The 57,259-nt window shown below is 67.8% G+C and carries 55 protein-coding genes, 1 pseudogene and 1 riboswitch (2 of these 57 only partly in view); of the genes and pseudogenes, 38 read left to right on the plus strand and 18 right to left on the minus strand.

From position 1 onward, the window contains the following. The 9 genes from ACPXB3_RS02240 to ACPXB3_RS02280 form a co-directional block, all read left to right on the plus strand. Nucleotides 1–946, plus strand: partial view of a sensor histidine kinase gene (locus ACPXB3_RS02240; RefSeq protein WP_425726204.1) — the 3' portion only. Its footprint begins 326 nt before the window's first position; the window shows 946 of its 1,272 coding nt (coding positions 327–1,272); the start codon falls outside the window, past its left edge; the stop codon is at nt 944–946. A gap of 475 nt (nt 947–1,421) precedes the next feature. Then, nucleotides 1,422–1,736, plus strand: a complete 315-nt coding sequence (gene mihF, locus ACPXB3_RS02245) for an integration host factor, actinobacterial type (protein WP_425702858.1) — start codon at nt 1,422–1,424, stop codon at nt 1,734–1,736. Nucleotides 1,737–1,798: 62 nt separating this feature from the next. Further along, complete coding sequence (gene gmk / locus ACPXB3_RS02250; RefSeq protein ID WP_425702856.1) at nt 1,799–2,356, plus strand: guanylate kinase; 558 nt, start codon at nt 1,799–1,801, stop codon at nt 2,354–2,356. Nucleotides 2,357–2,433: 77 nt separating this feature from the next. After that, nucleotides 2,434–2,733, plus strand: coding sequence for a DNA-directed RNA polymerase subunit omega (rpoZ, locus tag ACPXB3_RS02255; protein WP_425702854.1), 300 nt, complete (start codon nt 2,434–2,436; stop codon nt 2,731–2,733). 19 nt (nt 2,734–2,752) lie between these two features. After that, nucleotides 2,753–4,015, plus strand: a complete 1,263-nt coding sequence (coaBC, locus tag ACPXB3_RS02260; RefSeq protein ID WP_425702853.1) for a bifunctional phosphopantothenoylcysteine decarboxylase/phosphopantothenate--cysteine ligase CoaBC — start codon at nt 2,753–2,755, stop codon at nt 4,013–4,015. Between the two features lie 106 nt (nt 4,016–4,121). Next, a complete protein-coding gene (gene metK / locus ACPXB3_RS02265) occupies nt 4,122–5,333 on the plus strand; it encodes a methionine adenosyltransferase (protein ID WP_425702851.1) in 1,212 nt (403 codons plus the stop codon). A gap of 80 nt (nt 5,334–5,413) precedes the next feature. Then, entirely contained in the window at nt 5,414–7,372 is a 1,959-nt protein-coding gene (locus ACPXB3_RS02270; protein ID WP_425702952.1) for a primosomal protein N', read from the plus strand. A gap of 52 nt (nt 7,373–7,424) precedes the next feature. After that, complete coding sequence (gene fmt / locus ACPXB3_RS02275) at nt 7,425–8,366, plus strand: methionyl-tRNA formyltransferase (protein WP_425702849.1); 942 nt, start codon at nt 7,425–7,427, stop codon at nt 8,364–8,366. Next, complete coding sequence (locus tag ACPXB3_RS02280; RefSeq protein WP_425702848.1) at nt 8,363–9,802, plus strand: RsmB/NOP family class I SAM-dependent RNA methyltransferase; 1,440 nt, start codon at nt 8,363–8,365, stop codon at nt 9,800–9,802. The genes fmt and ACPXB3_RS02280 overlap by 4 nt, the downstream gene beginning before the upstream one ends. Nucleotides 9,803–9,913: 111 nt before the next feature. Here the strand turns inward: ACPXB3_RS02280 and ACPXB3_RS02285 are convergent, their stop codons facing one another. Beyond that, a complete protein-coding gene (locus tag ACPXB3_RS02285; RefSeq protein ID WP_425702846.1) occupies nt 9,914–10,054 on the minus strand; it encodes a hypothetical protein in 141 nt (46 codons plus the stop codon). Between the two features lie 13 nt (nt 10,055–10,067). Next, the gene (locus ACPXB3_RS02290; protein WP_425702844.1) at nt 10,068–10,334 is read right to left on the minus strand and encodes a helix-turn-helix domain-containing protein; all 267 of its coding nucleotides are present in this window, start codon (nt 10,332–10,334) and stop codon (nt 10,068–10,070) included. Between the two features lie 104 nt (nt 10,335–10,438). Here ACPXB3_RS02290 and map point away from each other — a divergent pair, with 104 nt between their 5' ends. The 3 genes from map to ribD are packed head-to-tail and all read left to right on the plus strand — an operon-like array spanning nt 10,439 to nt 12,971. Beyond that, a complete protein-coding gene (gene map / locus ACPXB3_RS02295) occupies nt 10,439–11,203 on the plus strand; it encodes a type I methionyl aminopeptidase (protein WP_425702843.1) in 765 nt (254 codons plus the stop codon). Between the two features lie 39 nt (nt 11,204–11,242). Further along, complete coding sequence (gene rpe / locus ACPXB3_RS02300) at nt 11,243–11,920, plus strand: ribulose-phosphate 3-epimerase (RefSeq protein WP_425702950.1); 678 nt, start codon at nt 11,243–11,245, stop codon at nt 11,918–11,920. A gap of 4 nt (nt 11,921–11,924) precedes the next feature. After that, a complete protein-coding gene (gene ribD, locus ACPXB3_RS02305; RefSeq protein WP_425702841.1) occupies nt 11,925–12,971 on the plus strand; it encodes a bifunctional diaminohydroxyphosphoribosylaminopyrimidine deaminase/5-amino-6-(5-phosphoribosylamino)uracil reductase RibD in 1,047 nt (348 codons plus the stop codon). On the opposite strand, the gene ACPXB3_RS02310 is transcribed toward ribD, so the two are convergent. After that, on the minus strand, nt 12,960–13,235 hold the full coding sequence (locus ACPXB3_RS02310; RefSeq protein ID WP_425702839.1) for a lipopolysaccharide assembly protein LapA domain-containing protein: 276 nt from the start codon (nt 13,233–13,235) through the stop codon (nt 12,960–12,962). The two genes, ribD and ACPXB3_RS02310, sit on opposite strands and share 12 nt — an antisense overlap. Nucleotides 13,236–13,373: 138 nt before the next feature. Beyond that, nucleotides 13,374–13,531: riboswitch (FMN riboswitch) on the plus strand. 51 nt (nt 13,532–13,582) lie between these two features. Between ACPXB3_RS02310 and ACPXB3_RS02315 the strand changes: the two genes are divergently transcribed. The 14 genes from ACPXB3_RS02315 to ppc all read left to right on the plus strand — a co-directional run bounded on the left by ACPXB3_RS02315 (nt 13,583) and on the right by ppc (nt 29,214). Beyond that, entirely contained in the window at nt 13,583–14,269 is a 687-nt protein-coding gene (locus tag ACPXB3_RS02315; protein ID WP_425726206.1) for a riboflavin synthase, read from the plus strand. Then, entirely contained in the window at nt 14,269–15,585 is a 1,317-nt protein-coding gene (locus ACPXB3_RS02320) for a bifunctional 3,4-dihydroxy-2-butanone-4-phosphate synthase/GTP cyclohydrolase II (RefSeq protein ID WP_425702835.1), read from the plus strand. Before ACPXB3_RS02315 ends, ACPXB3_RS02320 begins: the two co-directional genes overlap by 1 nt. Further along, entirely contained in the window at nt 15,582–16,097 is a 516-nt protein-coding gene (gene ribH, locus ACPXB3_RS02325; RefSeq protein ID WP_425726208.1) for a 6,7-dimethyl-8-ribityllumazine synthase, read from the plus strand. Before ACPXB3_RS02320 ends, ribH begins: the two co-directional genes overlap by 4 nt. 23 nt (nt 16,098–16,120) lie before the next feature. After that, entirely contained in the window at nt 16,121–16,582 is a 462-nt protein-coding gene (locus tag ACPXB3_RS02330; protein ID WP_425702831.1) for a PH domain-containing protein, read from the plus strand. A 9-nt stretch (nt 16,583–16,591) separates the two neighbouring features. Beyond that, nucleotides 16,592–17,479, plus strand: coding sequence for an SAM-dependent methyltransferase (locus ACPXB3_RS02335; RefSeq protein ID WP_425726210.1), 888 nt, complete (start codon nt 16,592–16,594; stop codon nt 17,477–17,479). 10 nt (nt 17,480–17,489) lie between these two features. Next, a complete protein-coding gene (uvrC, locus tag ACPXB3_RS02340; RefSeq protein ID WP_425726212.1) occupies nt 17,490–19,532 on the plus strand; it encodes an excinuclease ABC subunit UvrC in 2,043 nt (680 codons plus the stop codon). A 47-nt stretch (nt 19,533–19,579) separates the two neighbouring features. After that, on the plus strand, nt 19,580–20,497 hold the full coding sequence (gene rapZ, locus ACPXB3_RS02345; RefSeq protein ID WP_425702825.1) for an RNase adapter RapZ: 918 nt from the start codon (nt 19,580–19,582) through the stop codon (nt 20,495–20,497). Beyond that, the gene (locus tag ACPXB3_RS02350) at nt 20,494–21,498 is read left to right on the plus strand and encodes a gluconeogenesis factor YvcK family protein (protein ID WP_425702823.1); all 1,005 of its coding nucleotides are present in this window, start codon (nt 20,494–20,496) and stop codon (nt 21,496–21,498) included. Before rapZ ends, ACPXB3_RS02350 begins: the two co-directional genes overlap by 4 nt. Nucleotides 21,499–21,645: 147 nt before the next feature. Beyond that, nucleotides 21,646–22,623 carry a DNA-binding protein WhiA gene (gene whiA, locus ACPXB3_RS02355; RefSeq protein ID WP_425726416.1) on the plus strand — a complete coding sequence of 326 codons (978 nt, stop codon included), beginning with the start codon at nt 21,646–21,648 and terminating at the stop codon, nt 22,621–22,623. Between the two features lie 179 nt (nt 22,624–22,802). After that, on the plus strand, nt 22,803–23,819 hold the full coding sequence (gene gap, locus ACPXB3_RS02360; protein ID WP_425702821.1) for a type I glyceraldehyde-3-phosphate dehydrogenase: 1,017 nt from the start codon (nt 22,803–22,805) through the stop codon (nt 23,817–23,819). A gap of 33 nt (nt 23,820–23,852) precedes the next feature. Then, nucleotides 23,853–25,064, plus strand: coding sequence for a phosphoglycerate kinase (locus tag ACPXB3_RS02365; RefSeq protein WP_425726214.1), 1,212 nt, complete (start codon nt 23,853–23,855; stop codon nt 25,062–25,064). Further along, nucleotides 25,058–25,846, plus strand: coding sequence for a triose-phosphate isomerase (tpiA, locus tag ACPXB3_RS02370; RefSeq protein ID WP_425702948.1), 789 nt, complete (start codon nt 25,058–25,060; stop codon nt 25,844–25,846). The genes ACPXB3_RS02365 and tpiA overlap by 7 nt, the downstream gene beginning before the upstream one ends. 140 nt (nt 25,847–25,986) lie before the next feature. Then, a complete protein-coding gene (secG, locus tag ACPXB3_RS02375) occupies nt 25,987–26,226 on the plus strand; it encodes a preprotein translocase subunit SecG (RefSeq protein WP_006370296.1) in 240 nt (79 codons plus the stop codon). Between the two features lie 150 nt (nt 26,227–26,376). Continuing rightward, nucleotides 26,377–29,214, plus strand: a complete 2,838-nt coding sequence (gene ppc, locus ACPXB3_RS02380; RefSeq protein ID WP_425702817.1) for a phosphoenolpyruvate carboxylase — start codon at nt 26,377–26,379, stop codon at nt 29,212–29,214. A gap of 24 nt (nt 29,215–29,238) precedes the next feature. Here the strand turns inward: ppc and pgl are convergent, their stop codons facing one another. The 5 genes from pgl to tkt all read right to left on the minus strand — a co-directional run bounded on the left by pgl (nt 29,239) and on the right by tkt (nt 35,793). Beyond that, a complete protein-coding gene (pgl, locus tag ACPXB3_RS02385; RefSeq protein ID WP_425702815.1) occupies nt 29,239–29,982 on the minus strand; it encodes a 6-phosphogluconolactonase in 744 nt (247 codons plus the stop codon). Beyond that, entirely contained in the window at nt 29,979–30,896 is a 918-nt protein-coding gene (locus tag ACPXB3_RS02390; protein ID WP_425702813.1) for a glucose-6-phosphate dehydrogenase assembly protein OpcA, read from the minus strand. Before ACPXB3_RS02390 ends, pgl begins: the two co-directional genes overlap by 4 nt. Before the next feature lie 22 nt (nt 30,897–30,918). Continuing rightward, nucleotides 30,919–32,511 carry a glucose-6-phosphate dehydrogenase gene (zwf, locus tag ACPXB3_RS02395; RefSeq protein ID WP_425702811.1) on the minus strand — a complete coding sequence of 531 codons (1,593 nt, stop codon included), beginning with the start codon at nt 32,509–32,511 and terminating at the stop codon, nt 30,919–30,921. A 4-nt stretch (nt 32,512–32,515) separates the two neighbouring features. Beyond that, the gene (gene tal / locus ACPXB3_RS02400; RefSeq protein ID WP_425702809.1) at nt 32,516–33,637 is read right to left on the minus strand and encodes a transaldolase; all 1,122 of its coding nucleotides are present in this window, start codon (nt 33,635–33,637) and stop codon (nt 32,516–32,518) included. Between the two features lie 80 nt (nt 33,638–33,717). Continuing rightward, complete coding sequence (gene tkt, locus ACPXB3_RS02405) at nt 33,718–35,793, minus strand: transketolase (protein WP_425726216.1); 2,076 nt, start codon at nt 35,791–35,793, stop codon at nt 33,718–33,720. Nucleotides 35,794–36,259: 466 nt separating this feature from the next. On the opposite strand from tkt, the gene ACPXB3_RS02410 reads away from it, so the two are divergent. Further along, nucleotides 36,260–37,252, plus strand: coding sequence for a heme o synthase (locus ACPXB3_RS02410; protein ID WP_425726418.1), 993 nt, complete (start codon nt 36,260–36,262; stop codon nt 37,250–37,252). Between the two features lie 16 nt (nt 37,253–37,268). Here ACPXB3_RS02410 and ACPXB3_RS02415 read toward each other — a convergent pair whose 3' ends face one another. Together ACPXB3_RS02415 and ACPXB3_RS02420 are read right to left on the minus strand one after the other, a co-directional pair. Continuing rightward, entirely contained in the window at nt 37,269–38,234 is a 966-nt protein-coding gene (locus tag ACPXB3_RS02415; protein ID WP_425726218.1) for a quinone oxidoreductase family protein, read from the minus strand. A 51-nt stretch (nt 38,235–38,285) separates the two neighbouring features. Next, nucleotides 38,286–38,792, minus strand: coding sequence for a phosphoribosyltransferase (locus ACPXB3_RS02420; RefSeq protein WP_425726220.1), 507 nt, complete (start codon nt 38,790–38,792; stop codon nt 38,286–38,288). A 102-nt stretch (nt 38,793–38,894) separates the two neighbouring features. On the opposite strand from ACPXB3_RS02420, the gene ACPXB3_RS02425 reads away from it, so the two are divergent. Beyond that, entirely contained in the window at nt 38,895–39,293 is a 399-nt protein-coding gene (locus tag ACPXB3_RS02425; protein ID WP_425702801.1) for a hypothetical protein, read from the plus strand. Between the two features lie 23 nt (nt 39,294–39,316). Here the strand turns inward: ACPXB3_RS02425 and ACPXB3_RS02430 are convergent, their stop codons facing one another. The 4 genes from ACPXB3_RS02430 to mptB all read right to left on the minus strand — a co-directional run bounded on the left by ACPXB3_RS02430 (nt 39,317) and on the right by mptB (nt 44,131). Next, nucleotides 39,317–40,324, minus strand: a complete 1,008-nt coding sequence (locus ACPXB3_RS02430) for a COX15/CtaA family protein (protein ID WP_425726222.1) — start codon at nt 40,322–40,324, stop codon at nt 39,317–39,319. A 76-nt stretch (nt 40,325–40,400) separates the two neighbouring features. After that, nucleotides 40,401–41,225: an ABC transporter permease gene (locus ACPXB3_RS02435; protein ID WP_425726224.1), complete on the minus strand. Its 825-nt coding sequence runs from the start codon at nt 41,223–41,225 to the stop codon at nt 40,401–40,403. Continuing rightward, entirely contained in the window at nt 41,222–42,193 is a 972-nt protein-coding gene (locus ACPXB3_RS02440; RefSeq protein WP_425702946.1) for an ABC transporter ATP-binding protein, read from the minus strand. The genes ACPXB3_RS02435 and ACPXB3_RS02440 overlap by 4 nt, the downstream gene beginning before the upstream one ends. A gap of 117 nt (nt 42,194–42,310) precedes the next feature. Then, a complete protein-coding gene (gene mptB / locus ACPXB3_RS02445) occupies nt 42,311–44,131 on the minus strand; it encodes a polyprenol phosphomannose-dependent alpha 1,6 mannosyltransferase MptB (RefSeq protein ID WP_425702795.1) in 1,821 nt (606 codons plus the stop codon). A 160-nt stretch (nt 44,132–44,291) separates the two neighbouring features. On the opposite strand from mptB, the gene ACPXB3_RS02450 reads away from it, so the two are divergent. The 8 genes from ACPXB3_RS02450 (at nt 44,292) to ACPXB3_RS02485 (ending at nt 51,304) form a co-directional block, all read left to right on the plus strand. Then, a complete protein-coding gene (locus ACPXB3_RS02450) occupies nt 44,292–45,137 on the plus strand; it encodes a helix-turn-helix transcriptional regulator (RefSeq protein WP_425702944.1) in 846 nt (281 codons plus the stop codon). Further along, nucleotides 45,134–46,588, plus strand: a complete 1,455-nt coding sequence (gene sufB, locus ACPXB3_RS02455) for a Fe-S cluster assembly protein SufB (protein ID WP_425702793.1) — start codon at nt 45,134–45,136, stop codon at nt 46,586–46,588. The genes ACPXB3_RS02450 and sufB overlap by 4 nt, the downstream gene beginning before the upstream one ends. After that, nucleotides 46,588–47,772, plus strand: coding sequence for a Fe-S cluster assembly protein SufD (gene sufD / locus ACPXB3_RS02460; protein ID WP_425702791.1), 1,185 nt, complete (start codon nt 46,588–46,590; stop codon nt 47,770–47,772). The genes sufB and sufD overlap by 1 nt, the downstream gene beginning before the upstream one ends. Nucleotides 47,773–47,849: 77 nt before the next feature. Further along, nucleotides 47,850–48,623 carry a Fe-S cluster assembly ATPase SufC gene (sufC, locus tag ACPXB3_RS02465; protein WP_425702789.1) on the plus strand — a complete coding sequence of 258 codons (774 nt, stop codon included), beginning with the start codon at nt 47,850–47,852 and terminating at the stop codon, nt 48,621–48,623. 53 nt (nt 48,624–48,676) lie between these two features. After that, nucleotides 48,677–49,975 (plus strand): cysteine desulfurase, encoded by a 1,299-nt coding sequence (locus ACPXB3_RS02470; protein ID WP_425702787.1) that lies wholly within the window; start codon nt 48,677–48,679, stop codon nt 49,973–49,975. 34 nt (nt 49,976–50,009) lie between these two features. Then, nucleotides 50,010–50,480 (plus strand): Fe-S cluster assembly sulfur transfer protein SufU, encoded by a 471-nt coding sequence (gene sufU, locus ACPXB3_RS02475; RefSeq protein WP_425702785.1) that lies wholly within the window; start codon nt 50,010–50,012, stop codon nt 50,478–50,480. Continuing rightward, entirely contained in the window at nt 50,477–50,842 is a 366-nt protein-coding gene (locus ACPXB3_RS02480) for a metal-sulfur cluster assembly factor (protein ID WP_425702783.1), read from the plus strand. The genes sufU and ACPXB3_RS02480 overlap by 4 nt, the downstream gene beginning before the upstream one ends. Nucleotides 50,843–50,938: 96 nt before the next feature. Continuing rightward, nucleotides 50,939–51,304 carry a DUF1992 domain-containing protein gene (locus ACPXB3_RS02485; RefSeq protein ID WP_425702942.1) on the plus strand — a complete coding sequence of 122 codons (366 nt, stop codon included), beginning with the start codon at nt 50,939–50,941 and terminating at the stop codon, nt 51,302–51,304. Nucleotides 51,305–51,365: 61 nt separating this feature from the next. Here ACPXB3_RS02485 and ACPXB3_RS02490 read toward each other — a convergent pair whose 3' ends face one another. The 3 genes from ACPXB3_RS02490 to ACPXB3_RS02500 all read right to left on the minus strand — a co-directional run bounded on the left by ACPXB3_RS02490 (nt 51,366) and on the right by ACPXB3_RS02500 (nt 53,000). Further along, nucleotides 51,366–52,013, minus strand: coding sequence for an FMN-dependent NADH-azoreductase (locus ACPXB3_RS02490; RefSeq protein WP_425702781.1), 648 nt, complete (start codon nt 52,011–52,013; stop codon nt 51,366–51,368). 118 nt (nt 52,014–52,131) lie between these two features. Further along, entirely contained in the window at nt 52,132–52,317 is a 186-nt protein-coding gene (locus tag ACPXB3_RS02495) for a hypothetical protein (RefSeq protein ID WP_425726226.1), read from the minus strand. After that, nucleotides 52,314–53,000: a DsbA family oxidoreductase gene (locus ACPXB3_RS02500; RefSeq protein ID WP_425702777.1), complete on the minus strand. Its 687-nt coding sequence runs from the start codon at nt 52,998–53,000 to the stop codon at nt 52,314–52,316. The genes ACPXB3_RS02495 and ACPXB3_RS02500 overlap by 4 nt, the downstream gene beginning before the upstream one ends. Before the next feature lie 223 nt (nt 53,001–53,223). On the opposite strand from ACPXB3_RS02500, the gene ACPXB3_RS02505 reads away from it, so the two are divergent. Both ACPXB3_RS02505 and ACPXB3_RS02510 read left to right on the plus strand, forming a co-directional pair. Continuing rightward, nucleotides 53,224–54,522 carry a 3' terminal RNA ribose 2'-O-methyltransferase Hen1 gene (locus ACPXB3_RS02505; protein ID WP_425702940.1) on the plus strand — a complete coding sequence of 433 codons (1,299 nt, stop codon included), beginning with the start codon at nt 53,224–53,226 and terminating at the stop codon, nt 54,520–54,522. Then, nucleotides 54,519–57,075, plus strand: a pseudogene (locus ACPXB3_RS02510) (polynucleotide kinase-phosphatase). Before ACPXB3_RS02505 ends, ACPXB3_RS02510 begins: the two are co-directional and overlap by 4 nt. 36 nt (nt 57,076–57,111) lie before the next feature. On the opposite strand, the gene ACPXB3_RS02515 reads toward ACPXB3_RS02510, so the two are convergent. After that, nucleotides 57,112–57,259, minus strand: partial view of a lycopene cyclase family protein gene (locus ACPXB3_RS02515; RefSeq protein ID WP_425726228.1) — the 3' end only. 962 nt of this gene lie beyond the right edge of the window; only the last 148 of its 1,110 coding nucleotides appear in the window; its start codon lies off the right edge, out of view; the stop codon is at nt 57,112–57,114.

A 57,259-nucleotide genomic window follows, 5' to 3' on the forward strand; every position in this document is an offset into this window, starting at 1 on the left:
CGCGGTGCTCGCCGCACGTTCGGATCAGACGAGCTGGACCTCCGATGTGTTGCTCACCGGATTCGCGTTCATCCCGATGGCCGCGGCGACGCAGTTGCGCCCGGCGGTGTGTGCGGCGATCGCGGTACCGACCACGCTGGTGTTTCTTCTCACCAGCGCCGCTGCCCGGTCTGCCAACGGCGAGCCGTGGTCGTCGGTGCTGTTGCACACGCTCGTGATCGCCGGGCTGGGCGCGGGCAGCATCCTGCTCTCGGCCGTGGCCCGCTCACGGGTGCTCACGATCGCCACCCTGGCCCGGGAACGCTCGAAGCTACTCGACGACGCGGTGCGGATCGAGGCCCGTGAGCGTCGCGAACTCGCCGAGGCGCTGCACGACGGCGCACTGCAGTTCGTGCTCGCCGCCCGGGCCGAGATGGACGCCGTGCGACGCGGCGAGCCCGTCGCCATCGACCGGGTGGACACCGCGCTCGCACAGTCCGGCCGGCTGTTGCGTTCGACACTCGCCGCGCTGAATCCGGCCGTCCTCGAACGTCACGGGTTGTCCACCGCGATCACCGAACTTGCGCGGGCAACCGAATCGTCGTCGGACCTGTCGATTCTCGTAGACACCGCGGCCTGGCCCGATCATCCGACCGCCGCCGACGCCCTGCTCTTCGCGGCCGCGCGCGAACTGCTGGGCAATGTGGTCCGGCACGCCCGGGCCCGGCACGTCGAGATGACCCTGGAACACGCCGACGGGCAGGCCCGACTCGTGGTGGTGGACGACGGGATCGGGATCACCGACGACGACGTGTCGCAGCAGAGCCTCGACGCGCGGATGGCGAACGGACACCTCGGTCTCGCATCACGGCGCGTGCGGCTGGCCGTCGCCGGCGGATCATTGTCGGTGCGGCCCCGGACCGGGAGCGGAACGGTGGCCGTGGCAACCGTGCCACTCGAGCCGTGAGGTGGGCGGCGCCCCGCCGACGAGTGCACGACACGCGCAACACGCAATCGATGTTCCGAAAAATCGTGGCCGATCACATCTGTCGCAGCAGTCCCATCCGCATCGGTCACCGATGGCCGAGACCGTCGGCCCGGTAGCTGCTCTCCGTTGGCTGCGATCTCATTCTTACGTCGCTCACCTGCGGTTATCGTCGCAACACGTCAGGGCCCCGGGGTAGGGTGGTCCTCGGTCCGCCCGCACATCAGGGTCGATCCGCGGGCAACCTACAGCACCGCCATCACGGCGCTTACCAGGGGTGGCCCTCGCAAATGCCTGCTCACGTGGGTACGGTCGCTTTCGCCGCATCCAATCGGTGAGTGCAGGTCGCAGCGTTTGCTCGCGGCGGCCCACCGCCCCCGCTTCGAGCGGCCACACGCCACCGGGCACCACATGGTGCCGGTGCAGTCCAGATCGAGAACGAAAGACGGAGGAACCCGTGGCGCTTCCCCAGTTGACAGACGAGCAGCGCGCCGCTGCGTTGGAGAAGGCTGCTGCCGCCCGCCGAGCGCGCGCCGAACTCAAAGAGCGGCTCAAGCGTGGCGGCACTGACCTCAAGCAGGTGCTCAAGGACGCCGAAGACGACGAGATCTTGGGCAAGATGAAGGTCTCGGCTCTGCTCGAAGCCCTGCCGAAGGTCGGCAAGGTCAAGGCGCAGGAAATCATGACCGAGCTGGAGATCGCCCCGACCCGCCGCCTGCGCGGTCTCGGTGACCGTCAGCGCAAGGCGCTGCTCGAGAAGTTCAGCTCCTGATCGAGCACGTCCAACACAGCAGCGTGACGGCGACACAGCCCACACGTACGAGGGGCCGACTGGTGGTACTGGTCGGCCCCTCTGCTGTGGGCAAGTCGACGGTGGTGTCGCGGGTCCGGGAACTGCTCCCGGCGCTGTGGTTCAGCGTGTCGGCAACCACTCGAGAGCCGCGGCCGGGCGAGGTCGACGGTCGCGATTATCACTTCGTGTCGCGCGCCGAGTTCGATCACATGATCGCCGCAGGCGAGTTGCTCGAATGGGCCGACATCCACGGCGGGTTACAGCGTTCGGGGACGCCGCTGCACCCCGTGGAGACGGCTCTGGCCTCCGGGGCGCCGGTCCTGCTGGAGGTCGACCTCACCGGTGCCCGCAACATCCGCCACCGGCTTCCCGAGGCGGTCCTGGTGTTCCTGGCGCCGCCGAGCTGGGACGAACTCGAGTCACGATTGCACGGCCGGGGCACCGAAACGCCCGAGGCGATCGACGCGCGATTGACCACCGCACGCAGCGAGATGGCTGCTCAGGACGAGTTCGATCACGTCATCGTCAACTCCCGGGTCGACCGCGCCGCCGAAGAATTGGTATCCTTGCTGGTCGGACCCGAATCAGCGGCGAGCTGACCCGTCGCATGGCGCGGACACCGCCGATTCGGAGCCTCAGACCTCCCACCCAGAGACACACCACCGCAGGAGTTCGCGTGAGCACGCAGACCAATTTCGACATGACCGAGATCGCCGACGCCCCGTCATACGACACGCCGTTGGGCATCACCAACCCGCCGATCGACGACCTGCTCGAGCGCGCGTCGTCGAAGTACGCGTTGGTGATCTTCGCGGCGAAGCGCGCTCGTCAGATCAACGACTACTACAACCAGCTCGGCGATGGCATCCTCGAATACGTGGGACCGCTGGTGGAGCCGGGTCTGCAGGAGAAGCCGCTGTCGATCGCGATGCGTGAGATCCACTCCGATCTGCTCGAGCACACCGAGGGCGAGTAAGAGCCCCACGGGTCTGCAGATGACCGCAGCCACGACCGCGGCGGCGCCGCGTAGCCGCAAACGCATCCTCGTCGGGGTGGGTGGTGGTATCGCCGCCTACAAGGTGTGTTCGCTCATCCGGCACTTCACCGAGGCCGGCCACGATGTTCGGGTGGTGCCGACACGTGCCGCGCTGAAATTCGTCGGCGCGGCCACCTTCGAGGCACTCTCGGGTAATCCCGTCAGCACCGAGGTGTTCGACGATGTCGATGAGGTCGTCCACGTACGCCTCGGTCAGGGCGCGGACCTGGTGATCATCGCGCCCGCGACCGCCGACCTGCTGGCGCGCGCCGCCGGCGGGCGAGCCGACGATCTGCTGACCGCATCGCTGCTGGTCGCAACGTGTCCCGTGCTCTTCGTGCCCGCGATGCACACCGAGATGTGGCGGCACGGCGCGACCCAGGCCAATGTCGCCACGTTGCGCGACCGCGGCAACATCGTCATGACGCCGGCCTCCGGCCGGCTCACCGGGGCCGACAGCGGACCGGGTCGGCTACCCGAACCGCAGGAGATCGCCCTGGTGGGCGAGCTGCTGCTGGATCGTCCCGATGCGTTGCCGCACGATCTGACCGGGGTTCGCGTGCTGATCAGCGCAGGCGGGACGCGCGAATCCCTGGACCCGGTCCGCTTCCTCGGCAATCACAGCTCCGGGAAACAGGGCTACGCACTGGCGCGGGCCGCGGCCCAGCGGGGCGCCGAGGTCACCGTGGTGTCCGGATCGACCAACGGGGCCGGGGAGCCGCCGGCGGTCGAGGTGGTGCCGATCGACACCGCCCGTGAACTCGCCACGGAGATGACCACCCGCGCTGCTCGGGCCGACGTGGTGATCATGGCCGCGGCGGTCGCCGACTTCCGGCCGGTCTCGACGGCCGAATCGAAGATCAAGAAGGGTGCCCACGGCCCGGAACCCGTCGAACTGACCACCAACCCCGACATTCTGCGGGGCCTCGTCGAGGCCCGTGATGCCGGACGCATTGCCGCGGACACCGTCATCGTCGGATTCGCCGCCGAGACCGGCGACGAGAGCGGTGGTGTGCTCGATCACGGTCGTGCGAAACTCAAACGCAAAGGCTGCGACCTGCTGGTGGTGAATGCGGTCGGCAACGGCAAGGCTTTCGGCACCGAGGACAACACCGGCTGGTTGCTCTCGGCGCAGGGCGAGGAGACGGCACTGCCGCTGGGTACCAAAACACTCATGGCGAGCCGGATACTTGACGAGGTTCGTTCCCTGGTGCCTGATTGATCAGGCCTGGACGCCCATCACACGGGCGCCAGGTGGCCCTGTGTAGTTTTGTTCTACGTTCACCGGCGATGTCAGCGCGTCGCCGTCACGACCTCGAGAGGATCCGATGTCCAGCTCTGCGTCACGCCTTTTCACCAGCGAGTCCGTCACCGAGGGGCATCCGGACAAGATCTGTGACGCGATCAGCGACGCGGTCCTCGACGCCATCCTCACGACAGATCCCAAAGCCCGGGTCGCCGTGGAGACGCTTGTCACCACCGGTCAGGTGCACGTCGCCGGCGAGGTGACGACCACGGCCTACGTCGACATCCCCGGCATCGTGCGCGCCAAGATCCTCGACATCGGGTACGACTCGTCCACCAAGGGCTTCGACGGCGCCTCGTGTGGCGTGAACGTCGCGATCGGCGCGCAGTCCCCGGACATCGCCGGCGGTGTCTTCAACTCCCACGAGAACCGCAGCGGCATCTCCGAGGACGAGATCGACGCGCAGGGCGCCGGTGACCAGGGCCTGATGTTCGGGTACGCCACCAACGAGACCCCCGAGTACATGCCGGTGCCGATCGCACTCGCGCACCGGCTCTCGCGCCGGCTCACCGAGGTCCGCAAGTCCGGCGCACTGCCGTACCTGCGTCCCGACGGCAAGACCCAGGTCACCATCGAATACGACGGCGACAAGCCGATCCGGCTCGACACCGTGGTGCTCTCGACCCAGCACGCGGCCGACATCGACCTGCACAACATGCTGACCCCCGACATCCAGAGCCAGGTCGTCGACCCGGTGCTCGGCGAGATCGGCCTGCCCGATCTCTCGACCGAGGGTTACCGCCTGCTGGTGAATCCGACCGGCAAGTTCGTGCTCGGTGGTCCGATGGGGGACGCGGGACTGACCGGCCGCAAGATCATCGTCGACACCTACGGCGGCATGGCCCGCCACGGCGGCGGTGCGTTCTCCGGCAAGGACCCGTCAAAGGTGGACCGCAGCGCCGCCTACGCGATGCGCTGGGTGGCCAAGAACGCGATCGCCGCCGGCCTCGCCGACCGGATCGAGGTGCAGGTCGCCTACGCGATCGGCCGCGCCGCGCCCGTCGGGTTGTTCGTGGAGACCTTCGGTACCGAGAAGACCGATCCGATCGTCATCCGGCGCGCCATCTCCGAGGTGTTCGACCTGCGTCCGCTCGCGATCATCCGCGACCTCGACCTGCTGCGCCCGATCTACGGCCCGACCGCCGCGTACGGCCACTTCGGCCGTACCGACGTCGATCTGCCGTGGGAGCGCACCGACCGCGCCGAGAAGCTGCGCGCGGCCGCCGGACTGTAGCTGCTGCGTTGGCGGTCGGTGCCCAGCGTGCCGGGGCTCGTGAACGTGCCCGCACAGCGCCCATCGCCCGGGTCCTGCCGATGCTGGGGTTGGCCCATCTCGACCGCCCCTTCGACTACCTGATCGACTCCGACCAGGATGCCGACGCGGTGCCCGGCGTCCGGGTCCGGGTTCGGTTCGCCGGTCGCCTCGTCGACGGATTCCTGCTCGACCGCATCGACGAGTCCGACCACGAGGGCCGGCTGGGCTGGATCGATCGCATCGTGTCGGCCGAACCGGTGCTGTCACCGCAGATGGCGCGGGTATGCCGAGCGGTCGCCGATCGCTATGCGGGCACCATGTCGGATGTGTTGCGGCTCGCCGTCCCGCCCCGCCACGCCCGGACCGAGGCGCAGGCGACGCCGCCACCGACCACCGAGGTCGTCGCGCCGGATCGCGGTGCCTGGCAGATCTACCGCACCGGCGCGTCGTTCCTCGAATCGTTGGCGTCGGGCAACCCGCGGGCGGTGTGGCAGGCGGTGCCGGGGGAGAGCTGGCCGCATCGGCTCGCCGACCTCGCCGCGCTGACCGCCGCAGCCGGCCGTGGCGTGGTGATCGTCGTACCCGATCAGCGAGATCTCGACCGCCTCGCGGCGGCATGTGAGCCCATGCTCGGTGATCGTTGCGTCACACTCTCCGCCGGCCTGGGTCCCACCGCCCGGTACCGCCGCTGGCTCGCGGTGCGGCGCGGCGCCGCCGACGTCGTCCTCGGCACGCGCAGTGCGATTTTCGCACCGGTGCACGACCTGGGTCTGATCATCGTGTGGGACGACGGCGACGACAGCCTGAACGAGCCGCGCGCGCCGTACCCGCATCCCCGCGAGATCGCGGTGCTGCGCGCGCACCACGAGCAGGCCGGGCTGGTGATCGGTGGGTTCGCCCGGACCGCCGAATCGCAGGCACTGGTCAGCTCGGGCTGGGCGCACGACCTGGTCGCCGACCGCACCGTGGTGCGTGAACATTGCGCCGCCATCGAGGCGATCACCGATGAGGACATACGGGTCGCCCGAGACCCGCTGGCACGCACCGCGCGCATCCCGGCCGTCGCCTTCGACGCGGCGCGCCGGGCGCTGAGCGCCGACGCCCCCGTGCTGTTCAGCGTTCCACGACGCGGATACATCCCGTCGCTCGCGTGTGCCCGCTGCCGGGCGCACGCGCGCTGCCGTGCCTGCCACGGACCACTGCAGATGGACGCCGGCGGGTCGCTGTCGTGCCGGTGGTGTGGGCGTCCCGAAACCAACTTCCGGTGCCCGGACTGCGGCGGAAACCGGGTCCGTGCACTGACCCTCGGTGCCCGCCGCACCGCCGAGGAACTCGGTCGGGCCTTCGCAGGTGCACCGGTGATCACCAGTGGCGGTGGCGCCATGGTCGACGAGTTGCCGCCGGGCGCCCGGGTGGTCGTGGCGACTCCCGGCGCCGAGCCGGTGGCACCGGGCGGCTACGGCGCGGCGGTCATCCTCGACACCTGGGCCCAGCTCGATCGCGCCGACCTGCGTGCCGAAGAAGACGCGGTACGCCGATGGACGGCGATCGGTGCCCAGGTCCGCCCCCGCCGCGACGGCGGCACGATGGTGATCGTCGCCGACTCCACGCTGCATCCAGTACAGGCCCTGATCCGCTGGGACCCAGTCGGTTTCGCCGAGACCGAGCTGTCCCGCCGTGCCGAGCTCGGATTCCCGCCCGCGGTCACGATGGCATCGGTCGACGGCCCGGCCGACCTGGTCACCGACTTCATCGGGCTCGTCGACCTGCCCGACGGCGCCGACCTCCTCGGCCCGGTGCCGCTGCCCGACGGGGTGCGGGCGCCCGCGGGCAGTGCCGAGTGGGACCGGCCGGGCGGGCATGGCGCCCCCGACGAGATCGAGCGAATTCTGGTGCGCACCGACCGTGGAGACGGCCGAGCCCTGGCGCGGGCGCTGACCGCGGCGCAGATCCGGCGCAACGCGCAACGGGAGACCGGACCGATCCGGGTGCAGGTCGACCCGCCTACGATCGGGTGAGCGTCGCGCACCCGCGCACGCCAGAAGATCCCAGCGAGTGGAGGCAACCGGCGTGAGAATCGTGTTCGCGGGAACACCGGAGGTGGCGGTGCCGTCGCTGCGACGGCTCATCGACGGGGCCGCGCACGAGGTCGTCGGCGTCATCTCGCGCCCGGACGCGGTCTCGGGCCGCGGCCGCAGGGTTCATCGGGCACCGGTCGCCGAACTCGCCGACGCCCACGGCATTCCGGTACTTACCCCGCGCCGGCTCGGCGAGCCGGAAGTCGAAGCGACCCTTCATGACTGGGACCCCGAAGCCGGTGCCGTCGTCGCGTACGGCGGGCTGGTACCACCGTCGCTGCTCGGACTGCCCACGCACGGCTGGATCAACCTGCACTTCTCGGTGCTGCCGGCCTGGCGTGGCGCCGCACCCGTACAGGCGGCCATCGCGGCCGGCGACACCACCACCGGCGCGACCACGTTCCGGCTCGAGAAGGGTCTGGACACCGGACCGGTCTACGGCGTGCTCACCGAGACGATCCGGGCCACCGACACCAGCGGCGAACTGCTCGACCGGCTCGCCGCGGCGGGAGCAGGGCTGCTCGTCGACACCCTCTCGGGCATCGAGCGCCGAGAGCTGGACCCGGTGCCACAGCCCGCCGACGGGATCAGTCACGCGCCGAAGGTCGAGGTCGACGATGCGCGCGTCCGATGGGACCTGCCCGCCCACATCGTCGAGCGCCGCATCCGGGCACACACCCCAGCCCCCGGCGCCTGGACGACATTCGGAGACGTTCGCCTCAAACTCGGTCCCGTCACCCCCGTGGACGCCGACGACACCGCCGACAACCGGCCCGCGCCGGGCGTCGTCGAGGTCACCAAGAAGGCCGTGCTCGTCGGGACCGCCACCACCCCGGTCCGGCTCGGTACCGTACAGCCACCCGGCAAGAAACCGATGCCTGCCACCGACTGGGCGCGCGGAGCCCGGCTCGACGAGGGGAGCGTGCTCGGATGAGCAGACCGCAGAGCGGACGGAATGACCGGCGCGGCAACGATGCCAGGGTCCGAGACGCCAAGGTTCGCGACGCCAAGGTTCGCGACAAGGCCGTCGACCCGGTACGCGCCACCGCACGCGACGTGTTGCGCGCCGTGCGCGAGCGAGACGCCTACGCCAACCTGGTGTTGCCGAAGATGCTGCGGGAGCGCCACATCACTGGCCGCGATGCGGCGCTGGCCACCGAATTGACCTACGGCGCCGCGCGGGCGCAGGGCGTGCTCGACGCGGTGATCGCCGCCGCGGCCAAGCGTCCGGTCGCCGAGATCGACGGGACGCTGCTCGATGTGCTGCGGCTGGGCGCCTACCAATTGCTACGCACCCGGATCGGCGCGCACGCGGCCGTCGACACGTCGGTGGATCTGGTGCGCGCCGAATCGGGGATGGGCCCGGCCGGATTCGCGAACGCGGTGCTGCGCAAGGTGTCCCAACGCGACGAGCAACTCTGGGTCGATGAACTCGCACCCTCTTTGGCCGATGACCCCATCGGACATCTGGCGTTCCGCTATGCCCACCCGCGCTGGATCGCGGAGGTGTTCTACGACGCGCTCGGACACTCCTACGGGCAATTGCAGGCCGCGCTGGCCGCCGACGACGAGCGTCCGCCGGTCCACCTGGTGGCCCGCCCGGGATTCATCACCGCCGAAGAGCTCGCGCTCACCAGCGGGGGCGAGGTCGGCCGGTACTCGCCGTACTGTGTCTATCTGCCCGGCGGGGATCCCGGTGACGTGGAGGCGATCCGGCAGGGCTACGCCGGGGTGCAGGACGAGGGCAGTCAACTGGTTGCGCGCGCCGTCACCGTCGCCGACATCGGTACCGACGACGGGCGCTGGCTGGACATGTGTGCCGGTCCCGGCGGGAAGGCGGCGCTCATCGGTGCTCTCGCCGACATCGACGACGCCCATCTCGACGCCGTCGAGGTGAGCGAACATCGTGCCGACCTCATCCGCGGAGTGGTGCGCGACCTGCCCGTCGACGTCCACGTCGCCGACGCACGGGATGTCACCGGCCACACCGGGCTGGAACCCGGTTTCGACCGGATCCTGCTCGATGCGCCGTGTACCGGACTGGGCTCGCTACGGCGCCGGCCGGAGGCGCGATGGCGGCGCCGGCCCTCCGATGTTCCGGAACTCGTTGCGCTGCAACGGGAGTTGCTCATCGAGGCGCTCCGGCTGGTGCGTCCCGGTGGGGTGGTGGTGTACTCCACGTGCTCGCCGCATCCGGCCGAGACCACCGATCTGGTGGCCGGGGTCCTCGCCGAGGCGCCCGGTGCGCGCCAACTCGATGCACGTCCGCTCGTCGGTGCCGCCGACCTCGGTGACGGTCCGCATGTGCAACTCTGGCCGCACGTTCACGGCACCGACGCGATGTTCCTGGCCGCACTCACTCGAGACTGACCGCCGTACCGACCACGGTGGTGGCGGTACCGGTGAGGGTTCCCCCGGCCCGATCGATCACGCTGCCGACCCCGGTCAGGATTCGGTCGATCACATCGGCCGGTGCCTGCGTCAGGTCTGCGCCGAGACGACGATGTCGAATGTCCGGCCGAAGGAATCCCATTCCTCGAACCTGGCGCCGAAGGATTCGGCCATCTCACGTGCGGGATGGGATCGGGCGAGCGGGCCGCATGCGTGGGAGTTCTCGGTCATGGTTGACCCGGGTTCAGACGGCGACGTCGTCGGCCGCCGATGTGCGCCAGACGTCGACGGCCTCGGTGATCGGCAGACCGATGGCGTCACAGATCGCGACCACGGTGCCGAAACTCGGGCTGGGAATCCGGCCGACCTCGATCTTGCGCAGCGTCTCCGGTGAGATACGTGCCTGGCGGGCAACGGTTTCGGGATCTTGCCCGGCGCGAGACGATCGCAGGAGGGCACCGAGCCGGCGGCCGGCATCGATCTGCTCTGGGGACAGTGGAACACGCACCATGGTATAAGTATACCGTGGTATAAAAATACCGGGTATAAAAATACCGGGTATTGAGAAATATCGGGTATTGAGAAATATCGTAACTTGCTCTGATCGGAGTGTGCATGATCGAACTGAAGTCCCCGGCGGAGATCGAGAAGATGGCGGTCACCGGCCGGTTCGTCGCCGAGGTCTTGGCGACCCTGGGTGCGCAAGCAGAGCCGGGGGTGGACCTGCTGACGCTCGAAGCCCGTGCCCGGCGGATGCTCGAGGAACGCGGTGCGGTGTCCTGCTACTGGGACTATTCACCGTCGTTCGGCCGCGGCCCATTTCGCAATGTGATCTGCCTTTCGGTGAACGACGCTGTGCTGCATGGTCTTCCGCGCGAGCACGTACTCGCCGACGGCGACGTTCTCACGATGGACCTGGCGGTGTCCATCGACGGGTGGGTGGCCGACGCTGCGATCACCGTGCAGATCGGTGAACCCCGCGAACGGGTGAGCGCGCTGATCGAGTCCACCCGCCGCGCCCTGGCTGCCGGGATCGGGGCGGCGGTGCCGGGTGGGCGGCTCGGTGATATCTCGGCCGCGATCGGTGAGGTGGCCGACGCCGAGGGCTATCGGGTCAACACCGACTTCGGGGGTCATGGACTCGGCCGGACCATGCACGAGGATCCGCACATCCCCAATCGTGGCCGCCCCGGACGGGGGATGCGGCTGAAGGCGGGCATGACCCTGGCCCTCGAACCGTGGTGGGGACTGGGTACCGACGAGCTGGTCGTCGACCCCGATGGCTGGACGCTGCGCCTCGCGGACGGTCAGCCCGGCGCACATACCGAGCACACGATCGCGATCACCGACGACGGACCACGCATTCTCACCACAACGTGACTAGTAGGGTTGTCTGCCATGAGTTCCCCGACTGCCCCGATGATCGCGCCCTCGATCCTCTCGGCCGATTTCGCCAACCTCGCCGCCGAGGCGGCCGCGGTCTCCGGGCCGGGACCCGCGCGCGCGGACTGGCTGCACGTCGACGTGATGGATGCCCACTTCGTGCCGAATCTGACCCTGGGGCTGCCCATCGTCGAGAGCCTGCTCAAGGCCACCGACATCCCGCTCGACTGCCACCTGATGATCGAGAACCCGGCGCGCTGGGCACCGCCGTACGCCGAGGCCGGTGCCCACAACGTCACATTCCATGCCGAGGCCACCGATGACCCGATCGCCGTCGCCAGGGATCTTCGGTCGGCCGGAGCCAAGGCGGGGCTGGCGATCAAACCGGGTACGCCGCTCGACCCGTATCTGGAGATCCTCCGCGACTTCGACACCCTGCTCGTGATGAGTGTCGAACCGGGTTTCGGGGGCCAGAAGTTCATGCCCGAGGTACTCGACAAGGTCCGCGCGATCCGCAAGATCGTCGATGCCGGCGAGTTGCGACTGCTCGTCGAGATCGATGGCGGCATCCACGACGGCACCATCGCCGAGGCCGCCGAGGCCGGTGTCGATTGCTTCGTCGCCGGGTCCGCGGTGTACGGAGCGCAGGACGCGGGCGCAGCAGTGGCCGCACTGCGGGCGAAGGCCGCCGCCGCACGCGCGCACGCGCACTGAGGTGATGACTCGCCACGAAGACCTCGGCGACGAGCCGTCCCTACTCGCGGCGATGCGCGAGGCGATCGCCGAATCACGTGGGGCGCTTGGGCTTTCGACTCCGAATCCGGCGGTCGGGGCGCTCCTGATCGCGCCGGACGGATCCGAGATCGCCCGTGGTCATACGCAGCGGGCCGGTGGGGCGCACGCCGAGATCGAGGCGTTGCGCGCAGCCGGTGCCGCGGCGCGGGGGGCGACTGCCGTCGTCACACTCGAACCCTGCAATCACACCGGCCGGACCGGACCGTGTGCGGATGCCCTGATCGACGCGGGCGTGGGCCGGGTGGTGTACGCGGTCGGCGACCCCGATCCGACCGCATCCGGCGGGGCCGATCGCCTGCGCGATGCCGGTGTCGAGGTGATCGCGGGGATCGGTGCGGACGGCGCGCGCCGCGGGCCGTTGCGCGGCTGGCTCTTTCGGCAGCGCTACGGCCGGCCTCTGGTCACCGTGAAGATCGCGGCCACCCTCGACGGCCGGATCGCCGCGCCGGACGGCACGAGTCAGTGGATCACCGGTCCGCAGGCACGGGCCCGGGTACATCGGCAGCGCGCCGAACTCGACGCCATCATCGTCGGCACCGGTACCGTGCTGACCGACGATCCGGCGCTGACTGCCCGCCGACCCGACGGCAGCCTGCACGAACGTCAGCCTGTCCGGATCGCCATGGGGGAGCGTGCCATTCCCGCAACCGCCCGGATCCGCGATGCCGCTGTGTCCGAGTTCCGGCACGTCAGCAGCCACGATCCGGCGGACGTGCTCGCGGCACTTCCCGAGGCCACGTGGGTGCTGGTGGAGGGTGGGCCGGGCATCATCGGTGCCTTCCTCGACGCCGGGCTGGTCGACGAGATGGAGTCCTACGTCGCACCGAAGGTGCTGGGAGCCGGGCCGTCGGCAGTCGAACGCGTGGGAGCCATCACGCTCACCGATGCCGCCGACATGCGGTTGGCGGGCGTGGAGCAGATCGGTCCCGACGTGCTGATCCGCGCCCAGACCACTCGGCTATTGCCGTGAGCCCTTGCGCGCGCCGTTGCGGCCCAGCACCCAGCCGGCGATGAGACCGCCGACCGCCACCACGGTGATGATCAGCCACTGCCACGAGCCGATCGAGAAGACCAGGAATCGCACCTGTACGTGCTGGGTGTTCTGGGCGATGAAGATGATGGCGGCGACCACCAGGATCAGTGGGAGCCAAAAGCGCTTGAGCAATCCGAGGGCGACGTCGCCGACGCTGCGGCGGCTCCCTGTGGACCGCCCAGGTGTTGCCTTGTCGGCCATGGTGGCGTCGCCTTTCGTCAGATGCGCTCCGGTGCCGGAGGCAGAGTGTGGGCGAATCCTATCCCAGCGACGTACGTCACCATCGGTAACCGGACCGCTGTACTGGTTGACCCGCTTATGCCGTGCTAACTTCGATATGTACGTTCTCGGGGCGGGGTGCAATTCCCCACCGGCGGTGATGGTGACGCTTGAAACGGCGCATCGAGCCCGCGAGCGCCTGTCCGATGGGACGGGGTCAGCAGATTCCGGTGTGAACCCGGAGCCGACGGTCACAGTCCGGATGCGAGAGAACAAGACGGTGACGCGCCGTCCTGTCTGCTCCGAGCGAGCACGACAGGAGGTAGCGGATGTTCACGGGAATTGTCGAAGAACTGGGCACCATTGTCGGACGGGATGATCTCGTCGACGCGGCCCGACTCACCATTCGTGGCCCCCGGGTCACTTCCGACGCCGGCTTCGGCGATTCGATCGCGGTGAATGGCGTCTGTCTGACAGTCGTCGAATTCGACCAGCAGCAGTTCACGGTCGATGTGATGGCCGAAACGCTCCGTCGCAGTTCCCTCGACCGTCTCGGGCCCGGAAGTCCGGTGAATCTCGAACGCGCCATGCGCGCCGACGGCCGCTTCGGCGGGCACATCGTGCAGGGCCACGTCGATGGCACCGGGACCATCGTGTCGGTGACGCCGTCACAGAACTGGACGGTCGTACGAATCGGCGTGGCGCCCGAATTGAGTCGCTATCTCGTGGAGAAGGGTTCGATCACCGTCGACGGTGTCTCCCTTACGGTTTCGGCCATCGGGTCGGATCCACCCGGCGCCGGGTACGAAGCGGGCGAGTGGTTCGAGATCTCGCTGATTCCCACCACATTGCAGGAGACCAACCTCGGCGCGGCGGCGGTCGGGTCGGTGGTCAACCTCGAGGTCGACGTCCTCGCCAAATACGTCGAGCGCCTGCAGGCCACCCGGAGCGCCGCGGCCACCCAGAACACACATAATTCGACCGCCGGGGTGTCCGGCGCAGCAGAGGTGAAGTGATGAGCGAGACGACGAGTGAAACCCCACGTGTGCGAGTGCCTCTCGACACCGTCGAGCGCGCCATTGCCGACATCGCGGCCGGAAAGGCCGTCGTCGTGGTCGACGATGAAGATCGCGAGAACGAGGGCGATCTGATCTTCGCCGCCGAGATGGCCACCCCGGAGTTGGTGGCGTTCATGGTGCGTTACACCTCCGGATACTTATGCGTGCCGCTGGCCGGTGATGACTGCGACCGGCTCGGGTTGCCGCCGATGTACTCGATGAACCAGGACAAACACGGCACCGCGTATACGGTCACCGTCGACGCCCGGGAGGGCATCGGTACCGGCATCAGTGCCTCCGACCGCGCGACGACGATGCGGTTGCTGGCCGATCCGGCGAGCAGCGCCGGCGACTTCACGCGACCCGGTCATGTGGTTCCGTTGCGCGCCAAGGAGGGTGGTGTGCTGCGCCGCCCCGGCCACACCGAGGCCGCCGTCGATCTGGCGCGGTTGGCCGGGCTCGCCCCGGCCGGTGTGATCTGCGAAGTGGTGTCGCAGAAGGATGTCGGCTCGATGGCCCAGACCGACGAGCTGCGCGTCTTCGCCGACGAGCACGATCTTGCCCTCATCTCCATCGCCGATCTCATTGCCTGGCGGCGCCGCCACGAGAAGCATGTCGTGCGGGTCGCCGATGCCCGAATCCCTACCCGGCACGGCGATTTCCGGGCTGTCGGCTACACCAGCATCCACGACGACGTCGAGCATGTCGCGCTGGTGATGGGCGACATCGCGGGGGCGGACGGGACCGGCAGTGACGTTCTGGTGCGCGTGCATTCCGAATGCCTCACCGGTGATGTCTTCGGTTCGCTGCGCTGCGACTGCGGACCTCAGCTCGATGCCGCCATGGAGCTGGTCGCCGCCGAGGGCCGTGGGATCGTGCTCTACATGCGCGGTCACGAGGGCCGCGGCATCGGCCTACTGCACAAGCTGCAGGCATATCAGCTCCAGGACGCCGGCTCGGACACCGTCGACGCCAATCTGCAGCTCGGGTTGCCCGCCGATTCCCGCGATTACGGGCTGGGTGCGCAGATCCTGGTCGACCTGGGGGTGACCTCGATGCGGTTGCTGACCAACAATCCGGCCAAGCGGGTGGGACTCGACGGATACGGATTGCATATCGTGGAGCGCGTGCCGATGCCGGTGCGCGCCAACAAGGAGAATTTGCGATATCTGCGGACCAAGCGTGACCGAATGGGACACGACCTCGCCGGACTGGAGAACTGGGACGGTCCGGACACCTTGGACTCGGCAGCCGGAGATGGAGGACCTGCATGAGTGGACACGGTGAACCCACCCTCGAGCTGAGCGACGCGGGAACGCTGCGGGTGGCGATCGTCTCCTCACAATGGCACGCCACCATCTGTCGGGCACTCCTCGACGGGGCAGTGCGCGCGGCCGCCGATCATGGCCTCACCGCACCGACGATCGTGCAGGTGGCCGGTGCCATCGAACTGCCCGTGATCGTGCAGGCACTCGCCCGGACACACGACGCCGTGGTCGCCCTCGGAGTGGTCATCAAGGGCGAGACCCCGCACTTCGACTACGTGTGCGATGCGGTCACCACCGGGCTGACGCGGGTATCGCTCGACGAGTCCACGCCCGTCGGCAACGGCGTGCTGACCACGTTCACCGAGCAGCAGGCACTGGACCGGGCAGGTCTCCCGGAGTCCAAGGAGGACAAGGGTGCGCAGGCCATGACCGCCGCGCTGGCGTCGGCCCTCACACTTCGGGCCCTGAGTCGCGGCGACACGCAACCGGGCTCGGTGGCGACCGCAACCGCGTCGTGAGCAAGGTGCGACCGGAGACGCCGGTGAGCGACGACAAGCCCACCGAGTGGGATCTGGACTACCGTTCGCGTCGACTGGTGATCATCGCGGTCGCGGTCGCGGTGGTGGTGCTCATCATCCACGTCACGTTCGGTCTTCTGCTCACCATCTCCAACACCGGTCCGGACAACATCGGCTGGTCCGATCAGGCGGCCATCATCGCGCTCGGCGTCGTCATCGCCGGTGCGGTGATGCTGCTCACCCGTCCGCGGCTGCGGGTCGGTGCGCGAGGAGTGGCGGTGCGCAATCTCGCCACCGAACGGTTTTTCACCTGGGACGAGGTTCGCGGACTCTCGTACCCGGACAAGGGCTTCGGGGGCCAACTCGAGTTGCCGCACGACGAACACATCCCGGTCCTGGCCGTCCAGGCCGCCGACGGCGAACGCGCGATCGAGGCGATGGAAAGATATCGCCAGATCGAACAACGCCATCGCCGAGCTCGCTAGGCGGCGTCGTTGACCGACCTCGATGCCCTGGGACGGACCGCGCTGGGCGTCGCCTACCTACGTGCACGTGAATCCGGCCGGGCCGATGCGCTCTTCCAGGACCCGCTGGCCTCGGCCCTGTTCTCGGCGGCCGAGGGCGAGGACGTCGCCTCGACGCCGACTGCCGACTCCGGGACGGGGGACTCCGGGCCGGGAGACTCTGGGACGGGGGATCGGGCTCGTCGCGGGATGTACCACTGGATCGTCGCGCGCACACTGTTTTTCGATGAGCTGTGCCGGCGCGCCGCGGCCGACGGTGTGCGGCAGTTCGTGATCCTCGGATCCGGTCTGGATGCCCGCGCGTTCCGGCTCGATCTCGGGACCGACTCGCTCGTCGTCGAACTCGACCGGCCGGCAGTGATCGATGTCAAGGAGTCGCTGGTGGCCGAGCACGGACTCGCGCCGACCGGTACCCGACGGGTCGTGGCGGCCGACCTCACCGCGGAGTGGTGGCCGGCGCTGTCGTCGGCGGGGGTGACCACCGACGCGCCCATTTGCTGGCTCGCCGAGGGACTCCTGGCCTATCTGGCTCCCGAGGCCGTGTGGCGGGTGATCGACACAATCGGCTCGGCCTCGGTCAGCGGCTCGCGCCTCGGTGCGACGGTGCGCAGTGGTCGCGCGCGGCCGGCGCGCGACCCATATGCCGACGTGGCAAAGCTCTGGCATCCCGACCCCGGCATCGTCGAGCGTCTCACCGGCACCGGCTGGACCTGCGAGCGCACCGACGCGGCGGCGGTACTCGCGGCGTATGGCCGTGACGTCTGCGCGCCGCGCACCGGCGCCACGATCGCAAGCCGGACCGGGTCGAACCTGCTCGCCGCACGGTACGGATCGGTGTCCGTCGGGGTCGCCGACTAGCCTGGGGTGCGTGGCCGACCCGAGTACATACCGTCCCGCTGCGGGGACGATCCCCACCGATCCCGGGGTGTACAAATTCCGCGACGTCCACGGTCGGGTCATCTACGTCGGCAAGGCCAAGAATCTGCGCTCGCGGCTGACGTCCTACTTCGCCGACATCTCGTCGCTGCATCCGCGGACCCGCCAGATGGTCACCACCGCGGCATCGGTGGAATGGACGGTCGTCGGTACCGAGGTCGAGGCGCTGCAACTCGAATACAACTGGATCAAGGAGTTCGACCCGCGGTTCAACGTCCGCTATCGCGACGACAAGAGCTACCCGATGCTCGCGGTCACCCTCAACGAGGAGTATCCGCGGCTGTTCGTCTACCGGGGTCCGCGGCGTCGTGGGGTGCGCTACTTCGGTCCGTATTCACATGCCTGGGCGATCCGCGAGACCGTCGATCTGCTCACTCGGGTCTTTCCGGCGCGCACCTGCTCCAACGGGGTCTTCAAACGCCATGGGCAGATCGACCGTCCGTGCCTGCTCGGCTACATCGACAAGTGTGCGGCGCCGTGTATCGGCCGGGTCAGCGCAGCCGAGCACCGGGAGATCGTCGACGACTTCTGTGACTTCCTGGCCGGGCGCACAGATCAGATGATGAAACGACTCGAACGCGACATGGCCTCGGCGGCAGCAGAACTCGACTTCGAGCGGGCCGCCCGGCTGCGTGATGACCTGTCGGCGATGAAGCGAGCGATGGAAAAGCAGGCGGTCGTCCTCGGCGACGGCACCGACGCCGACATCATCGCGATGGCCGGTGATGAACTCGAGGTGTCGGTACAGATCTTCCATGTGCGCGATGGCCGGGTGCGCGGCGAACGCGGGTGGGTCGTGGAGAAATCCGACGACACCGACATCGGCGAGCAGGTCGGTCAGTTCCTCACCCAGTTCTACGGCACCCAGGTCGATCTCGACGCGACGATCGACGTCGGGGCAGATCGCGTCGGTGCCGAGTCGGTCCCCCGGGAGGTCCTGGTCCCGGCATTGCCCGCCGATCACGAGGAGCTCGCCGAATTCCTCTCCGAACTGCGCGGGAGCAAGGTCAGCCTTCGGGTGCCGCAGCGGGGAGACAAGAAGGCGCTCTTCGAGACCGTGGCCCGCAATGCCGGCGAAGCATTGACCCGGCACAAGTTGCGGCGGGCCGGCGACCTGACCACCCGCTCGGCGGCACTGACCGGGCTACAGGAGGGGCTCGGCCTCGACCAGGCCCCATTGCGCATCGAATGCGTCGACATCTCCCACGTGCAGGGCACCGACGTGGTCGCGTCGTTGGTGGTCTTCGAGGATGGCCTGCCACGCAAATCCGACTACCGGCACTATTCGATCCGCGAGGCCGCCGGCGGTGGACGATCCGACGACGTCGGCTCCATCGCGGAGGTGACCCGCCGCCGATTCCTGCGTCATCGCGCCGATGCCGAGGAAGGGGTGGCGGCCCAGGTCGTCGACCCGGAGACCAAGAAGCCGCGTCGATTCGCCTACCCGCCGAATCTTTTCGTCGTCGACGGAGGTGCGCCCCAGGTACATGCGGCGGCCACCGTACTCGACGAACTCGGCGTCACCGACGTCGCCGTGATCGGATTGGCCAAACGCCTCGAGGAGATCTGGGTGCCAGGTGACGATGAACCGGTGATCCTGCCACGCTCGAGCGAGGCGCTGTTCTTGCTCCAGCGGGTGCGCGACGAGGCGCATCGCTTCGCGATCACCTTCCACCGCAGCAAGCGAAGCAAGCGCATGACCGAATCCGCCCTCGACGGCGTGCCCGGCCTGGGCCGGTCCCGCCGCACCGCGCTGGTCACCCACTTCGGGTCGGTGGCGCGGCTGCGCGAGGCCTCGGTCGAGGACATCGCGGGGGTTCCCGGGATCGGCCCGGGCACCGCCCGGATCGTCCATGATGCATTGGCCGTCGCGGCGAACCCGGATCCGAACGACCCGGCCGCCGAAGAGAGTTCGGCGGCCGAAGGGGGTTCGACGGCAGGCACCGGCGAGAACGTCACGGCGGGCCGATCATGACAGTGCGCGAGGGCGAGGCAGACGGGACCGGGACGGGCGGAGGCAGAATGAAGGGTGAGCGCACAGCGGGGGACGATCGCGTGGACGGTCTGGTGGTGCTCTTCGTCGCGGGGATGTCCGGTGCCGGTCGGTCCACCGTGGCCAATGTCCTGGAGGACGACGGCTGGTACGTCGCCGACAACGTGCCGACCGCATTGATCTCCACCATGGTCGACCTCGTCGCCGGAAGCGATCCGCCGATCCTGCGGCTGGCGATGGTGCTGCGGGCCTCCGATGCAACTCTGGGTGATGAATTACGTTCGTTGCGAGCCCAATTGGAGGCGACCGGCATCCAGACCCGGTTGCTGTTCCTCGATGCCAGTGATCAGGTACTGGTGCGGCGATTCGAGCAGGTGCGCCGACGGCACCCGTTGCAGGGCAGCGAAACCCTGGTCGAGGGGATCGCGCGGGAACGCGTCATCCTTGCCCCCATCAAGGATTCCGCTGACCTCGTGGTGGAGACCTCGTCACTGACGGTGGCGAAACTTCGTGCGGTGGTGGAGGATTCGTACCCGCGTGATGCGAATTCACGTCTGAGTGTCGCGGTACAGTCCTTCGGCTTCAAATACGGGCTGCCGATCGATTCGGACCTCGTCGCCGACGTGCGGTTTCTGCCCAATCCCTACTGGGTGGCCGATCTGCGTGAACTCAACGGACGCGACGCGCCGGTACGTGACTACGTTCTGGGACGCGAGGACGCCGGCCGATTCGTCGATCTCTACGCCGAACTGATCAGCGTCGTGAGCAAGGGCTATCTCCGAGAAGGCAAGCGGTACATGACCGTCAGCATCGGGTGCACCGGTGGTAAACACCGCAGCGTCGCCATTTCCGAAGAACTCGCCCGCCGACTCCGCGCCGACGCCGACGACGCCGGCGCCGCCCGGTATGACGTCCGGGTCATGCACCGGGATCTGGGGCGCGAATGAGTGCCCCGCGGATCGCCGCACTCGGTGGCGGACACGGCCTGTATGCGACGCTGACCGCGATGCGCTACCTGAGCGCACATGTCACGGCGGTCGTCACGGTCGCCGACGACGGCGGTTCCTCGGGCCGGCTGCGATCGGAGCTCGGCGTCATCCCGCCGGGCGATCTGCGAATGGCGATGGCGGCGTTGATGTGTGCGCCCGCCGCACTCGACGGGTTGTCGGCGCGAGCCGATCCCGACGCCGATCGCCGGCGCCATGAACTGTGGGCACAGACGTTGCAGCATCGGTTCGGTGGCTACGGCGCACTGGCCGGACATCCGGTCGGCAATCTGTTGCTGGCCGGGCTGACGGAGGTCCTCGGTGATCCGGTGGCGGCGCTCGACGAGTTGATGCGGGTCTTCGACGTGCAGGGCCGGGTGCTGCCCATGTCGTCGGTGCCACTGGAGATCGAGGCCGACGTGTCGGGGCTCGAATCCGATCCGCGGATCTCTCGCGTCATCCGTGGACAGGTCGCCGTCGCCACGACCCCGGGTAAGGTCCGTCGGGTGCGGCTGTTACCGCCGGAGCCGCCCGCCTGTGAGCCGGTGATCTCCGCCATCGACGAGGCCGATCTGGTGGTGCTGGGCCCGGGCTCCTGGTTCTCCAGCGTCATCCCGCATGTCTTGGTGCCCGGTCTGTTCGAGGCGTTGCAGCGCAGCACTTCCCGCAAGATCCTGATCGTGAACCTGGCACCGGAACCGGGCGAGACCCCGGGATTCTCGGTGGAACGGCACCTGCATGTCCTACATGCGCACGCCGACACCTTCGCGATCGACCATGTCGTCGTCGACGAGTCGTCGGTGCCTGCGGGCCGGGAGCGCGAACACCTCGAACGGGCGGCCGGAATGTTCGGCGCCTCGCTGGAGATCGGCGATCTCGCGGTGCCCGGACGTCACGTTCACGACCCGGCCAAGGTGGCGGGCCTCGTCGAGCAACTGTGCTCTGGTGAACGGACCCGTTAGGCTGACCCGACGTGGTTGGGCGCGCGCAGGGGAGGCCGACGATCAGCGCAGGTGGGGAGTGGCGGCTCGTATGGTGCCGGTGACAGGTAGCGGGTCCACAGAGGGTAGGAGGACCCGGTAATGACAGGAGGACAGGGACCGGTGGCGATGACCGCGGCGGTGAAGGACGAACTGAGTCGACTCGCCGTGACGCAGGTGAGCCCACGTAAGGCCGAGGTGTCGGCGCTCCTGCGATTCGCGGGCGGTCTGCACATCGTGGCCGGCCGGGTGGTCGTCGAGGCCGAGGTCGACATGGGGAATGTGGCGCGCCGGTTGCGCCGCGAGATCCATGACCTCTACGGCTACACCTCCGAGGTGCATGTGCTCCGCGGCGGCGGGCTGCGCAAGTCGGCGCGCTACATCGTGCGGGTCGCCACCGACGGTGAGGGGCTCGCCCGCCAGACCGGCCTGCTGGATCTGCGCGGCCGTCCGGTCCGCGGTCTGCCCGCGCAGGTGGTCGGCGGCAGCATCGCCGACGCCGAGGCCGCCTGGCGGGGCGCCTTCCTCGCCCACGGATCGCTCACCGAACCCGGCCGGTCCTCGGCCCTCGAGGTCAGCTGTCCCGGACCGGAATCGGCGCTCGCCCTCGTCGGCGCGGCGCGTCGGTTCGGTGTCTCGGCGAAGGCCCGCGAGGTGCGCGGCGCCGATCGGGTGGTCATCCGTGACGGTGAGGCCATCGGGGCACTGCTGACCCGGATGGGCGCCCAGGACACCCGGCTGGTCTGGGAGGAACGGCGGATGCGCCGTGAGGTCCGGGCGACGGCCAATCGGCTCGCCAACTTCGACGACGCGAACCTGCGCCGCTCGGCGCGGGCCGCGGTCGCGGCGGCTGCACGCGTCGAACGCGCATTGGAGATTCTCGGCGAGGAGGTCCCCGATCATCTGGCCGCGGCCGGGCATCTGCGCGTCATGCACCGGCAGGCATCGCTGGAGGAGCTCGGTCAGCTCGCCGATCCGCCGATGACCAAAGATGCCGTCGCCGGCCGTATTCGTCGACTGCTCTCGACCGCGGACAAAAAGGCACACGCCGAGGGCCTCCCGGACACCGAGTCGGCGGTCACCTCCGATCTGCTCGACGAGGCGTGAGAACCGCGGCCGGCCGGACGTGCGGGCCGGACCGGCCACCGAAGGAGACCCATCGCGCTGCCCCCCATCAAGGGGCCCACTAGGCTGAGGGGACCCCGGTCGGCCACGAGCCGACCGACCGAGAAGGAGCGGTGCGGACATCCGTCCCAGCGCCGAGACAACCGCTAAGGAGCACACCAGTGACTGTTCGGGTAGGCGTCAACGGATTCGGCCGTATCGGCCGTAACTTCTTCCGCGCCATCGAAGCGCAAAAGGCATTGGGTACCACCGACATCGAGATCGTCGCCGTCAACGATCTGACCGACAACGCCACCCTGGCCCATCTGCTGAAGTTCGACTCGATCCTGGGACGTCTGCCCCAGGAGGTCTCTCTCGACGGCGATTTCATCGTCGTCGGCGATCAGCGCATCAAGGCGCTCGAGGTCAGGGAAGGCCCGGCGGCGCTGCCCTGGGGCGACCTCGGCGTCGATGTCGTCGTCGAGTCGACCGGCATCTTCACCAACGCAGCCAAGGCCAAGGGCCACCTCGATGCGGGTGCGAAGAAGGTCATCATCTCCGCCCCGGCCACCGACGAGGACATCACGATCGTGATGGGCGTCAACGACGACAAGTACGACGGCAGCCAGAACATCATCTCCAACGCGTCGTGCACCACCAACTGCCTCGGACCGTTCGCAAAGGTCCTCAACGACGAGTTCGGCATCGTCTCCGGCCTGATGACGACTGTGCACGCCTACACCCAGGACCAGAATCTGCAGGATGGCCCGCACAAGGATCTGCGCCGCGCCCGCGCCGCCGCGATCAACGTGGTGCCGACCTCCACCGGTGCCGCCAAGGCCATCGGCCTGGTGCTCCCGGAGCTCAAGGGCAAGCTCGACGGCTACGCCCTGCGTGTGCCGATCCCGACCGGCTCGGTGACCGACCTGACCGCCATCCTCGAGAAGACGGCCACCGCCGACGAGATCAACGCAGCGATGAAGGCGGCGGCGGAGGGACCCCTCAAGGGCATCCTGAAGTACTACGACGCGCCGATCGTCTCCAGCGACATCGTCACCGACCCGCACAGCTCACTCTTCGACGCCGGTCTGACCAAGGTCATCGGCAATCAGGTCAAGGCCGTGTCCTGGTACGACAACGAGTGGGGCTACTCCAACCGTCTCGTCGACCTCACCGGCCTGGTCGGCAAGTCCCTCTGAGGATCTGACCGGAGAATACGGAGCAACGCTGCAATGGGTGTACCCACTCTGAAAGACCTTCTCGACGAAGGCGTTTCGGGCCGCGGTGTGTTGGTTCGATCGGATTTCAACGTCCCGCTCGACGGGTCGACGATCACCGATCCGGGCCGCATCGTGGCCTCGCTGCCGACGCTGAACGCACTGATCGACGCGGGCGCCAAGGTGATCATCACCGCGCATCTCGGCCGGCCGAAGGGCGAACCGGACGCGAAGTATTCGCTGGCCCCGGTCGCCGAGCGGCTCTCCGCCGAACTGGGCCGCAACGTCCAGCTTGCCGGTGACGTCGTCGGCACCGATGCGCTGGCGCGCGCCGAGGGGCTCACCGACGGTGACGTCCTCCTGCTGGAGAACGTCCGGTTCGATCCGCGCGAGACGTCCAAGGACGACGCCGAGCGGGAGGCCCTCGCGAAGGCGTTCGTCGAGCTCGTCGGCTCCGACGGTGCCTTCGTCTCCGACGGGTTCGGGGTGGTGCACCGCAAGCAGGCCTCGGTCTATGACGTCGCCAAGTTGCTCCCGCACTACGCGGGTGAATTGGTGGCAGCCGAGGTCAAGGTGCTCTCCACGCTGACCGAGAACCCGGACAGTCCGTATGCGGTGGTCCTCGGCGGGTCGAAGGTGTCCGACAAGCTCGGTGTCATCGAGGCCCTCGCGCCCAAGGTCGACACCCTGGTGATCGGCGGCGGCATGGCCTTCACCTTCCTGGCCGCACAGGGCCACGGCGTGGGCACCTCGCTGCTGCAGGCAGACCAGATCGAGGTCTGCAAGAATCTGCTGGAACGATTCGGTGACGTCATCCGGCTGCCCGTCGATGTGGTTGTGGCCGACAAGTTCGCCGCCGACGCCGACTCGCAGACCGTCGCCGCCGACGCGATCCCGGACGGATGGATGGGCCTCGACATCGGCCCGGAATCGGTTGCGCGATTCGCGGCGCTGCTCTCCGGTGCCAAGACGATCTTCTGGAACGGACCGTCCGGCGTGTTCGAGTTCCCGAAGTTCTCCGCAGGCACCAAGGGAGTCGCCGAGGCGATCGCCGGGGCCACCCGCTCGGGCGCCTTCACCGTCGTCGGCGGCGGGGACTCGGCCGCAGCGGTGCGCACACTCGGCTTGCCGGACTCGGACTTCTCGCACATCTCCACCGGCGGCGGGGCGTCGCTGGAATTTCTCGAGGGCAAGGAACTGCCCGGGTTGAAGGTGCTGGAATCATGAGTCGTAAACCGCTCATCGCGGGCAACTGGAAGTGCAACCTCAATCACCTCGAGGCCATCGCCCTCGTCCAGAAGATCGCCTTCGCCTTGCCCGCGAAGTACTTCGAGAAGGTCGACGTGGCGGTGCTGCCGCCGTTCACCGACATCCGCTCGGTGCAGACCGTCATCGACGGCGACAAACTGCTGCTGACCTACGGCGCCCAGGATCTGTCCGAACACGACTCGGGCGCCTACACCGGCGAGATCAGCGGTGCCTTCCTGGCCAAACTCGGCTGCACCTTCGTCGTCGTCGGCCACTCCGAGCGGCGCACACTGCACGCCGAGACCGATGAGACCGTGCTGGCCAAGACCAAGGCTGCGCTCAAGCACGGTCTGACTCCGATCGTCTGTATCGGTGAGGGTCTCGACGTACGCGAATCCGGCGAGCACGTCGCCCACAACGTGACCCAGCTCAAGGGTTCGCTGGCGGGGCTGTCGGCGGAGCAGATCGGCAAGGTGGTCATCGCCTATGAACCGGTGTGGGCCATCGGCACCGGCCGCGTCGCAAGTGCCGGCGATGCCCAGGAGGTGTGCTCGGCGGTGCGCTCGGCGCTGTCGGAGATCGCCGACGAGGCCACCGCGGCGTCGGTGCGCATTCTCTACGGGGGTTCGGTGAGTTCCAAGAACGTCGGTGAGATCGTCGGCCAGTCCGACGTCGACGGTGCGCTCGTCGGAGGCGCGTCGCTCAAGGCCGACGAGTTCGCCACCTTGTCGGCGATCGCCGCCGGCGGACCCCTGCCCTGAGCCCGCCTGACTGACGCGTACACTGGTCGGGCCGGTCGGATTCTCCCCGCGGAGGGATCCCCCGGCCCGACCTGTATGCGCGGCCACGCATCCGAAGATCGCGCCGCATACCGCCCCCGACCGACAAGGATCTGCTTCTCGTGCTCGAAACAGTGCTGGACATCGGCCTGATCATCACCAGCGTGCTGCTGGTGATCCTGGTACTGCTGCACCGGGGCAAGGGCGGCGGGCTGTCGTCGCTGTTCGGCGGCGGCGTGCAGTCGAGTCTGTCCGGTTCGAGCGTCGTCGAGCGCAACCTGGACCGGCTGACGATCTTCGTCGGCCTGGTGTGGTTCATCTTCATCATCGGCATCGGCGTCGACATCAAGTTGTCCGCCTGATCTCTTCGCGACGTACCTGCGCCATCGGCCCGGCACCGCTTCGGCAGTGCCGGGCCGAGTTGCCCCTACCGTCGGCGCCGGTGGCCGGCCGGTTGCCCGGATAAGTGTGTCCGAGATGCCACTGTGGCATCGAGCCGGGATACTGAAACCATGAGCTCATCCGATCCCTCACACGGTGCCCCGGACTGGCGTCCCTCGGTTTCGATCGTCGGTCACATCGCCGTCGACGACGAGGGCCGTGCCCTGACCGAGCCGTTGCGCGAGGACATCCGCCTACTCGGCGGGATTCTCGGCGACATGGTGCGTGAGCACTCCGGGTCTGCGGTCTTCGATCTGGTGGAAACCGCGCGCGTCGCGGCGTTCCGGATTCGCCGGGCCGAGATCGACCGGGACGAGCTGGCCGATCTCTTCGTCGACCTCGACATCGCCGTGGTGATGCCGATCATCCGGGCCTTCAGCAACTTTGCGCTGCTGGCCAATCTCGCCGAGGACATCCATCGCGAACGGCGGCGGATGATTCACGTCCGCGCCAGTGACCCGCCGCAGGACAGCAGCCTGGCGGCCACGTACGGCAAACTCGCGGCCGCGGTGCTCGATGACGATGAGGTCGGCCGTGCCCTTGCCGACGCCACAGTGGTGCCGGTCATCACCGCCCACCCGACCGAGACCCGGCGCCGCTCGGTGTTCGACGCACAGAACCGCATCACCGAGCTCATGCGGTTCCGTGCACGCACCGAGCTGACCCCGGACGAACAAGCCGACGTCACCGAAGGCATCCGGCGGCAGATCCTCACGCTGTGGCAGACCGCGCTGATCCGTCTCGAGCGGCTGACCATCCAGGACGAGATCCGGACCGGGCTGCGATACTACGACGCTTCCTTCTTCGAGGTCGTGCCCAAGATCAACACCTCGGTGCGGGCGGCGCTGCGGCACGCCTACCCGGATGCGGGTCTGGCCGACGAGCCGATGCTGCGGATGGGTTCCTGGATCGGCGGCGATCGTGACGGCAATCCGTTCGTCACCGACGAGGTCGTCGAACTCGCAACGACTCTCGCGGCGCGGACCGCGATCGGTCACCACTTGTCCGAACTGGAGAAACTCGGGCAGGAACTGAGCATGTCGACCCGGTTGATGTCGCCTTCGGACGCGCTCTTCGATCTCGCCGGAGTGCCGCGCGACGACCCGGCTGCCGACGAGGCGTTCCGGTTGGCGTTGCGTCACATCCGTTCCCGACTGGTGGCCACCGCGACCGGCCACTTCGGCGAGGAGGTCATGAAGACCTCGGATCTGTTCCTGCTCGACGGTGCGCCCCCGTACGCCACGGCCGACGAACTGCTGGTCGACCTCGACATCATCGATGGCGGGCTGCGAGCGGCCCGCGACGACATCATTGCCGACGACCGGTTGCTGGCGCTACGAGAAGCAGTGCGCACCTTCGGGTTCCATCTGTCTGGGCTGGACATGCGACAGAACTCCGATGTCCACGAGGAGGTCATCGCCGAACTACTGGCGTGGGCCGGGGTGCACCCGGACTACCGTTCACTCGACGAGGATGCCCGCGTCGAGATCCTGACCCGGGAGCTCGCCGCGCGGCGACCGTTGACCCGGTCCGACGCCACGCTCTCCGACTTGGCAACCAAAGAACTGAACATCGTGCGTGCGGCCGCGACCGCAGTGGCACGATTCGGTCCCGAGTCGGTGCCCAACTACATCATCAGCATGTGTACGTCGGTCTCGGACATGCTCGAGCCGATGATCCTGCTCAAGGAGGCGGGCCTGATCGACCTGGACGGTGCGGCCGGCGCACTCACCTCGACCGTGCGCATCGTCCCACTGTTCGAGACGATCGAGGACCTGCAGCAGGGCGCGGAAACGCTCCTGGCCGCACTGGACATCCCGTTGTACCGCGGCCTGGTGGACGCACAGTCGGGCATGCAGGAGGTCATGCTCGGCTACTCCGATTCCAACAAGGACGGCGGGTACATGGCCGCCAACTGGGCGCTGTATCGCGGCGAGCTCGACCTGGTGGAGGCGGCGACGAAGGCCGGAATCCGATTGCGGCTCTTCCATGGCCGTGGCGGCACCGTCGGACGCGGCGGCGGACCGAGCTATGACGCGATCCTGGCCCAGCCGCCGGGAGCGGTGCAGGGGTCACTGCGTATCACCGAGCAGGGCGAGATCATCGCGGCCAAGTATGCCGAGCCGGTCAGCGCCGAACGCAACCTGGAAACGCTGCTCGCGGCGACGATCGAATCGTCGTTGCTCGACGTCGAGGGCCTCGGCGAGGACTCCGCGGACGCCTACACCCACATGGACGAGATCGCCGCGCTCGCGCGGGCGGCCTACAGCGAGCTCGTGCACGACACACCGGGTTTCGTCGAGTACTTCACCACCTCGACTCCGCTGTCGGAGATCGGCGCGCTCAACATCGGCAGCCGTCCGGCCTCGCGTAAGCAGACCGAGAAGATCTCCGACCTCCGTGCCATCCCATGGGTGCTGTCGTGGACCCAGTCTCGTGTGATGCTGCCGGGCTGGTACGGCACCGGTGCCGCGTTTGCGCAATGGATCGGTGACGACGAGGCGCGACTGGCCATCCTGCAACGGTATTACGAGAAGTGGCCGTTCTTCCGCACCGTCATGTCCAACATGGCCCAGGTCCTTGCCAAGTCCGACATGGGGCTGGCGCATCGTTACGCCCAGCTCGTCCCCGATGAGACGTTGCGCGACAAGGTCTTCGGCATGATCGCCGTCGAGCACGAGCGCACCATCGCGATGTACGCGGCGATCACCGGGACCAACGATCTGCTCGCCGACAACCCGGCGCTCAAGCGATCGGTCTACAACCGCTTCCCGTACCTCGAGCCGCTGAATCTGCTGCAGGTCGAGTTGCTGCGCCGCTTCCGTGCCGGTGACGACTCGCCCCGCCTCCGCCGCGGCATCCAACTCACCATGAACGGTCTGGCCACCGCGCTGCGCAACAGCGGGTAGACGCAAACCGGCCGGGCGGTCCGATCAGCCCTGTGGCAGTGACGCCGCCGCCGCCCGGTCGAGAAACCAGATCGTCTCCGCGGTGCCGTGCGCGCCCGCACACGGCCAGTCGGACGGATCGGCGCCCGCGTGGGCCGCGGCCACCGCCTCGGCCTTGTCTGCACCGGCGACGAGAAACCAGACGGCGGTGCTGCGGTTGACGACCGGTAGCGTCAGGGTGATCCGTCGGGGTGGGGGTTTTGGTGAGTCCCGAACTGCGACAACGGATTTTTCGGTCTCGGCCGTCGCGGATGTGTGCGGGAACAGGGAATTGATGTGCCCTTCACCGCCCATTCCGAGCAGATGGATATCGAAATACGGCGTGATGTCGTCACCGGCATGCGCGAGGAGCGTTGCCGCGTAGGAGGCGGCGGCCGCATCGATGTGGTCGCCGTACTCGCCGTCCGAGGGCGCCATCGGATGAACTCGAGCCGGATCGATCGGAACGTGGTCGAGTAGGGCCGCACACGCTTGTCCGTAGTTGCGCTCGGGATCGTCGGCCGGCACGAATCGGTCGTCGCCCCAATAGATGTCGACCTTCGACCAGTCGATGCCGCCACTGTCGGCGGCCAGCGCCGCCAGAATCGCGATCCCGTTGCTGCCGCCGGTCAGCACCACCGACGCCACGCCCCGGTCCCGTTGGGCGGCACCGATGACGTCGACGAAGCGGCGGGCCGCCGTGTCGATCAGCGTCTTCTTGTCCTCGAAAACCAGTGTCTGCGGGGTCATGCAGGTTGCCCCTCTCGGCTCAGTTCGACCGCGCCACGCAAGGCCTGCTCGTACACCTCATCGGTATCGAGACGACGTAGCTCCTCGGCGAGGTAAACCGGCAGATCACGATTGGTCATCGCTACCCGGCCGTCGGGTTTACCGGGTACGGAGATCACCGCATTGCCGTTCTGGTCGATGGACAGCACCGTCGCACCGTGCTCGCGGAGCAGACGCACCTCGAAACTGCCGATGGAACGGGTCGTCGGCACGCCCAGCGCCGAGTGCAGCCACCCCGCGAGCAATTCGATGCCGGGCGACTGAGCCGGCCCGGTGACCACCACCGACTGAATCGCGGTGTGCGGCGGGCGATCGACGGCCGACGCGATGAGCGCCCGCCAATGCGTGATCTGGGTCCAGGCCAGATCGGAGTCGCCGGGGGAGTAGGTCGCCAAGCGGCGCTCGAGCACGCTGTCGGGGTGAGTGGATTTGCTGGCATCGAGAATGCGGCGGCGACTGATCCGACCCATCGGGTCGGCGGCCGGGTTCTCCGGCGCCGCACCCGGCCACCACACCACGATCGGACAATCGGGCAGCAGGAACGGTGTGACCACACTGTGCGGCTGATCGGCCAACGGACCAGACATCGACAGGATCACCACTTCCGATGCGCCTGCGTCACCGCCGACCCGGATCTGGGCGTTCAGCAGCGACTCACTCTTGCGGGATCCACACGCCAGCACGATGACGCGACTGGGATGCTCACTGCTGGCGCCGATCGCGGCCTCGATCGCGGCCTCGGTAGGCTCGCCGTGTTCGGCCACCACCACCAGGGTCAGCACTCGTCCGAGGCTGATGGCGCCGCCGGATTCGCGGAGCTCGACCATCTTCTTGGCGACGTGATTGGTCGAGGTCTCGGGCATGTCGATGATCATCGGTGTCCTCTCGCGGCCGAACTCACGGACGCCGCCAGGCGCGTCCGGTCCGGTCCATCATGTCGTCGGCCGACTTCGGGCCCCACGTGCCCGCCTCATAGATGTCGGGCTTCCCCGATTGCGCCCAGCTGTCGAGAACGGGATCGAGTATCTCCCAAGACAATTCGACCTCGTCGTTCACCGGGAACAGTGACGGCTCGCCGAGGAGTACGTCGAGAATGAGACGCTCATAGGCCTCGGGAGACGCCTCGGTGAAGGCCGTGCCGTAGCTGAAGTCCATGTTGACGTCACGGACCTCCATACTCGAGGCCGGTACCTTGGAGCCGAACCGCAAGGTGATGCCCTCGTCGGGCTGAATCCGGATCACCAAGGCGTTCTGCGACAGCTCCTCGGTCATCGTCTTGTCGAACGGCAGATGTGGCGCCCGCTTGAACACCAGCGCGATCTCGGTGACCCGGCGGCCCAGGCGCTTTCCGGTGCGGAGGTAAAAGGGCACGCCTGCCCAGCGCCGTGAGTCGACCTCGAGCGCGATCGCCGCGTATGTCTCGGTGGTGGAATCGGCGGCAAAGCCCTCTTCGTCCTTGAGACCGGGCACCTTCTCGCTGCCCTGCCATCCGGGACCGTACTGGCCGCGTGCGGTGTTCTCCTCGATCGGCAGAATGTTGCTGGTCGCCGCGAGCACCTTGATCTTCTCGGCCTGTAACTGCTTGGGCTCGAAGGAGATCGGCTCCTCCATCGCCACCAGCGCCATCAACTGCAGCAGATGGTTCTGGATGACATCACGGGCGGCGCCGATCCCGTCGTAATAGCCGGCGCGCCCACCGAGACCGATATCCTCGGCCATGGTGATCTGCACGTGATCGACGTAATGCGAACTCCACAGCGGATCGAAGAGCTGATTGGCGAATCGCAACGCCAAGATGTTCTGGACCGTCTCCTTGCCCAGGTAGTGGTCGATGCGGAACACCGACGACTCCGGGAAGACGGCGTTGACGATGGCGTTGAGCTCCTTGGCCGACTCCAGGTCGTGGCCGAACGGCTTCTCGATGACCACGCGCCGCCAGTGGTCCTCGGGCTGACCGGACACCGGCGCGCTCGCTCGGCCCCCGATGCCGGTTCTGTTCGCCCCGCCTGCGGCCAGACCACTTCGCTCGAGTTGCTCACACACCGTCGGAAACGCCTTCGGCGGGATCGACAGGTAGAAGGCGTAATTGCCGTCGGTGCCGCGCTCGTTGTCGAGATCGGTGAGCGTCGCCTTCAGTCGCGCGAACGCATCGTCGTCATCGAAGGAACCCTGGACGAAGCGGAAACCCTCGGCGAGACGTTCCCACACCTCTTCCCGGAATCCGGTACGTGCGTGCTGGCGCACCGCGTCGTGGATGACGGTGGCGAAGTCGTCGTCATCCCAGTCGCGGCGGGCGAATCCGACGAGGGCGAACGACGGCGGCAACAACCCGCGGTTGGCCAGGTCGTAGACCGCCGGCATCAGCTTCTTGCGGGCCAGGTCACCGGTGACGCCGAAGATGACCAGACTGCACGGCCCGGCGATGCGCAGCAGCCGCTTGTCCCGCGGATCACGAAGGGGATTACGCCATTTCGCTGGTCCGGTGGGCACCGGCTCACGCCTTCTTTGCCGCGTCGAGCTGTTCGGCGGTGGCGGTGAGCAACTCGTTCCATGAATCCTCGAACTTGCTCACGCCCTCGTCCTCGAGGACCACGAACACGTCCGTGATGTCGACGCCGGCCGCCGAGATCGCGTCGAAGGTCTGCTGGGAAGCCGCCGCGGTTCCGACGATCGAGGAGTTGTTGACCCAGCCGTGATCGGCGAAGGCGTCCATCGTCTTGCCGGGCATGGTGTTGACCGTATTCGGGGCGACGAGCTCGCTGACGTAGAGCGTGTCGGGGTAGTCGGCGTTCTTGGTGCCGGTCGAGGCCCACAGCGGCCGCTGCGCGTTGGCGCCCTTGGCACTGAGCCCCTGGAAGCGCGGTTCGACCTCGAAGATCTCCTGATAGGCCGCGTAGGCCAGCCGGGCATTCGCCAGTGCGGCCTTACCCTTGCGCTCGGTGGCGTCGGTCGTGCCGATGGCATCGAGCCGCTTGTCGACCTCGGTGTCGACGCGCGAGACGAAGAACGAGGCGACCGAGTGGATCTTCGACACATCGTGACCGGCCTGTGCCGCCGCCTCGACACCCGACAGGTAGGCGTCCATGACGCCCCGGTAGCGCTCGACGGAGAAGATCAGGGTCACGTTGACGCTGATGCCCTCGGCGATCACCCGGGAGATGGCCGGCAGACCGGCTGCGGTGGCAGGGATCTTGATCAGCACATTGGGCCGGTCGACGATCTTCCACAGCTCGATCGCCTGGGCGACCGTCTTGTCGGTGTCGTGGGCCAGCCGCGGATCGACCTCGATCGACACCCGGCCGTCGACACCGTTCGACGACGAGAACACCGGCGCCAACACGTCACACGCGTTGCGGACGTCGTCGGTGGTCACCGTGCGGATGGTGGCGTCGACGTCGGCGCCCCGTGCGGCGAGTTCGTTGACCTGTGCGTCATAGGCGCTGCCCTTGGACAGTGCCGCCTGAAAGATCGACGGATTGGTGGTGACGCCGACCACCGATTTGGTGTCGATGACCTCCTGCAGACCGCCCGAGGCGATCAGGTCACGGGACAGGTCATCCAGCCACACCGATACCCCGGCGGCGGACAGTTCGGCGAGCTTCTCGTTCTGGGTCACGGTTCTCTCCTGGTTTCCATCACGTTCTCCTTGTGGGCAACGCGATCTCGGTGATGTCGGTGTGGCGGAGGATGAGTGGGCTACTTCACGACGCGCTCGGCGGCCGCGGTGAGCGCGTCGGCGGTGATGCCGAATTTCTCGTAGAGCACCTTGTAGTCGGCGGATGCGCCGAAGTGCTCCAGCGAGATGATGGCCCCGGTGTCGCCGACGATCCGGTACCACGGCATGGCGATACCGGCCTCGATGGAGACGCGCGGCACCGACGGCGGAAACACCGAATCGCGGTAGTCCTGCGGCTGCTCGAAGAACCACTCGAAGCACGGCATCGAGACCACACGGGCCCGGATCCCCTTGTCGGCGAGCGTTTTCTGCGCCTCGACGGCGAGCTGTACCTCCGAGCCGGTGCCGACCAGCACGACCTGCGGGTCGCCGTCGGATTCGGCGAGGACATACGCTCCCGCCGCGACGCCGTCGTAGGAGGTGCCCGCGAGTACCGGCACGCCCTGACGGGTCAGGCACAGACCCACCGGGTGATCGCGACGGGTGAGCACGTGTCGCCACGCGTGGGCGGTCTCGTTGGCGTCGGCCGGACGCACCACGTCGAGATTCGGGATGGCGCGCAACCCCGCGAGGTGCTCGACCGGCTGATGGGTCGGACCGTCCTCACCGAGACCGATCGAGTCGTGGGTCCACACATAGATCGGGTCGATCTCCATGAGCGCGGCCAACCGCACCGCCGGACGCATGTAGTCGGCGAACTGCAGGAAGGTGCCGCCGTAGGCGCGGGTCGGCCCGTGCAGCACGATGCCGGCCAGGATCGAGGCCATCGCGTGCTCACGGATGCCGAAGTGCAACGTGCGACCGTAGGGATCGGCCGTCCACTTCTTGGTGCTCAGCGACGACGGGCCGAACGAGTCGACCCCGTCCATGGTGGTGTTGTTGGAGCCGGCCAGGTCGGCCGAGCCACCCCACAGCTCGGGTAGCAGCGGGCCGAGCGCGGAGAGCACATCGCCCGATGCCGCGCGGGTGGCGATCGCCTTGCCGCCCGGCTCCCAGGTCGGCAGCACCTCGGTCCAGCCCTCCGGGAATTCATGGGCCCAGAGACGGTCGAAGAGCGCTTTGCGTTCCGGGTTGGCGCCGGCCCAGGCGTCGAAGGTCTTCTGCCACTCGGCGTGCGCATCGGCGCCACGTTGTACCAGGCCACGGGTGTGGGCGAGTACCTCGTCGGAGACCTCGAAATTCTTGTCGGGATCGAAGCCGAGAACCTTCTTCGTCGCGGCCACCTCGTCGGCGCCGAGGGCCGAACCGTGGATGGCGCCGGTGTTCATCTTGTCCGGGGCCGGATATCCGATGATGGTGCGCAGCACGATGAGTGAGGGCTTGTCGGTCACCTTCTTGGCGGCCTCGATCGCGGCTTCGATCGCGGTGACGTTCTCGCCACCCTCGACGTGCTGGACGTGCCATCCGTAGGCCTCGTAGCGCTTGGCGGTGTCCTCGGTCAGCGCGATCTGGGTGTCGTCCTCGATGGAGATGTGGTTCTTGTCGTAGAAGAGGATCAGGTTGCCGAGCTGCTGCGCGCCGGCCAGCGACGACGCCTCGGAGGTGACCCCCTCCTCGATGTCGCCATCGGAGGCGATCACGTAGATGTGGTGATCGAACGGGCTGGTACCGGTCGCGGCGTCCGGATCGAACAGGCCGCGTTCGTAGCGTGCGGCATATGCCATGCCCACCGCCGACGCCAGGCCCTGGCCGAGCGGACCGGTGGTCATCTCGACGCCGCGCGTGTGATGCAGCTCAGGGTGGCCCGGGGTCTTGGAACCCCAGGTGCGCAATGCCTCGATGTCGGAGAGATCGAGGCCGAATCCGCCGAGGTAGAGCTGGATGTACTGGGTCAGGCTGGAATGCCCGCAGGACAGAACGAACCGGTCGCGGCCGACCCAGTGGGTGTCGGCGGGATCATGACGCATCACGTGCTGGTAGAGCGTGTAGGCCAACGGGGCCAGGCTCATCGCGGTGCCGGGGTGGCCGCTGCCACACTTCTGTACCGCGTCGGCGGCGAGGACACGAACGGTGTCCACGGCTCGCGAATCGACCTCGGTCCACCAGTTCGGGTGGTCCGCCTCGGTGAGTTCGCGGATCTCGTCTGTGTCAGCCACTGTCCTGCAGTCTCCTGTTACCTATCGGGGTGCGTGCGATCGGAATACGGGCATATGAGAGTCGGCGCCACCCGTGGACGGAACCGAAGCCGCCGCATGTGGTGTACGTCGGAATAGCCTCACGCGTCCCAGAGTAATCGGCCACACACGTCCTACGCCGGGCAACCTTCCCGCAGCACCGGTGTTCTGTGGATGCGGCGCCGCGGCAACGTCCCGCACACCCGGTGCGACGACGGCAATTCTTCGATCGGATGGGGCAGCGTCTACCATGCTGTGTAGTAGGTGTGGCGCGCGTTGTGAAGCCGGTCAACTGCCCTCAGTGCGTCGTTCGGGCAGGCGAGGAGTGGACGTGAGGATTGGGGAACGTGTGAGCGGAGAAGGCGCCGCTGCCGCCCGGTACACCCCATCCCGTGAGTCCTCCTCGGACCACGAGACCGAGCCCTCGGATCGCGAGACGGCGTTCGGGCTGACGTCTCCTTCTGACCCGGCCGCGACCACCGAACCGGCCGCGACCACCGAGCCGGCCGATGACACCGTTCCGAACGGGGCGTCGTGGCCGGCACGCGTCCGCGGCATCGTGATGGCCTATATCGCGCTCACCAAGCCACGCGTCATCGAACTGCTCCTGGTTGCGACGATCCCGGTGATGTTGCAGGCCCATCGCGGGCATGTCGACATCGCGGTGATCCTGTTCACGTTGCTCGGTGGCTGGCTCGGGGCGGCCAGCGCGAACACTCTCAACATGGTCGCCGACGCCGACATCGACAAGAAGATGCGTCGCACCGCGCGTCGACCGCTGGCCCGCCGGGCAGTGGCCACGCGCAGCGCGCTGATCTTCGGGGTCGTGCTGTGGGTGGCGTCGTTCCTGGTGCTGTACTTCGCCGCGAACCTGCTCAGCGCACTACTGGTGACCGCGACGATCGGTTTCTACGTCGGCGTCTACACGTTGATCCTCAAACGCCGCACCTGGCAGAACGTGGTGTGGGGTGGCGCGGCCGGCTGCATGCCGACGCTGGTCGGCTGGTCGGCGGTGACCGGCACGCTGAGTTGGCAACCGGTCGTGCTGTTCCTGGTGATCTTCTTCTGGACGCCGCCGCACACCTGGGCGCTGGCGATGCGCTACCGCGAGGACTACAAGGCCGCGGGTGTCCCGATGCTGCCGGTCATCGCCTCCGACGAACGTGTCACCCGGCAGATGCTGTTCTACACCTGGGCCACGGTGATCGCCTCGCTGGCGTTGATCCCGGCGGCGAGCTGGATCTACGCGGCGGTCGCGGTGCTCGCCGGGGCCTGGTTCCTCAATCGCGTGCACAAGCTGTACCGCGACACGCGCCGGGGCGCCGAACTGACCCCGCTGAAGATCTTCCTGCAGTCCAACGAGTACCTCGCGTTGCTCTTCTGCGGTCTCGCGATCGACGCGGTGGTCAACCTGCCCGTCATCGCCCACGCATTCGGCTGAGCGGGTCGCCGGCCGGTCAGCCGGGGATGAGCACCGACGTTCCGGTGGTCGCGCGGCCCTCCAGATTTGCCTGTGCCTGCTGCGCGTCGGCGAGCCGATACCGCTGACCGATCCGGACGTCGACCCCGTCGGCCAGCGCTCCCAGATACTCCGAGGCGCGCCACGCCAATTCGGCGTCGTCGGCGATGAAATGGCCCAGGGTGGGCCGGGTCACCGACAGCGAGCCCTCCACGTTGAGGCGTTGCAGATCGAACGGCGGCACCGGACCGCTGGCCGCACCGAACAACACGACGGTCCCGCGTACGCCCGTCGCGGCGAGGGACTGGTCGAAGGTGTCGGCACCGACCCCGTCGTAGGTGACGCGTACCCCTTCGCCGTCGGTGAGGTCGCGAACCCGGTCGACCAGGTCGTCGCCGTAGCGCAGTACGTGGTCGGCGCCGGCGGCCGCGGACAGCTGTTCTTTCTGGTCGGTGGAGACGGTCGTGATGACCCGGAGCCCCTTGCGCTTGGCGAGCTGGGTGAGGATCAGTCCGACGCCACCCGCGCCGGCGTGCAGCAGGATCGCGTCTCCGGCGGCGGGGTGCGCGCTGCCGTCGAGCAGGTAGTGCGCGGTCAGGCCGCGCAGCAGGGAACTGCCCGCCACCTCGTCGGAGACACCGTCGGGTATCCGTACCGCCCGCCGGGCCGGGACGGCGACCAGTTCGGCGTAGCTCGCCGGGGCGTCACACCAGCAGACCCGGGTACCCGGCTGCAGGTCGGTGACCTCTGAGCCCACGGCGACGACCTCGCCCGCCCCCTCCGTGCCGGGCACGTAGGGCGGCTGGGACGGATACACGCCGCGGCGCAGGTAGGTGTCGACGAAGTTGACACCTACCGCCGCGACACGGACCAGGACCTCGCCCGGAGCGGGGATCGGGTCGTCGACCGTGCCATAGCTCAATACTTCGGGACCGCCGTGCCGGGTGACCTGTATTGCGCGCATGGTTCGTTTCTACACCCGGGTACTCGCCCCGGCCGTCGATGCTCCAGTCGCTCAGGGCTTCTCGACGCTGCCGGTGACCGGGGGTTCGACCGACCACGGGAAGTCGATCCAGCGGGCGGTGGTGCGCCAGCAATAGTCGGGTCTGGTGATGGTGTGCGGCTTCTGGTAGATCACCGCGTTGCGGACCTCGGCGACGCGGCCCTGTTGTCGACAGAAGTCGTCGACGAGCGCCAGGGTCTTGCCGGAATCGGCCACGTCGTCGACGACGAGTACCTTCTGATCGCGCAGGCCGCTGCCCTCGAGCAGCGACGGCAGCATCACCGGTTCGGCCAGTGTCTCGCCGATACCGGTGTAGAAGGTCACATTGAGCGAGATCATCAGTTTGCAGTCCAGGGCGTAGGCGATGGCGCCGGCGGGGATGAGGCCACCGCGGGCGATGCCGAGGATGATGTCGGGCACGAAGCCGTCGTCGGCGACCTGTTGGGCGAGGTCGCGGCACGCCCGGCCGTTCATCTCCCAGGTGAGTGTTTCGCGCGCGGCGGGTGCGGGTGTGGTCATGAAAGAGACTCTGCCAAGCTCCGGCAGGATTCACACGCCGACAGCGTGGGAGCGCCGGGACGGGCGCCGGGGTCCTGACGCCCGACGGTATGCTCGACGATCATGAGCGAGCAGTCCGCAGCGCAGCACACCGATACCGCCCAGCACACCGAAACCGCAGGCACCCCCGCGGTGCGCATACCGCGCGAGGTCGTGTCGTCGATCGAGAAGTTCGCCGCCCGTGAGGGCGGATCGGCCAAGGCCGTCCTGGCGCCGGTCGGGGCTGCCGGCGTGCGGATCACCCTCGTCGGCGAGAAGGGCGGCATCCTCGGGGATCGAGTCGTGCCCGACCTCGAGACGGCCAAGGCCGTGGTGGCCGCCGCGACCGGCGTCGAGACCGCCGAATGGGATCGCGACCTCACGTCGTCGGCCGACGTCGAACCCGGACGGTATCGGAAGATGGCCGGCTGGGTGGCCGGACAGAAGCGATTTCCGAAGCCGCGTAACCGGGCGATCCTCTGACGGTCCGGCGAACCCGCCTCGTCTCACGCGACGGGAGTCGGGTCTGCCTCGTCGTCGGAGGCCTGCTCCGAGCGCCGGAACCACAGCACCAGCCAGGTCGCTCCGATCAAGAGCAGGGCGCTACCCAGCATGTGTGCCAGCACCAACAGGATCGGCAGATCGGTGACGTACTGGACCACCCCGATGACGCCCTGCAGGACGAGCAGCACGGCATAGATCAGAGCCGCTCGGGATTGCGGCATCCGCATGACGCGCGTCAAGACGAGGACCGCCACGGTCAGGCCGACGAGCACGAAGACCGAGTCGGCGTGTAGTTGGGTCACCTGTGAGGGGGTCAGCCCGTTTCGCGGTGCCTTGACGTCGCCGGCATGCGGTCCGGACCCGGTGACCACCGTGCCCAGGTAGATCGCGATCCACGTCACGGCGTAGACCAGCCATGCCAACACCAGTCCGCCACGCGAAGCGACCCCCGGCGTCGACAGTTCCCGTGGGTAGGGCGTGGTCCGGAAGACCAGCACCGTGGATCCGGAGACCAACAACATCGACAGCAGGAAATGCAGCGCGACGATCCACGGATTCAGGTCGGTGAGTACGGTGATGCCGCCGACGACCCCCTGGAAGGGGATGCCCAGGGCGAGGAGGGTGACCAGGGTCCGATTACGGGTTGTGGCCGAGGCCTGCCGCCACACCGCGATCCACGTGGCGATGGCGACGACGATGAGTACCCACGTCAGCATGCGATTGCTGAATTCGATTGCCGCGTGATATCCCATCGCCTCGTGGGGGACGAACGAACCCGAGGTGCACTGCGGCCAGGTGGGACACCCCAGACCGGAACCGGTCAACCGGACGGCGCCGCCGGTGACGGTGATACCGACATTGGCGACGAGTAGTGCGATCGCCCAGCGATGCACGAACCGGACGGTCGGCCGACCGAAACCGGGTATGCGGGCCAGCGCCGAACCGGGCGACGGGGCGATGGGAGCGCGTGCCTTGTCGGCGGCGGGCGGTGTCTTCTCGGAGGTGGTCATCGTCAATCCCGGGATAGTTGGGGTGTCGTCGGGGCGGGGTGGTCATGCAGGACGGGTCATCCGGTACCGGGCGGACTCACTCGAATCGGAACCATCTGATCGCGCAAGCGCCGGCCACTGCGGCCCACACGAGGAGGACGACCACACCGAAGACGTCGAACTCGCCGCGCGTGGCCCGTTCCAGCGCTTCGGTGAGGGCGCCCGAGGGTATGCAGCGCGCCACCCACCACATCGCGTCGGGGATGCGGGACGCCATCACCACGACGCTGCCGACACCGACCATGGCGAACCACAACAGATTGCCGAGGGCCAGCACGATCTCGGCCTTGAGTGTGCCGCCCAGCAGCAATCCCAGCGCGGAGAAGGTGGCGGTGCCGATCGCGATCACCAGTGCGCCGATGACCAGTCCGAGCACGCTCGGGCGCCAGCCGAATGCGGCACCGATGGCACCGATGATCACCGACTGCATGACGACGACGGCGACGACTGCCAGGGACTTGCCGACGATGATGCCCCAACGCGGAATCGGCGTTGCGCCAAGGCGTTTGAGGGCGCCGTAGCGTCGGTCGAAACCGACCGCGATGGCCTGGCCGGTGAAGGCGGTCGACATCACCGCCACCGTCATGATGGCCGGGACGAAGGTCGCCGCACGTTCGGCGGTACTCGATCCGAGGTCGGTGTCCAACGGCAGCAGGCAGAGTCCGATCAGCAGGGTGATCGGGATGAACATGGTGAGCAGGAGCTGCTCCCCGTTGCGCAGCAGCAGGCGAAGTTCGAGACGGGTCTGGGCGGCCAGCATCGCGGCGAGCGGCGCGGCTCCGCCCCGCGGGGTGAAGGTCCCTGCGGGAAAACGTGGCGCGGGCGCCTGCTCGCCGGCGCGAGCTGCCGTGGCGTCGGTCATCGCAGCGCCCGGCCGGTCAGGTCCAGGAAGACGTCCTCGAGGGTGCGGGTCTCCACCCGCAGGTCGGTGGCCAGCACGTTGATCCGGGCGCACCACCCCGTCACCGTGGCCAGGATCTGCGGGGTCATCGTTCCGGCCACCAGATAGCTGCCGGGTGCGGTCTCCGAACACAGGTAGCCCTCGGGCAGCACCCGCCGCAGGAGCTCGAGGTCGAGGTGGCGCGGTGCGGTGAAACGTAGCTCGTTCTCGGCGCCCGCGCTGGTCAGATCCGCCGGACTGCCCGCGGCGACGACACGTCCCGCGTCGATGATGACGACCTGGTCGGCGAGACGTTCGGCCTCGTCCATCAGGTGGGTGGTGAGCAGCACCGAAACTCCGTCACCACGTAGACGATCGATGATCTCCCAGACGACCAGCCGGGCGTGGGCGTCGAGTCCGGCTGTCGGCTCGTCGAGGAACACCAGCTCCGGGCGGCCGACGATGGCGCAGGCCAACGACAGTCGCTGCTGCTGGCCGCCGGAGAGCCGGCGGAAGGGAGTGCGGGCGGCGTCACGTAGCCCGAGCGCATCGAGTAGCCAGGCCGGATCGATCGGCTCGGCGCAATAGGACGCGCACAGCCGCAGCATCTCGTCGGCGCGGGCGCCGGGATAGGCACCCCCGCCCTGCAGCATGACACCGATACGACGGCGCAACTGATCGTTGTCGTGCCGAGGATCGAGCCCGAGGACGCTGACCGAACCGGCGTCGGGGCTCTGAAACCCTTCGCAGATCTCGACGGTTGTCGTCTTACCGGCACCGTTGGGCCCCAGCAACGCCAGAATCGAGCCGCTGGGTAGTTCGAGATCGAGTCCGTCGACGGCGGTCCGGTCGCCGAAACGCTTGACCAGACCGCGCACGAGCAGTGCAGGCGAGCCGGCACCGGCGGCGCCCGGCCCCTCGGAAGGGCCGCCGAGTCGACGATCGGTCATCGGATCGTCGCTCGACGGTGTGGAGGTCGCGCTGCGCACACGGTCAGACTATGCCTTCGTGTGCGCAGGTAGAAAACCGCCGACGCGGCGTAGGCCCGTCGGCACGTGCGCCGACAGTCAGGGTGTGGCGTCGGTGCGATCGGTTGTCGGCTTCCTCGACCAGCGCCGTCGCAGAAGCCAGCGGGGCCGGTCCTCGAAGAACAGGGCGGTCATCACCGCGACCATGATCACACCGGCGAGCAGTCCCTGGGCGAGGACGACACCGCTCGTGTTGGAACTCGTGGGCATCACCACGATGGCGATGATCGCCGACACGGTGATGGTCGCCAGGCGGAACCAGGGGCGGGTGGCCCATGCCGCGAGCGGGATCACCGCCCACAGCAGGTACCAGGCCTGGACGAACGGGGAGAACACGACGACCGTCGCCATCGAGACGCCCAATGCGCCGAGCGGATGCAGACGTCCGGCAATCGTGGCGAGCATCCATCGGACGACGAACAGTGCGGCGACCAGCTGCGCGAGCGGACGCACGACGTCGAGGATGGCCTGAGTCTGGTCGCCGAGACCGAGGACGACCCCGACCCGGCCCGCCGATACCGAGAGCAGCGTCGGCATCGACATCCACGATCGCACCACCGCGCCAGTGGACAGGGTCGATGTCCACCCGAAGCCGAGACCGGTGCCGAAGCAGACGGCCACCATGACGACCACGAGCACGACGCCGAGGCTGCCTGCGGCGGCGGCCAGCGCCCAGATAGTGGTGCGCGAACGCGACCACCACTGACGCCACGGCGCCCCACGCAATGCGGGCAGGGTGGCTCCCCACCGGCGGGCCAGCGCGATGCCGACGAACCCGAGTGCGAGCACCGAGGTGAATTTGACCAGCGAACTCATCGAGATCACCGCGGTACCGGCCAACAGCAGCCAGCCGGCGCGGGTGGGCAGCCACGTCCCGCGTGCACGTAGCGGGCCGGTGTCGTAGATGGCGGAGAAGCACAATTCGATGCCGACGAGCATCAGCCCCAGCATCAGCGCCTCGTTGTGGATGCCGCCGACGAGATGCAGGATGACCAGCGGATTCATCACGCCGAGCCACAGGGCGGCCACGGGCGACACGCCGCAGCGGCGGGCCAGGCGCGGCAGCGCCCAGACGATCAGCGCGAGCCCCACCAGGGCGACCAGCCGGTGTGCGAAGACCGCCGCGGTGATGTTGTCGCCGGTCGCGGCGGTGATGCCCTTACCGATCCAGATGAACAGCGGACCGTACGGAGCGGGGGTATCGCGCCACAGGTTGGGCACCGACCGCGTCAGGACGTCGCCGACCCCCAGGCCGTGCAACGGGCTGACCGTGTACGGGTCCATTCCGCGATAGGCGATCGCCGATTGGGCGAGATAGGAGTAGATGTCCTTGCTCAGCAGCGGCGGTGCCACGATGATCGGCGCGATCCACAGCAACAGCGTGCGGTCGGCCTGCTGCCGTGTCATGCGGCGCTGCGGGCTGCGCCCGTGCAGCACCTCCACACTGAACCGGCCCACCGCGAAACGCCCGATCAGCAGCCAGGCGACGACGAGCATGATCGTCCCGCCGATGGACAATGTCAGAGCGGTGCTCCACATCCGGGACGGCAGCGAGAGGACCCGCATCCCGGCCACCGGGTTCTGCAACACCGGGATCTGCCCGGTGCCCAGCGATCCGACCAGCATCAGGATGCTGCCGGTGGCCCCGAACAACTTGATCCGCAGCAGCCGCCGGTTCTCGGCCGCGTCGAGTGGTCCGACCTCCGGTTCGGGTTCGCGGTCGTGGAGTTTGGCGACGGTGACGCCGTAGTCACCACGCCGTTCGGGATCGCGCCCGACCGCCCGGGCGGGCGCGCCCAGACCGACGTACTCCAGTGCCCGGCGCAGCACGGTGGCCTCCGACACGGGTGATTCCGACACAGGACGACTGTAGTGGGTGCCGTACCCGTCACCGGTGAGGTGGGCAGATGCGGTTCGGCCGCCCGCCCACACCGGCAACCGAGAAGCGCGGCGGCGGGGTCTGAGGGCACCCTTCCTGGCACGGCGGAATCAATTACGTCACACTCGTGTTGTGAAAACCATGCCCGGAGATCTTGTGCAGGGCGCAGCCATGCCCGCCGATTCCGCCCATCATGGTGTCCACGCCGATGGGCAGACGCGGGCTGCGGTGATCTCCCTGCTCCTCGAGGACGGTCCGTTGACCGCCGGTGAGATCGGCGAACGCCTCGGTATCAGCGCGGCCGGTGTGCGTCGTCACCTCGATTCACTGGTGGCCGCCGGTGACATCGAGGAGGCCTCACCGGCGTTCGGCCAGCGTGGTGGCCGTGGACGTCCGGCCAAGTGGTTCCAGCTCACCGCCGCCGGTCGCGGCAAGTTGCAGCACGCCTACGACGACCTCGCCGGCGCCGCGATGCGCAAGCTGCGTGATCTCGGCGGTTCGGACGCGGTGGCGGACTTCGCCCGGGAACGTGTCGAACGCATCGTCGCCGGGGTTGCGCCCGCAGCCGGTCCGGCTGCGGTCGCCGGCACCGTCACCGACATCACCGATGCCCTCACCGGCGCCGGTTACTCGGCCAACACCCGTCAGGTCGGTACCGGAATCCAGATCTGCCAGCACCACTGCCCGGTCGCCCACGTGGCCTCGGAGTTCCCGGAGCTGTGCGAGGCGGAGACCGCGGTGTTCACCGAACTGCTCGGCACACACGTCCAACGGCTGGCCACGATCGCCAACGGTGACTGCGCATGCACCACCAACGTGCCACTGCCGCACCCGGATCCGCCCCCGCCCGATGCGGTCGCCCATCCGCGCGGGCAGAGTCCACCGGAACGACAACAGCCCGACCCGCCCCGAGACCGCACGATCCCGACGAGTGATGCACAGCCCGCATCCGCTCCCACCACCCCGAGTCGAAAGGCTTCGCGATGACAGTCACCGATCCCACGCTCACCACCGCCGCCCCCAACACGCCGCTCACCCAAGACGAGACCATTGCCTCGCTGGGCAAGTACGGATACGGCTGGGCGGACTCCGACGTCGCGGGTTCCAGCGCGCAGCGTGGCCTCTCACCGGCGGTGGTCGCCGACATCTCCGCGAAGAAGAGCGAGCCGCAGTGGATGCTCGAGCAGCGCCTCAAGGCGTTGAACATCTTCGACCGTAAGCCGATGCCGCATTGGGGCGGCGACCTCGACGGGATCGACTTCGACAACATCAAGTATTTCGTGCGCTCCACCGAGAAGCAGGCTGCCACCTGGGACGACCTGCCCGAGGACATCAAGAACACCTATGACCGGCTCGGCATCCCCGAGGCCGAGAAGCAGCGTCTGGTCGGCGGTGTCGCGGCCCAGTACGAGTCGGAGGTCGTCTATCACCAGATCCGCGAGGATCTGGAGCAACAGGGCGTCATCTTCGTCGACACCGACACCGGTCTGCGGGAACACCCGGAGATCTTCCAGGAGTACTTCGGGTCGGTGATCCCGGCCGGGGACAACAAGTTCTCCGCGCTCAACACCGCAGTGTGGTCGGGTGGCTCGTTCATCTACGTGCCGCCGGGCGTGCACATCGACATCCCGCTGCAGGCCTATTTCCGCATCAACACCGAGAACATGGGCCAGTTCGAGCGGACGCTGATCATCGTCGACGAGGGCGCATACGTGCATTACGTCGAGGGCTGTACTGCGCCGATCTACAAGACCGACTCGCTGCACTCGGCGGTCGTCGAGATCGTCGTCAAGAAGGGTGGTCGCTGCCGCTACACGACCATCCAGAACTGGTCGAACAACGTGTACAACCTGGTGACCAAGCGGGCCAAGGCCGAGGCAGGCGCGACCATGGAGTGGGTCGACGGAAATATCGGTTCCAAGGTCACCATGAAGTACCCGGCCGTCTGGCTGACCGGTGAGCATGCCAAGGGCGAGGTGCTCTCGGTGGCATTCGCCGGCGAGGGCCAGCACCAGGACACCGGTTCCAAGATGGTGCACCTGGCGCCCAACACGTCGTCGAACATCATCTCCAAGTCGGTGGCGCGTGGCGGCGGCCGGGCGTCCTATCGAGGCCTGATCAAGATCAACAAGGGCGCCCACGGCAGCCGGTCGACGGTGAAATGTGATGCGCTGCTCGTCGACACGATCAGCCGCAGCGACACCTACCCGTACGTCGACATCCGCGAGGACGACGTGACGATGGGCCACGAGGCCACCGTGTCCAAGGTCAGTGACGACCAGCTCTTCTATCTGATGAGTCGTGGTCTCACCGAGGACGAGGCGATGGCGATGGTGGTCCGCGGATTCGTCGAGCCGATCGCCAAGGAACTCCCGATGGAGTATGCGCTCGAACTCAACCGTCTCATCGAACTCCAGATGGAAGGAGCCGTCGGCTGATGGCAGATCCCACACTCCCGACGACCACTCCGGACTCCGTGGCGCCGGTGACCAACAAGGGCGAGCTGTTCACGTCCTTCGACGTCGCCGCCTTCGAGGTGCCGAGTCCGCGTGAGGAGGCGTGGCGGTTCACCCCGTTCCGCCGCCTGCGTGGTCTGCACGACGGGTCCGCGCCGGCCACCGGTACTGCGCCCGTCGAGGTGACCGGCACCGCCGACGGTGTGCGCGTGGAGACCGTCGGCCGCGACGACGAACGTCTCGGTCAGGGCGGCGTTCCGTTCGATCGGGTTGCCGCCCAGGCTTATTCATCGTTCGCCGGGGCGAGCGTCATCACGGTTGCGAAGGAGACCGAACTCGCCGAGCCGGTGACGGTCACGGTCCGCGGGCCCGGGGTCGACGAGGTCGCCTACGGACATATCCAGATCCGCCTCGAACCCTTCGCCCGCGCGGTCGTCATCCTCGATCAGCAGGGCAGCGGCACGTATGCGGAGAACGTCGAATTCATCGTCGGCGACCAGGCCGCGCTGACCGTCGTCAACGTGCACGATTGGGCCGATGACGCGGTGCACGTTGCCGCACACCACCTCAAGGTCGGTCGCGATGCGGTGGTCCGTCACTTCGCGATCAGCCTCGGCGGCAACCTGGTCCGGCTCTCGCCGATCGTGCACTACGACGCACCGGGCGGCGACGTCGAGCTGTGGGGCCTGTACTTCGCCGATGCCGGCCAGCACCTCGAGCAGCGGTTGCTGATCGACCACAGCCAGCCCAACTGCCGCTCGAACGTGGTGTACAAGGGTGCGCTGCAAGGTGATCCGACCGATCGGGCGCGCGAGGCGCACACCGTGTGGATCGGCGACGTGCTGATCCGGCCCGAGGCCGAGGGCACCGACACCTTCGAGCTCAACCGCAACCTCGTCCTCACCGATGGTGCCCGCGCCGACTCCGTGCCCAACCTGGAGATCGAGACCGGCGAGATCATCGGCGCCGGGCACGCCAGTGCCACCGGACGATTCGACGATGAACAGCTGTTCTACCTGCAGGCCCGCGGAATTCCCGAGGACCAGGCCCGCCGTCTCGTGATCCGCGGGTTCTTTCGCGAGATCATCGCCAAGATCGGGGTCCCACAGTTGCGTGAGCGTCTCGAGGCCGCGGTGGAAGCCGAACTCGAGAACGCCGGCACCTGACCGCCCGACCCGCCGTCCAGACCAGCCAACCCGACCGCGCCCACATATCCATCAGGGCCGAGCATCAAGGAAATACCGTGAGCACCCTCGAAATTCGTGACTTGCACGTCGACGTCGCCCAGTCCGACACCGACGCGGAGCCGATCCACATCCTCAACGGCGTCGATCTGACCGTGAAATCCGGTGAGACGCACGCGATCATGGGCCCCAATGGGTCCGGCAAGTCCACCTTGTCCTACGCGATCGCCGGACACCCCAAATACCAGGTGACACAGGGCTCGATCACCCTCGACGGCGAGAACGTCCTGGCGATGAGCGTCGACGAGCGGGCCCGCGCCGGACTCTTCCTGGCCATGCAATACCCGGTGGAGGTACCCGGGGTGTCGATGTCGAACTTCCTGCGCACCGCGGCGACCGCGGTCCGCGGTGAGGCGCCGAAGCTTCGCCATTGGGTCAAGGAGTCCAAGGAGGCAATGACGGCGCTGGAGATCGATCCCTCGTTCGCCGAACGCAGTGTCAACGAGGGGTTCTCCGGTGGCGAGAAGAAGCGCCACGAGATCCTGCAGCTCGATCTGCTCAAGCCGCGGATCGCCATCCTCGACGAGACCGACTCGGGTCTCGACGTCGATGCGCTGCGCGTGGTCAGCGAGGGTGTGAACCGGTACAAGGAGAGCCAGAACGGCGGCATCCTGCTGATCACGCACTACACCCGGATTCTGCGCTACATCAAGCCCGACCACGTCCATGTGTTCGTCGGCGGCCGGATCGTCGAGTCCGCCGGACCGGAACTGGCCGACGAGCTCGAAGCGAGCGGCTACGTGCGTTTCACGTCGGCGCCCGCGAGCCGCTGACCCGGCACCGCTGACCCCACATCGCCGTTCCCGTCGATGCAGAAGGAGCAATCGTGACCCTTTTCGCCGATGCCGTCGAGACCCGCTCGAGCGGGCTCGATGTCGCCGCTCTGCGCGCCGATTTCCCGATCCTGGCGCGCACCGTTCGCGACGACAAGCCGCTTGTCTATCTCGACTCCGGAGCCACCTCGCAGCGGCCCCTGCAGGTCCTCGACGCCGAACGCGAATTCCTGCTGACCCACAACGCGGCGGTGCACCGCGGCGCTCATCAGCTCGCCGAGGAGGCCACCGACGCCTATGAGGGTGCCCGCGAGAAGATCGCCGGTTTCGTCGGGGCACTCCCGGATCAGATCGTGTTCACCAAGAACGCGACCGAGGCGCTCAACCTGGTCACCTACACCCTCGGTGACGACCGCAGCGCTGCGCTGCTGGGCGGGAAGCCGCTGGGACAGGGCGACACCGTCGTCATCACCGAGCTCGAGCATCATGCGAACCTCGTTCCGTGGCAAGAACTCTGCCGCCGGACCGGTGCCACCTTGCGCTGGTATGGCGTGACCGGGGACGGCCGGATCGATCTGTCGTCACTCGAGCTCGACGACACCGTCAAGGTGGTGGCCTTCACCCACCAGTCCAACGTGACCGGTGCGGTTGCCGATGTCGCGGAGATGGTGCGGCGGGCGCGGGCGGTCGGGGCGCTGGTGGTTCTCGACGCGTGCCAGTCGGTGCCCCACACGCCGGTCGACTTCAACGCTCTCGACGTCGACTTCGCCGCCTTCTCCGGGCACAAGATGTTCGGTCCGTCCGGTGTGGGAGTGCTCTACGGCAAGACCGAACTGCTGGATGGGTTGCCGCCGTTCATCACCGGTGGCTCGATGATCGAGACCGTCTCCATGGACGGCACCACCTACGCGCCGCCGCCGCAGCGATTCGAGGCCGGCGTGCCGATGACCTCGCAGGTCGTCGGCCTCGGCGCCGCAATCGACTATCTGAATGCGATCGGTATGGAAGCCATTGCCGCACACGAGCACTCGCTGACCGAGCGGGCTCTCGACCTGCTCGGACAGATCGACGGCCTGCGTATCATCGGACCGGCCACCACCGCCGATCGTGGGGGAGCGGTGTCGTTCGTCGTCGACGGCATCCACGCCCACGATCTCGGCCAGATCCTCGACGACGAGGGTGTCGCCATCCGCGTCGGGCACCACTGCGCGTGGCCGCTACACAAGCGGTTCGGGGTGGCGGCCACCGCCCGCGCCTCCTTTGCCGCCTACAACACCCTCGACGAGGTAGACGCACTCGCCGCCGCAATCGGCAAGGCGCAGAGCTTCTTCGGCGTCAACGGTGACCGCTGATGTGGAGTGGGACGTCGATGGGAGGTAAGCGCTGATGCGGATGGAACAGATGTATCAGGACGTGATCCTCGATCACTACAAGCACCCGCACGGTCGCGGGCTGCGGGAGCCGTTCGGCGCCGAGGTGCATCACGTGAATCCCACCTGCGGTGACGAGGTCACCTTGCGGGTGGCGTTGAGTGACGACGGCGAGCGCGTCGCCGACATCTCCTATGACGGACAGGGCTGTTCGATCTCGCAGGCGTCGACATCGGTGCTCTACGACCAGATCGTCGGTCAGACACTCGACGAGGCGTTGGCCACCCTCGGATCCTTCAACGCGATGCTGACCTCCCGCGGCCGGGACGAGGGCGACGAGGACGTGATCGGCGACGGCGTGGCCCTGGCGGGGGTCAGCAAGTACCCCGCCCGGGTGAAATGTGCACTGCTGGGATGGCTGGCGTTCAAGGATGCGTTGGCACGATCGGTCGAGGCAATCGAATCGCAACGAGCGGAGACAGCATGAGCGACAACACCGAGAGCATTGCCGGCGGGGTGGAGGTCACCACGTCGCTGCCGCAGCTCGATGACGTCGAAGAGGCGATGCGAGATGTCGTCGACCCCGAACTCGGGATCAACGTCGTCGACCTCGGCCTCGTGTACGGGATCGAGATCACCGATGACGCCGTCGCCAGGATCGACATGACGCTCACGTCGGCGGCCTGTCCGCTGACCGATGTCATCGAGGACCAGACGCGAGCGGCGCTGGTGAACAGCGGTCTGTGTACCGACCTGGAGATCAACTGGGTGTGGATACCGCCATGGGGTCCGGACAAGATCACCGACGACGGGCGCGAACAGCTCCGTGCGCTCGGCTTCACCGTGTAGGTCGTGACCGAGCAACCCGAGGATCTGCCCGCTGACGGCCACTTTCGGCGTGTCCGGCGCCGGCGACCCCAGCGGCACGAGACCCGGGTCGAGAAGATGATCCGCGAGGCCACCGAGCGCGGTGAATTCGACAACCTGCCCGGAATGGGCAAGCCACTCAACCTTTCCGGGCTCGACGACCCCGACTGGTGGGCCAAGCAGAAGATTCGCGACGAGGATCTCGACTCCGCCGCATTGCTCCCACCGATCCTGCAATTGCGCAAGGAACGCCAGTCGTTCCCGGAATCGTTGCGCGGCATCGGGAATGAATCCGCGGTGCGCACCATCCTGACCGACTTCAACCGGCGGGTGAGGCAGGATCGGCTGCGTCCGGGTCTGGAGCCGAGTTCGCAGCTGATCTGCCGCACCGTCGACGTCGACGAGATGATCGAGGGCTGGCGGAAGCTGCGCGGCAACAACTGACGCGACCCCACCCACGGAGGGCGGGGCCGCGTCGGTCGCTTCGTATCGAGCCGGCGCGGGCTCAGGCGGCGGTCGTGGCCCCGGCGATCGTGGCGGCGAGCTCCCTGGCCCGGTCGTGAGCGCTGGCCATGGATTCCTCGTGCTTCGGCAGCAGTGCGGCCATGGCCGGGGCGTGGGGCACCATGGTCAGCTCGGGAACGACGGTGGTGAGGTCGAGGCCGAGCATGTCCGCACGGCCGAGTACGGCTTCGAGGCTGGGTACGACGTAATCCAGGCCGTACTTGGGGGCACCGGGACCATAGCCGCCTCCGCGCGCCGAGATCACCACGGCCGGCCGGCCGGCCGCAGGCACCGGACCTTCGAACGCCATGGTGCGGCCGAAGACCATGATCTGGTCGAGCCATGCCTTGAACACCGACGGCATCGTCAGGTTGTACATGGGCACGGTGAACAGATAGGAGCTCGCGCCGAGGAACTCCTCGATCAGCGTGTCCTGCAACGCGGCCGCCTCGGCCTCTTCGGCCGTGTATTGGTCGGGGGCCGTGGAACGGGCGGAGATGCCGGCCGCGGATAGGTGAGGCACCGGTGAAGCAGCCAGGTCTCGGTGGACGACGTCGCCGTTCCAGCCGTCGAGGAAGGACTGGGCGACTTGGCGCGAGATCGATGCCTCGCCGAGTGACGAGGAGTCGATGTGAAGCAGATACGACATGGGTGGGGTCCTTTCAGAGTGGTGGGAACGCTCCGGTGATCTCCGGAGGCGGGTCTGCGTGATCGGCTGTGTTGCCGGTCTGCTGTTGTTGCGGATCGGTCGGTGGCTCGTCGAGTGGTCACCGCCCGGCGGGACCGGGCGCGTCCGTCTCGTCGAGAGCCTCGGCGTCGCTCACCGGGTCGGGGGGATCGAGGTGGCAGACCCCGGTGTCGGGCTCGCACCATCCGCCGGCGGGTGCGGCGATGATCTGGAGGCCACCCTTCGGCGCGGCTACCTCGATTGTTTGCTCGTCGTGCTCGTTCATGACACACGCTCGCTCGGTGCGGCTGCGGCCGCCACCTGCTCGAGCATCTGGCCGTACACCTGGACCTTTTGTGCACCCGGGGCGGCGACCCGCCGGTCGAGGACGACGAACGGGACACCGGTCGCACCGAGCTCGAGTCCCTTTGCCCGGTCGGCGCGTACCCGCTTGGCGTACTCGTCGCCGGCGAGTATCGCGCGCACTCGCCCGCCGTCGAGCCCGACCGACTCGGCGACCGCGGCCAGGGCATCGGAGTCATAGGGGTTGAGCGTGCCGACGAAGAAGCCGTCCTGGACAGCCGAGAAGAACTCGAACCCGAGTCCTTCGTCGTTGGCGTACTGCACCACCCGGTGCAGGTCAAAAGTGTTGGCACTGAGACGGTCCAGCGTGAACTCCAGGCCTTCCTTGCGGGCGATCGACTGCATCTGGCGTTCTGCCGCCAGGAATTGGGTGGCGGTTCCGCCGTGGGTACTGATGAAGGCCTTTTCGATCGCCTCCGGGCGCTTCGGTGCTGCCGGATTCAGCTCGAAGGACCGCATCACGACCTTGAACCGATCGGCGTCGGGGCGCTGCTCGATCGCGGTCTGGAGCCGGTGCTTCGCGAGATAGCACCACGGGCATCCCAGGTCGGACCAGACCTCGATGACGATCTGCGACCCGTCGGGATGGGTTATCTGATCAACCATTCTTGTTCACCTCACTGCTAGTGCGTAACACCATCATGCGTCGGTAAGGCGGAGCTTACAAAAGGCACTTTGAAGTACGTAGGCGTCGCGAGATGTTCGCGTCGACGGCCGCGGGCAAGAAGCCGATGCGGCACGAGCCGCGCCTGATCGGGGACGGCGAATTGCGGTTGCCCAGGTCAGTGCGCTGAGACGGTGATTCTGGCCATCGAAGCGGTCGGTGACGATGTCACCCCCGGCCACCGACCTCGGATATCTGTTGCACAAGCATCCCGAACGGGTGCAGTCCTTTCCGACGACGCAGGGCCACGCGACCGTGTTCTACCCGGTCGCGACCGATGATCGGTGCCGGGTCGTCGTTCACGTGGACGGGGCCGGGGCGCGGGCGGTCGGCGAGCCCGACCGCTACGTGAACACCGTGGCCCACGCCGCCTCGTCGCGCCTGATCGTGGCACTGGGCAAGGTCTTCGGAGATGCGATCGCGGGACGCTGCGCAATGCGGCCCGACCTCACCGAGAAGGTCTGGCCGCTGCGGATCGAGATCGTCTCGGTGCCGGTGCGGGGTCCGGACCCGGTGGAGGTCTTTGCGCCCCTTGGATGGTCGGTGACGTCGACCCCGCAGCGCCTTCATCCGGCCAGTTGGGGCGACTCGGTGTTCCGCAACGTGGTGCTCGAGGGTTCGGCCACCGTTCGCGAGGCCTTGCGTCACGTGTGTGTGCTGGTGCCGGTGATCGCCGACGACAAACACTATTTCGTGGACGAACCCGAGATCGACAAGCTGGATCGCCTCGGAAAGGGGTGGCTCGATGGACATCCGGGCCGTGAAGAGATCGTGCGCGGGTATCTCAAGCACGTCGCACCGCTCACCCGGCGGGCCCTCGTCGAAAGCGGCGCCGACGACGCGCCGGTCACATCCCGGACTCACGGGACGTCGTTGGCGGGCCGGCGTGTCCGACGGGTGGCCGACCTGATCCGCCAGACCGGTGCCCATTCGGTTCTCGATATCGGTTGCGGGGAGGGGAAGTTGCTCGCCGAGCTGGTCTCCGACCGCTTCGCCGGCCGACTCTCGGGCGTCGACGTGTCGATGCAGGCGCTCGAGAGGGCGCAGCGACGACTCGAGCGGTGGCGCGGTGTCGAGTTGTGGCAGTCGTCGCTCATGTACACCGATCCGCGGTGCCGCGGACACGATGCCGTGGTCCTGATGGAGGTCGTCGAGCACATCGAGCCCGATCGACTGCCGACGGCCGTGTATTCGGTCTTCGAGTCGATGGCGCCCGGTACGGTCATCGTCACCACGCCCAATCGTGAGCACAATCCGGTGTTCGGGCTCGCCGCCGACGAGTTCCGGCACCCCGATCACCGCTTCGAGTTCACTCGGGCCGAGTTCGGCGCCTGGTGCGACGATGTCTGCGCGACTTACGGTTACACGGCTTCGATCTTGGAGATCGGCGACAGGGCCGACGGCCTCGGAGCGCCGACCCAGACGGCGGTCTTCACCCGGGTCGACGGGGAGGTGGGTCGATGACCACCATCGAGTTGCCCGACCTGTGTCTGGTCGTACTCGTCGGTGCGTCGGGAGCGGGTAAGACGACGTTCGCGCACAACCACTTCCGCGACACCGAGATTCTGTCGTGGGATGTGTTCCGCGGGCTGGTCGCCGACGATCCGACGGATCAGTCGGCCACCGGCGATGCCTTCGACGCGCTCTACGACGTGGCGCGGCACCGGCTGCGGCGTGGCCTGCTGACGGTCGTCGATGCGACCTCGGCACGCCCCGAGGATCGCCGTGGACTGCTGGAGATGGCGAAGGACCACGACGTCTTCGCGGCGGCGATCGTGTTGGATGTGCCGCTGACCGAGCTGACGGCGCGTGCCGGGCAGCGTCCCGACATCTCTGAGGCGGTGGTCGTCCGTCAGCACCGGCTGCTGCGCCAACAGGGAAAGAACCTCCGCAAGGAGGGTTTCCGGTTTGTGCACGTCCTCGACGGAACAGCCGCGATCGATACGGCCACGGTTGTCCGCACCCGGCTCTTCAACGACCGCACCGCCGAACACGGACCATTCGACGTGATCGGTGACATCCACGGTTGCATCGGCGAACTCGCCGAGTTGCTCGAACGACTCGGCTGGACGCCGGTACGCAGCTCGAGTGGTGAGATCGTCGGTGCGCGTGACCATCCCGCGGGCCTGGCGCATCATCTTCGTGGGCGACCTCGTCGACCGCGGGCCGGATACGCCCGCCGTTCTTCGGCTGGTGATGGCGATGGTCGATGCGGGTCAGGCCTTCTGTGTGCGTGGCAACCATGAGGAGAAGCTGCTGAAAGTCTTGCGTCAGCGATCCGTTGCCGGCCGCCACGACCGTGAGGTCGAGCTGACCCACGGACTGCAGACGTCGGTGGCCCAGCTCGACTCACAGCCGACCGGGTTCCGGGAGCAGGTGATGACGTTCGTCGACGGCCTGGTGTCGCACCTCATCTTCGATGACGGCCGGCTGGTCGTGGCGCACGCCGGTCTGGCCGAGCGCTATCACGGACGGACATCGGGCCGGGTCCGCGCCCTGGCCATGTACGGCGAGACGACCGGCGAGAAAGATCGTTGGGGCTACCCGGTGCGTGGTGACTATCGCGGCGCCGCCACGGTGGTCTACGGGCATACGCCGGTACCCGCGGCCGCGTGGCTCAACAACACGATCTGTGTGGACACCGGTTGCGTCTTCGGTGGCAGACTCAGCGCCCTGCGATATCCGGAGTCGTCGGTCGTCGACGTGCCGGCGCGAGAAGTCTACTGGCCCAGCGGAAAGCCGATGGGCTATGGCGACAGCTCCGCCGACACCCTGGTGCGATCGGAACTCCGGCTCGACGATGTGCTCGGCAAGAGGTCCATCGCCGGCCGGTACGGGCCCGTGGTCACCGTCCGTGCCGACAACGCCGCCGCAGCCCTCGAGGTGATGTCGCGTTACGCCGTCGATCCGGGTTGGATTCGCTATCTGCCGCCGACCATGAGTCCGGTCGGTGGCGAGAGCCCGGACCTGCTCGAGGATCCGAAGGCGGCGTACAGCCGTTACGCCGACCTCGGAGTCGAGCACGTCGTGTGCGAGGAAAAGCACATGGGGTCGAGGGGAGTTCTCGTGCCGGCCGCCGATGCCGGTGTCGCCCGGCGCGTGTTCGGGGTGACCGAGGGGATCGGGGCGCTCTATACCCGCACTGGTCGGTCGTTCTTCGATCCGGCGACGACAGCGTCGGTCGTCGAGCGCGCGCGATCGGCACTGCGTCCGATCCTCGCGGACCGCGGCTGGGACTGGGTGATCATCGATGCCGAGGTGCTGCCGTGGAACATCAAGGGCGAAGGTCTGATTCGCGACCATTTTGCGCAGGTCGCCGCTGCGGCCGAGCCGGAACTGGACTTCTTGGCCCGTGAGCTGGACACCGCCGGGGCGCGCGGTCTCGAGGTCGATCGGTTGGTGGCACGTACCGCGGTCACGATCGACGATTTCCGGGCATTCCGCGCCGCCTATCTCGAGTACGTCGACGTCGGGGCGTCGATGGCCGAGTTGCGTATCGCACCGTCCGAGGTCCTCGCCGCCGGCGGATCCGATGGCGCGACGACATTCGAGAGTTGTTCGCACGCCTGGCATCTCGATGTCGCGGCGCAACTGGTCCGGGCAGAGCCGGCGCTGTTCGCCGGTACCCGGCACATCGACGTCGACGTCACCTCGGCGGAGTCACGTGCGGCTGGTGCCCGATGGTGGAACGAGATCACCGGTTCCGGTGGCGAGGGCATGGTGGTCAAGCCGGCCGCCAACCTGACCCGAGACAGCAGGGGTCGCCTGGTGCCGCCGGGCCTGAAGGTACGCGGCCCGGAATATCTGCGGATCATCTACGGGCCGTCCTACCGTGCCGATCTCGGCCGTCTACGCGCCCGCGATCTCCGGCACAAGCAGTCGATGGCTATGCGTGAGTACCAACTCGGTCGCGAGGCGTTGGCCCATCACGTCGACGCCGCACCGCTGTGGCAGGTCCACGAATGCGTCTTCGCCGTGCTGGCTCTCGAATCGGAAGCGGTGGATTCGAGGCTGTAGCAATGCGTCCGTGTCGGATTCGGCCGTCGGGGGCGTTCAGATCAGTGCGCGCATCAGCGCCAACCGTTGCCTGCGGTCGCCACCCCGGTAGATGCGGACCATCGCCGCGAGGACGGAGCCCAAGTGGCGCCGTTCGGAGAGGTAGTCGCGCTGCACGGCCACCGGCAGCGAGAAGAAATTGTCG

Source organism: Gordonia sp. DT219 (assembly GCF_049847065.1).
Taxonomy (GTDB): domain Bacteria; phylum Actinomycetota; class Actinomycetes; order Mycobacteriales; family Mycobacteriaceae; genus Gordonia.

Bases quoted from the DNA above. Each gene is read 5' to 3' on its own strand.
- ACPXB3_RS02350 (WP_425702823.1), top strand. From the start codon at position 20,494: ATGAGTGCCCCGCGGATCGCCGCACTCGGTGGCGGACACGGCCTGTAT.
- ACPXB3_RS02500 (WP_425702777.1), bottom strand. From the start codon at position 53,000: ATGGTTGATCAGATAACCCATCCCGACGGGTCGCAGATCGTCATCGAG.
- ACPXB3_RS02390 (WP_425702813.1), bottom strand. From the start codon at position 30,896: ATGATCATCGACATGCCCGAGACCTCGACCAATCACGTCGCCAAGAAG.
- whiA (WP_425726416.1), top strand. From the start codon at position 21,646: ATGACCGCGGCGGTGAAGGACGAACTGAGTCGACTCGCCGTGACGCAG.
- ACPXB3_RS02280 (WP_425702848.1), top strand. From the start codon at position 8,363: ATGAGCAGACCGCAGAGCGGACGGAATGACCGGCGCGGCAACGATGCC.
- sufD (WP_425702791.1), top strand. From the start codon at position 46,588: ATGGCAGATCCCACACTCCCGACGACCACTCCGGACTCCGTGGCGCCG.
- pgl (WP_425702815.1), bottom strand. From the start codon at position 29,982: ATGACCCCGCAGACACTGGTTTTCGAGGACAAGAAGACGCTGATCGAC.
- sufU (WP_425702785.1), top strand. From the start codon at position 50,010: ATGCGGATGGAACAGATGTATCAGGACGTGATCCTCGATCACTACAAG.
- ACPXB3_RS02310 (WP_425702839.1), bottom strand. From the start codon at position 13,235: ATGGCCGACAAGGCAACACCTGGGCGGTCCACAGGGAGCCGCCGCAGC.
- ACPXB3_RS02440 (WP_425702946.1), bottom strand. From the start codon at position 42,193: ATGACCGATCGTCGACTCGGCGGCCCTTCCGAGGGGCCGGGCGCCGCC.
- rpe (WP_425702950.1), top strand. From the start codon at position 11,243: ATGATCGCGCCCTCGATCCTCTCGGCCGATTTCGCCAACCTCGCCGCC.
- ACPXB3_RS02430 (WP_425726222.1), bottom strand. From the start codon at position 40,324: ATGACCACCTCCGAGAAGACACCGCCCGCCGCCGACAAGGCACGCGCT.
- ribH (WP_425726208.1), top strand. From the start codon at position 15,582: ATGAGTGGACACGGTGAACCCACCCTCGAGCTGAGCGACGCGGGAACG.
- ACPXB3_RS02480 (WP_425702783.1), top strand. From the start codon at position 50,477: ATGAGCGACAACACCGAGAGCATTGCCGGCGGGGTGGAGGTCACCACG.
- ACPXB3_RS02485 (WP_425702942.1), top strand. From the start codon at position 50,939: ATGATCCGCGAGGCCACCGAGCGCGGTGAATTCGACAACCTGCCCGGA.
- ACPXB3_RS02435 (WP_425726224.1), bottom strand. From the start codon at position 41,225: ATGACCGACGCCACGGCAGCTCGCGCCGGCGAGCAGGCGCCCGCGCCA.
- ACPXB3_RS02495 (WP_425726226.1), bottom strand. From the start codon at position 52,317: ATGAACGAGCACGACGAGCAAACAATCGAGGTAGCCGCGCCGAAGGGT.
- ACPXB3_RS02505 (WP_425702940.1), top strand. From the start codon at position 53,224: ATGTCACCCCCGGCCACCGACCTCGGATATCTGTTGCACAAGCATCCC.
- ACPXB3_RS02490 (WP_425702781.1), bottom strand. From the start codon at position 52,013: ATGTCGTATCTGCTTCACATCGACTCCTCGTCACTCGGCGAGGCATCG.
- ACPXB3_RS02320 (WP_425702835.1), top strand. From the start codon at position 14,269: ATGAGCGAGACGACGAGTGAAACCCCACGTGTGCGAGTGCCTCTCGAC.
- coaBC (WP_425702853.1), top strand. From the start codon at position 2,753: ATGACCGCAGCCACGACCGCGGCGGCGCCGCGTAGCCGCAAACGCATC.
- ACPXB3_RS02420 (WP_425726220.1), bottom strand. From the start codon at position 38,792: ATGACCACACCCGCACCCGCCGCGCGCGAAACACTCACCTGGGAGATG.
- ACPXB3_RS02415 (WP_425726218.1), bottom strand. From the start codon at position 38,234: ATGCGCGCAATACAGGTCACCCGGCACGGCGGTCCCGAAGTATTGAGC.
- metK (WP_425702851.1), top strand. From the start codon at position 4,122: ATGTCCAGCTCTGCGTCACGCCTTTTCACCAGCGAGTCCGTCACCGAG.
- ACPXB3_RS02450 (WP_425702944.1), top strand. From the start codon at position 44,292: ATGCCCGGAGATCTTGTGCAGGGCGCAGCCATGCCCGCCGATTCCGCC.
- ribD (WP_425702841.1), top strand. From the start codon at position 11,925: ATGACTCGCCACGAAGACCTCGGCGACGAGCCGTCCCTACTCGCGGCG.
- ppc (WP_425702817.1), top strand. From the start codon at position 26,377: ATGAGCTCATCCGATCCCTCACACGGTGCCCCGGACTGGCGTCCCTCG.
- ACPXB3_RS02425 (WP_425702801.1), top strand. From the start codon at position 38,895: ATGAGCGAGCAGTCCGCAGCGCAGCACACCGATACCGCCCAGCACACC.
- map (WP_425702843.1), top strand. From the start codon at position 10,439: ATGATCGAACTGAAGTCCCCGGCGGAGATCGAGAAGATGGCGGTCACC.
- rapZ (WP_425702825.1), top strand. From the start codon at position 19,580: ATGAAGGGTGAGCGCACAGCGGGGGACGATCGCGTGGACGGTCTGGTG.
- sufB (WP_425702793.1), top strand. From the start codon at position 45,134: ATGACAGTCACCGATCCCACGCTCACCACCGCCGCCCCCAACACGCCG.
- ACPXB3_RS02270 (WP_425702952.1), top strand. From the start codon at position 5,414: ATGCTGGGGTTGGCCCATCTCGACCGCCCCTTCGACTACCTGATCGAC.
- ACPXB3_RS02315 (WP_425726206.1), top strand. From the start codon at position 13,583: ATGTTCACGGGAATTGTCGAAGAACTGGGCACCATTGTCGGACGGGAT.
- ACPXB3_RS02365 (WP_425726214.1), top strand. From the start codon at position 23,853: ATGGGTGTACCCACTCTGAAAGACCTTCTCGACGAAGGCGTTTCGGGC.
- ACPXB3_RS02285 (WP_425702846.1), bottom strand. From the start codon at position 10,054: ATGACCGAGAACTCCCACGCATGCGGCCCGCTCGCCCGATCCCATCCC.
- ACPXB3_RS02290 (WP_425702844.1), bottom strand. From the start codon at position 10,334: ATGGTGCGTGTTCCACTGTCCCCAGAGCAGATCGATGCCGGCCGCCGG.